Annotated in this window: 24 protein-coding genes (1 of these 24 running past the window's edge); 9 read left to right on the forward strand and 15 right to left on the reverse strand. The window is 37.5% G+C overall.

Annotated features, from left to right (window positions below; translation table 11 throughout):
• Nucleotides 1–275 carry the 5' portion of a helix-turn-helix domain-containing protein gene (locus tag F6464_RS10800; RefSeq protein WP_151107821.1) on the reverse strand. It extends 883 nt beyond the left edge of the window, so only the first 275 of its 1,158 coding nucleotides appear in the window; its start codon is at nt 273–275; its stop codon lies beyond the left edge, outside the window.
• Between the two features lie 134 nt (nt 276–409).
• Here F6464_RS10800 and F6464_RS10805 point away from each other — a divergent pair, with 134 nt between their 5' ends.
• The gene (locus tag F6464_RS10805) at nt 410–3,193 is read left to right on the forward strand and encodes an InlB B-repeat-containing protein (protein ID WP_225318069.1); all 2,784 of its coding nucleotides are present in this window, start codon (nt 410–412) and stop codon (nt 3,191–3,193) included.
• Between the two features lie 61 nt (nt 3,194–3,254).
• Here F6464_RS10805 and F6464_RS10810 read toward each other — a convergent pair whose 3' ends face one another.
• From F6464_RS10810 to F6464_RS10820, 3 genes are all read right to left on the reverse strand, one after another.
• Nucleotides 3,255–5,486: a cation:proton antiporter domain-containing protein gene (locus F6464_RS10810; protein WP_151107823.1), complete on the reverse strand. Its 2,232-nt coding sequence runs from the start codon at nt 5,484–5,486 to the stop codon at nt 3,255–3,257.
• Between the two features lie 107 nt (nt 5,487–5,593).
• Complete coding sequence (gene purB, locus F6464_RS10815; RefSeq protein WP_151107824.1) at nt 5,594–6,940, reverse strand: adenylosuccinate lyase; 1,347 nt, start codon at nt 6,938–6,940, stop codon at nt 5,594–5,596.
• A gap of 76 nt (nt 6,941–7,016) precedes the next feature.
• Nucleotides 7,017–7,706 carry an SIR2 family NAD-dependent protein deacylase gene (locus F6464_RS10820; protein ID WP_151107825.1) on the reverse strand — a complete coding sequence of 230 codons (690 nt, stop codon included), beginning with the start codon at nt 7,704–7,706 and terminating at the stop codon, nt 7,017–7,019.
• Nucleotides 7,707–7,772: 66 nt separating this feature from the next.
• On the opposite strand from F6464_RS10820, the gene F6464_RS10825 reads away from it, so the two are divergent.
• The gene (locus F6464_RS10825) at nt 7,773–8,435 is read left to right on the forward strand and encodes a TrmH family RNA methyltransferase (RefSeq protein WP_151107826.1); all 663 of its coding nucleotides are present in this window, start codon (nt 7,773–7,775) and stop codon (nt 8,433–8,435) included.
• Between the two features lie 12 nt (nt 8,436–8,447).
• On the opposite strand, the gene F6464_RS10830 is transcribed toward F6464_RS10825, so the two are convergent.
• The 3 genes from F6464_RS10830 to F6464_RS10840 form a co-directional block, all read right to left on the reverse strand.
• The gene (locus F6464_RS10830) at nt 8,448–9,212 is read right to left on the reverse strand and encodes a carboxypeptidase-like regulatory domain-containing protein (RefSeq protein WP_151107827.1); all 765 of its coding nucleotides are present in this window, start codon (nt 9,210–9,212) and stop codon (nt 8,448–8,450) included.
• 87 nt (nt 9,213–9,299) lie between these two features.
• Entirely contained in the window at nt 9,300–11,270 is a 1,971-nt protein-coding gene (locus tag F6464_RS10835) for a DEAD/DEAH box helicase (RefSeq protein WP_151107828.1), read from the reverse strand.
• 100 nt (nt 11,271–11,370) lie between these two features.
• Nucleotides 11,371–11,943 (reverse strand): non-canonical purine NTP diphosphatase, encoded by a 573-nt coding sequence (locus tag F6464_RS10840; protein WP_151107829.1) that lies wholly within the window; start codon nt 11,941–11,943, stop codon nt 11,371–11,373.
• Between the two features lie 479 nt (nt 11,944–12,422).
• Here F6464_RS10840 and F6464_RS10845 point away from each other — a divergent pair, with 479 nt between their 5' ends.
• On the forward strand, nt 12,423–14,507 hold the full coding sequence (locus tag F6464_RS10845; protein WP_151107830.1) for a T9SS type A sorting domain-containing protein: 2,085 nt from the start codon (nt 12,423–12,425) through the stop codon (nt 14,505–14,507).
• A 520-nt stretch (nt 14,508–15,027) separates the two neighbouring features.
• Here the strand turns inward: F6464_RS10845 and F6464_RS10850 are convergent.
• Nucleotides 15,028–15,966 carry a T9SS type A sorting domain-containing protein gene (locus tag F6464_RS10850; protein ID WP_151107831.1) on the reverse strand — a complete coding sequence of 313 codons (939 nt, stop codon included), beginning with the start codon at nt 15,964–15,966 and terminating at the stop codon, nt 15,028–15,030.
• A gap of 548 nt (nt 15,967–16,514) precedes the next feature.
• On the opposite strand from F6464_RS10850, the gene F6464_RS10855 reads away from it, so the two are divergent.
• The 4 genes from F6464_RS10855 (at nt 16,515) to F6464_RS14520 (ending at nt 31,960) form a co-directional block, all read left to right on the forward strand.
• Nucleotides 16,515–20,477, forward strand: coding sequence for a CehA/McbA family metallohydrolase (locus tag F6464_RS10855; RefSeq protein WP_151107832.1), 3,963 nt, complete (start codon nt 16,515–16,517; stop codon nt 20,475–20,477).
• 1,228 nt (nt 20,478–21,705) lie between these two features.
• On the forward strand, nt 21,706–30,390 hold the full coding sequence (locus F6464_RS10860; protein WP_191963368.1) for a YDG domain-containing protein: 8,685 nt from the start codon (nt 21,706–21,708) through the stop codon (nt 30,388–30,390).
• An 851-nt stretch (nt 30,391–31,241) separates the two neighbouring features.
• Entirely contained in the window at nt 31,242–31,814 is a 573-nt protein-coding gene (locus tag F6464_RS10865) for a zeta toxin family protein (protein WP_151107834.1), read from the forward strand.
• Complete coding sequence (locus tag F6464_RS14520) at nt 31,814–31,960, forward strand: hypothetical protein (protein WP_191963369.1); 147 nt, start codon at nt 31,814–31,816, stop codon at nt 31,958–31,960. The genes F6464_RS10865 and F6464_RS14520 overlap by 1 nt, the downstream gene beginning before the upstream one ends.
• A gap of 107 nt (nt 31,961–32,067) precedes the next feature.
• Here F6464_RS14520 and F6464_RS10870 read toward each other — a convergent pair whose 3' ends face one another.
• The 3 genes from F6464_RS10870 to F6464_RS10880 form a co-directional block, all read right to left on the reverse strand.
• Nucleotides 32,068–32,259: a hypothetical protein gene (locus F6464_RS10870; protein WP_151107835.1), complete on the reverse strand. Its 192-nt coding sequence runs from the start codon at nt 32,257–32,259 to the stop codon at nt 32,068–32,070.
• A 377-nt stretch (nt 32,260–32,636) separates the two neighbouring features.
• Nucleotides 32,637–32,837 (reverse strand): hypothetical protein, encoded by a 201-nt coding sequence (locus F6464_RS10875; protein WP_151107836.1) that lies wholly within the window; start codon nt 32,835–32,837, stop codon nt 32,637–32,639.
• Between the two features lie 362 nt (nt 32,838–33,199).
• A complete protein-coding gene (locus F6464_RS10880; RefSeq protein WP_151107837.1) occupies nt 33,200–34,369 on the reverse strand; it encodes a T9SS type A sorting domain-containing protein in 1,170 nt (389 codons plus the stop codon).
• A gap of 350 nt (nt 34,370–34,719) precedes the next feature.
• Between F6464_RS10880 and F6464_RS10885 the strand changes: the two genes are divergently transcribed.
• A complete protein-coding gene (locus F6464_RS10885; RefSeq protein WP_151107838.1) occupies nt 34,720–35,007 on the forward strand; it encodes a GIY-YIG nuclease family protein in 288 nt (95 codons plus the stop codon).
• A gap of 123 nt (nt 35,008–35,130) precedes the next feature.
• Here F6464_RS10885 and F6464_RS10890 read toward each other — a convergent pair whose 3' ends face one another.
• From F6464_RS10890 to F6464_RS10900, 4 genes are all read right to left on the reverse strand, one after another.
• Nucleotides 35,131–35,325: a hypothetical protein gene (locus F6464_RS10890; RefSeq protein WP_151107839.1), complete on the reverse strand. Its 195-nt coding sequence runs from the start codon at nt 35,323–35,325 to the stop codon at nt 35,131–35,133.
• Nucleotides 35,315–35,467 carry a hypothetical protein gene (locus tag F6464_RS14525; RefSeq protein WP_191963370.1) on the reverse strand — a complete coding sequence of 51 codons (153 nt, stop codon included), beginning with the start codon at nt 35,465–35,467 and terminating at the stop codon, nt 35,315–35,317. Before F6464_RS14525 ends, F6464_RS10890 begins: the two co-directional genes overlap by 11 nt.
• A gap of 647 nt (nt 35,468–36,114) precedes the next feature.
• Nucleotides 36,115–36,453, reverse strand: a complete 339-nt coding sequence (locus tag F6464_RS10895) for a HepT-like ribonuclease domain-containing protein (protein WP_151107840.1) — start codon at nt 36,451–36,453, stop codon at nt 36,115–36,117.
• A complete protein-coding gene (locus tag F6464_RS10900) occupies nt 36,446–36,742 on the reverse strand; it encodes a nucleotidyltransferase family protein (protein WP_151107841.1) in 297 nt (98 codons plus the stop codon). The genes F6464_RS10895 and F6464_RS10900 overlap by 8 nt, the downstream gene beginning before the upstream one ends.
• Before the next feature lie 1,654 nt (nt 36,743–38,396).
• On the opposite strand from F6464_RS10900, the gene F6464_RS10905 reads away from it, so the two are divergent.
• Complete coding sequence (locus tag F6464_RS10905) at nt 38,397–49,070, forward strand: InlB B-repeat-containing protein (RefSeq protein WP_151107842.1); 10,674 nt, start codon at nt 38,397–38,399, stop codon at nt 49,068–49,070.
• Nucleotides 49,071–49,124: the final 54 nt, after the last annotated feature.

Genomic DNA, 49,124 nt, shown 5'->3' on the forward strand with positions numbered 1-49,124 from the left:
CGCCATTTTTTACTATAAACCAAATCCCTAAAGTATAAATGCGTACAAGCGCCCATCAATATCACCATAAATACATTGGTACTGGTAAGTATTTCGACTGGAATTTTATGGAGATACACCGAAAAGCCGCGAAGCAGAAATCGAACGGAAAGGACGCTAAGGAGCACAATCAGATACTTGTTGATAAGCGGGTTGGCTTTGTATCTGAATACGGCAATGGCTGTGGTGATTAAACCCAGAATACCTGTTATTAAAGTCAAAAAATTAATCAGCATGTTCTCTTGAATTAGATATTCAACTGCAAGGAGTTGCAAAAGGAGTTCTTGCTTGACAAAGAAACAACATTTCCTGATTCGTAATACCCATTCCTTGTAGTTAAAATAACGGCATGACTTGTCAAAACGGTGGCATGCCTACAATAATCTTGCGATGTGTTTTATTTTTCACTTTGAAAGCTATAACTTTTTGTCAAAAAGACGGCATTCTAATCTATTTTAATGGCATTAACTATCCTTCAAAATCCCTTATAGTTTGGTCACGTAACTTTGTTGCTGATTTTTTAAAAAAGATACAAATGATTGTAAAATTACAAATGTACACTAAAATTAATTTAATGGTAGTGTTCATGTCTTTCTCTGCTGCTCAGGCACAAGTTCCAAATGAACCCACTAATTTAGTGGTAACACCCATAAATACAGGTGGTATGATACAGTTCTCTGAACCGTCAAGCATTGGTTACTCTACAATTACCAATTATGAGTATTCAATTGATAATGGAATCAATTGGGTTACTCCCACTACGGTAATAAAGGAGAGTCCAATAATTATAAATAGTGGCATAACTAATTGTACTTCCTATCAAGTAAAAATCAGAGCAGTTAACGATTTAGGTAAAGGAACACCTTCGGCTACAGTTACTCTAAAGCCTTCGAATTCTAATCATCCAGGTATGGATTGGACATCAAGAACTAACCCAGTAGATAATTCATGGAATGGTATTATTTATGCCAATGGGCTCTTTGTGGCGGTGGGTGGCAGTTCTTCTGGAAATGGAGTAATGACTAGCTCTGATGGGAATATCTGGACGGCAAGAACTACTCCGGCGGATAACGAATGGTTTGGCATTACCTATGGTAATGGACTTTTTGTGGCTGTTGCAATTAGTGGAGTGGGTAACCGTGTAATGACAAGCACAGATGGCATCAATTGGACGGCAAGAGCCTCTGCAGCGGATAATAATTGGTTGAGCGTCACTTACGGTAATGGTCTCTTTGTGGCTGTGGCTTTCAGTGGTGTAGGTAACCGCGTTATGACAAGCCCTGATGGTATCAACTGGACGACAAGATCCTCTCCGGTGGACAACGACTGGTTTGGGATTACTTATGGCAATGGACTCTTTGTAGCAATCGGACAAACTGGTTTTGGTAATCGAGTAATGACCAGCCCAGATGGAATTAACTGGACAGTAAGAACCTCTGCGGTTGATCTTAAATGGCGAAGTATTACCTATGGTAAAGGACTCTTTGTAGCAGTGGCTTATACTCGATCGACTTCGAGTGTCATGACAAGTCCTGATGGAATTATCTGGACAGCAAGACTTTCTGCAGCAAATAATAACTGGAACAGTGTTTCTTATGGAAATGGGCTTTTTGCGGCGGTGTCTAGTAGTGGTTCAGGTAATCGTGTAATGACAAGTTTTGACGGCTTTACTTGGACAATAAGAGCCTCTGCGGAGAATAATTACTGGAATAGTATCACTTATGGCAACGGTCATTTTGTGGCGGTGGCTGCAACTGGTACAAGTAACCGTGTAATGACAAGTAGTTTTTCTCTGGTGGCCGATGCACCCCTAATTACTGAGGCATCTTTTAGTGGTACAACTACTACTATTCAATTCACGCAATCAGGATCCTTATTGGCTCCAGCAATAACCAATTATGAATATTTTACTAATGATAGTACTACTTGGACGGCTTTGTCTCCAGCAGATACTACGAGTCCTTTAACCATAAACGGTTTGGCAAATGTGCCAAGTTTAATTATGATACGAGCTGTAAATAGTGTAGGTAATTCTTGTCCTTCCACAAATTATCTCAATAATTACAATGTTACTTTCGATGCCAATGGAGGTTCAGGAAGCATGGCAGTACAAACCATTGATTATAATGTTTCGGCAAATTTAAGGACCAATGCCTTTACCCGCACCGGTTATACCTTTTCCGGCTGGGCAACTACCAGCGTTGGCACAGTAGCCTATGCTAATAGTGCCAGTTATACCATGGGTGCTACTGATGTTACCTTGTTTGCCAAGTGGACGGCGACTAGTGGCTCGAATGGAGCCATTACGCAGGTACGTCCTATACAATGTGGAAAAACATTGAGTTATTTAACATCTGCTATTCAGGCTAGCCCTCTAGTAGGAGCTACTGAATATACATTTGAAGTAACAAGAGTAGACAACAGCGTTGTTAATACAATAGTTACTTCAAACTATTACTTTTTTCCAGCAACTTTAATAACTGGAGGATTAGTTTATGGAAAATCGTATTCAGTAAAAGTGAAAGCTAAAATTGGGGGAATTTATCAAGCTTTTGGTAATGCCTGTATTGTTACAGCACCTTCTGAACCACTAGTTACAACCACTAAAATTAGACCAATGCAGTGTGGTAAAACATTGAATTATATCACAGATGCCATTCAGGCAAGTCCTGTATACTTAGCAACTCAATATGAGTTTAACGTTACTGATGGTGTTACCACTGTTGTTATACCTTCTAGCGCTTCTTGGTTTAGACTAAGTCAATTTCCAGGAGGAGGTGTTTTTAATACAGCATATACAATAACTGTAAGATCAAAAGGACTTGCTACTGCATTTACAGCTTACAGAGATTCTTGTATTGTTACCACTCCAATTTCAAGAATGTCTGATTCACTAGAAAAAGAAAGTATTTTTAACGTAAAAGCATTCCCGAATCCATTTGCCTCACACTTTAGTTTAGACATCGAGAGTTCAAGCGATGATTTGGTTCAGCTGAAAGTATATGATATGATAGGACGACAACTAGAAGTTCGTAAGGCGACAGTAACGGAATTAAGCACTAAAGAGATAGGCGCTAATTATCCATCAGGCGTATACAATGTTGTTGTATCACAAGGGGATAATGTAAAATCTTTACGAATAATAAAAAGATAAGATTTAAATTCGTTCTTTGGGAAAGAAAGGGTAAGATTTAATTCTCGCCCTTTTTTTATGTCTAATTATGAACCAATTCTGCTAGTAATTTTTTCTCTCCCACAATCCATAAAACGTCATCTTTTTCTAAAACTATATCCGATTCAGGATTCAAAATCCGATTGCCTCTTTTTTCAATACCTACCACTAGACCATGGGTTTTCTCTCTCACTTTAGACTCTCTAATGGTTTTTCCGATATAGCTTTCGTTTTTTAATTCTATTTGTCGCAATACTATTTCGGGTTCTAGAGTTGATGTTGGAACTTCAATCTCATGTTGTTCTAAATACTTTTTAAATTCGTTCACTTGAATATCGTTTCCTATGACACAAATTTCATCACTAGGAAATAATCGATCGTTTCTTTTAGGAATATTAATCATAATATCCCCTCTTTTTATTGAAGCTATATTGATTCCTAGCTGTTCTCTGATCTTTAATTCTTTTAATGTTTTTCCAATGATATTCGATTCTTTAGCGATTTCAAAATAAGCCATGTGACCATCCCAAGGCGATAAATCACTCCTGCTTCTTTTCGCTTTTGTAATTTCTCTGTCATTCAAGTTGGATAAAAAATGATTTTCTATTTTATGATATTGAGCGTTTAATTTTTTACGGAATAGAAAATAAGTTACAGCCGCTCCAATTAATGTAAAAATGGCGGCTATTGGTGAGAAAAATATGTTTAACAAAAAGCCAATAAAAAACAGTGTTAGTAGGAATCGAAATAGAATCATCATGACAATGGGCCCACGGTATTTGCGCTCTTCCATTAGGAGATTTACTTCTGCAATAGCTACTCTTCGGAGGGATAGTGCCCATAAAAAAGGGGAGAGTACCGCTAAAGTTATTAAGGCACCTATAGCATTCCCAAATTTAAAACCAGCCACAAGCGGTAATATATATTGTGAGGACAGTAAAATAATTGCAACTATAATTACGGATACAAAAATGACTTGAAAAAGAAAGGCATTTAATACTTTTTGCCAGGTACTAACCGATTTGATAGATTGGGTATTTGCACTATACCGTTCGATATTTTTGATCCATTTTCGAGGTAATTTTTTGGATAATATTTCTGAAAAAGGAGTTGCTATTTTAATCATAAACGGAGTTGTAAAGGCTGTAATTGCTGAAACAGCAACCACAATTGGATACAGATAGGAACTTGTAGCTTGTAAAGTTATTCCTAATGAAGCAATGATAAAGGAAAACTCACCAATTTGCGATAAACTCATTCCAGTTTGTACCGATTCTTTGAGGGGTTGTCCAGAAAGTAAGGCTCCAATAGTTGAACTAAAAGATTGTCCGAAAATGGTAATTACCGATAAAACAAAAATTGGAATCATGTGATTGTACACTACGCTTGGGTCTATTAACATGCCTACTGACACAAAAAAGACAGCAGCAAATAAATCTTTAACGGGTTTTACCAAATGTTCAATGTGTTCTGCTTGAGTAGTTTCGGCAATGATAGATCCCATAATAAAGGCACCCAGAGCTGGAGAAAATCCTACGTTTGAAGCGAGCATAACCATCGACAAACAAAGTGCTATAGAAATAATGAGAAGCATTTCATCGGTTAACAAATGTTTCGCTTTTTTAAGTAGCGTAGGAATAAAGAAGATACCTCCTATAAACCAGAGTATTAAGAAAAAAACCAACTTAAAAATTGATTGTAGTAATGCTCCACCCGAAAAATGTTCGCTAACCGCTATGGTAGATAATAAAACCATCATTAATATAGCCACGATATCCTGAACAATAAGTGAACCAATAACAATACCAGCAAATTTTTGAGCCTTTACCCCCAGTTCGTCAAATGATTTTAAGATAATCGTTGTAGATGATACTGACAAAATAACCCCCAAAAAAATACTATCCATTGTAGGCCAATTCATCCATCGTCCCACGGCGTAGCCTAATAGTAACATAAAAGTGATTTGAGTAATAGCGGTAATAGATGCTGTTCCGCCCACTTTCATTAGTTTTTTAAAACTAAATTCTAAACCAAGACTAAACAATAGAAAAATCACTCCAATTTCAGCCCAAACTTCAACACTTTCAATATCTTTTACCGATGGAAAAAAATCAAAATGATTCCCTGCTAAAAAACCCGCAATCAAGTAGCCTAAAACTAGCGGTTGCTTCAATCTTTTAAAGAGTAAAACCGCAATACCAGCGGTCATTAGAATTAATCCTAAATCACTAATTAGAGGTTTTAAATGATTGGATATTTCTGCAACTGCGCTCATAATTTTGTATATAGGAAAGACTAATTTTATGTTTCTCAAAGCATTAAGGCTAATATAAAACAAAAAAACGGTATTAAAACCGTTTATAATAGGATATTTATAATAGCTTAAATCCCCAAGAAATTACTCGGTGTGATTTGTAACAATTCTGCTTTAATTTTATCCGAAACTTCTAAAGTGGCAATAAAATCATGAATCGCTTTTTTATCAATTGCTTCATTGGTTCTAGTCAAACCTTTCAAAGCTTCATACGGATTTGGATAGCCTTCGCGACGTAAAATGGTTTGAATCGCTTCAGCAACTACCGCCCAGTTCTTTTCTAAATCTTCATGGAATTTAGGTTCATTTAAAAGCAGTTTGTTCAATCCTTTTAAAGTAGCTTCGAAAGCAATAATAGTATGTCCCATAGGCACACCAATATTTCTTAAAACGGTACTATCAGTCAAATCCCGTTGCAATCTCGATAAAGGCAATTTAGCCGATAAATGTTCGAAAATAGCATTGGCAATACCTAAATTCCCTTCAGAGTTTTCAAAATCAATAGGATTTACTTTGTGAGGCATGGCAGACGAACCAATTTCTCCCGCTTTTATTTTTTGTTTGAAATAGTCCATTGAAACATAGGTCCAAATGTCTCTGTCTAAATCAATAATAATAGTGTTGATTCTTTTTAGTGCGTCGAAAAAGGCAGCAAAATGATCATAATGTTCGATTTGAGTGGTAGGGAAGGAGTGATGCAAGTTAAGGGTTTCCTCAACAAAATTACTTCCAAATTTTCTCCAATCTATTTGAGGATAAGCCACATGATGTGCATTGTAATTTCCAGTAGCACCTCCAAATTTGGCTGCAAACGGAATGTTAAATAACAATCGCATTTGTTCCTCTAATCGTTCTACAAAAACCCCAATCTCTTTACCCAGACGAGTAGGAGAGGCAGGTTGACCGTGCGTTCTCGCCAGCATCGGAATATCGCACCATTCCATACTTAACTCTTTTAATTTTGAGGTTAAAGTGATAAGCGATGGCATGTATACTTTCTCAAAAGCTTCTTTGGTCGAAAGCGGAATAGCGGTATTATTAATGTCTTGCGAAGTCAAACCAAAATGAATAAATTCTTTGTGTTTTGACAAATCTAGTTTTTCAAAAGCTTCTTTGATAAAATATTCTACTGCTTTTACATCGTGGTTGGTTACTTTTTCAGTTTCTTTTATCCATAAAGCATCTTCAGTAGAGAAATTTTTGTAAATGGAACGTAAACCATCAAAAAGGTTTGGATTTACAGTGGCAAGTTGCGGTAGCGGCACTTCACATAAAGCAATGAAATATTCAATTTCAACCAATACGCGGTATCTGATTAAAGCTTCTTCAGAAAAAAAAGGAGAAAGTGCAATAGTTTTACTTCTGTATCGTCCATCAATAGGTGATACAGCATTTAATTCATTTAAGGTAGTCATTGTTGTGTTGTTGGTTCAAAAGAACAAAGATAATAGATTTCAGCCTTAAAATTGAAGTTGAAATTGACTTTTGTCATTACCCTTTTTTGAGTTCTTTTTGAACGATTTTCATTCCTTCTGATCCAGATGTAGCAATAATTTTAATGTCATTTGGAACATCGTAGATAGTTGCAGGTTTTGGATCGATGTAATAAATTGGGATTGAAGTATGAGCAAAATGTATCAAACTTGCAGCAGGATAAACTTGTAAAGAAGTACCAATTATGATAAGAATGTCCGCTTTTTCAACAATAGCAACGGCCTCTTCCAACGCAGGAACTTCTTCTCCAAACCAAACGATATGCGGGCGTAAGGTATTGCCCTTGTCATCCAAATCACTAAAGTTTAAATCGTCCTGCCAATCTAGAATGTAATTCGTGTTTGTTGCGCTACGAACTTTTAACAACTCACCATGCAAATGCAACACACGAGTGCTTCCTGCTTTTTCGTGCAAGTTATCTACGTTTTGAGTGATGATATCGACATCAAAGTGCTGTTCTAAGTCCGCTAAGATTTGATGTCCTAAATTGGGTTCAACCTCCTTAAGTTGGCTACGCCTTTGGTTATAAAAATCAAGTACAAGTGCTGGGTTTTTAAGCCAACCTTCTGGTGTTGCTACATCCATTACATTGTGACCTTCCCAAAGTCCGTCACTATCCCGAAAAGTTTTTATACCACTTTCGGCACTTATTCCCGCTCCCGTCAAAACTACAAGTTTCTTTTTCATAGCTAAAATACTTTAGGAGCTAAAGCTACTCTTTTTTAGTATTTTTACCAAAAATAATTCCGCAACATGATTGACCTCGATTACCTTCATTTCTTAGAAAACATCCTAACAGAAAACAGAAAAGAACGATTTCAGAAAGTGCTACAAAACCGAACCAAGCATTTTACAATTGTTGTTGAAGATATTTTTCAGATGCACAATACCAGTGCAGTGATGCGCAGTTGTGAGGTCTTTGGGATACAAGAGCTAAATGTGATTGAGCAACGGTATGGAAAAAGCATCGATAAGGAAATTGCCATGGGTGCCCAAAAATGGGTCGATATCAATACGTTCGACAATGTATCAAGTTGCGTGGATACGCTGAAAGCGAAAGGCTACCAAATTATTGCTGCAACACCACATGAGAACGATTGCTTACTAGATGATTTTGATATTTTGAAACCAAGTGCTATATTCTTTGGAACGGAACGTGACGGATTATCCGAAGAAATTTTGAAACGGGCGGATGGGTTTCTCAAAATTCCTATGGTAGGCTTTACAGAGAGTTTAAATATATCCGTTTCGGCTGCGATTATTATTCAGAATCTGACCAACCGATTGCGAAATTCTACAATTGATTGGCATTTATCTGAAATAGAAATTTTAGAAAAACGTTTGGATTGGGCTAGTAATTCTATTAAAGATATTAAACGAATTGAGGCAAGATATTATGAAGATAAAATCAAATAGGAATTAGAAAATCTAGTTTTTCTTCAACACTTTATATTGCTCATAACATTCACTAATGGCATCCATGATTTGTAAATCATTGGCCGCCTTTACAAAAGCTTCCGAATAATTACAACGTTCCATAATTTCTGCTATTTCGTTTTTGTCTATTCCAAGAAGTACCGCTACCATTTCTCTGTCGTATTTAGATTCTAGTAAGGTTCTTACATTGTTGTCTTTTTTCATTTCTTTAAGACGCTTGAGCTCTTTTGGTTTTTTTCCAAAAAAGTTATACAACATATCAGCAGGGTTAAAAATAGAACCCATCACTCTGTTAAAAGCATTTGGAGAATATTCGCCAGCTTCATATCCTTGTTGCAATCCTGAAATACTATATCTGAAGTTATCTCGAGATGGAATTAATTTCGAATCGACTTCTAAATAACCAGTTAAATTATAAGGCATAATAATCACTTCTTCAAGTGCGATGGCTTTTTCGGTCATCTTAATTTTTGTAGTCTTGTTTTTTATCCAATCGTTTGTAACTCTAATTTTTATAGATTGAAATCCGATATAGGAAATGTGTAGGGTGTCGTTTACTGTAGCTTCAATTTCAAAAAATCCCTTTTCGTTCGTATTGCTTCCTCTCGATTTGTTAAGGTTAATGATATTAACATTAGATATAGGAAGCAATGTTTGGTCATTTTGTATGATTCCAGAAATTTTTTGGGGAGGTGTTGCTTGAGAAAAGCAGTTTAAAGAAAGGAATGTAAAAAAGAAGACTATTAAATATCTCATGTTGTGTTTAAAAAGTTTAAAAGTAATAAAACACGATAAGATATTGAATAGTCTTCTTTATAATTATAAGAAAATTAACAAAAGGGATTAGCTTTTTCTTGGTCTTCTTTCTCTAGGGGTATCTGATGTACCTTCTGAACGTCTAGGAGCTCTATCTGAAAAACCTTCTGGTCTAGGAGCATCTGATCTTCTTGGTGTTCTGTCTGATGAAAAACCGCCTTCACGTTTTGGTGCTGATGAACCTCTAGATTCGCTTCTTCCTCCAAAACCACCTTCACGAGGTGCTCTTTCTGAAAAACCGCCTTCTTTTCTTGGTCCAAAACCACCACTTCTAGGAGCTGAATTTCTATCGCTTCTAAAACCGCCACCGCCAGAACTTCTTCCGCCACCAAAACCACCAGAGCTTCTACCATTATGGTCGCGTCTTCCGCCACCATCATTTTTAGAAATCTCAACGTTAATTCTGCGTCCTTCTAACTGAACGTTATTCAATACATCCATTACTTTATCAGTAAATTCAGGATCAGTGTTAAAGAAAGAGAACCCTTCTTTTACATCTACTTTAAATACATCATCACGACCTAAGTCTAATGTTTCTTTTAGATAATCTTTTAAAGTCATCCAGTCAAAATTGTCTCTTGAACCAATGTTTACAAAATAACGAACTGCTCCGCCATTGTTGTTTTCTCTTGGCTCACGGTCATCGCTTCTTTCGCGACGATCATTTCCTGAAGATTGAGATGACAAATCTCTTGTTTTCTTATAGTAATTGATAAAACGGTTGAATTCAACAGAAACCATTTTCTTAATTAACTCTTCTTTAGACAACCCTTCTAAAACGCTATTAATTGCTGGAAGATAGTTGTCAATTTCGTGATCTACTTCCGTATCTTTTATCTTGTTAGCTAAGTGCAACAATTGAATTTCACAGATTTCTATTCCAGAAGGAATCGTTTTTTCTTCAAACTTTTGTTTGATGATTCTTTCAATAGATGATATCTTACGAATTTCACTTTTAGTTACAATAACTATAGAAGTTCCTAATTTTCCAGCACGACCTGTTCGGCCTGAACGGTGATTATAGGTTTCTATTTCGTCTGGCAATTGATAGTTCACTACGTGAGTAATGTTATCAACGTCAATACCACGAGCAGCAACATCAGTAGCTACAAGCATTTGTATTTGTCGGCCTCTAAAAGATTTCATAACAGAATCACGTTGTGCTTGCGATAAATCACCGTGTAAAGCGGCTGCATTGTACCCGTCTTCGATTAATTTTTCAGCTACTTGTTGTGTATCTCTTTTAGTACGACAAAACACTACAGAAAAGATGTCTGGGTTTGCATCTGCTAAACGTTTCAAAGCTTCATAACGATCTCTGGCATTTACTAAGTAAAATTCGTGAGAAACGGTAGCCGAACCAGAATTCTTAGCTCCAACTGTAATTTCAATTGGATTGTGCATGAATTGTTTTGCAATTCGAGAAACTTCTGCAGGCATGGTTGCTGAAAACAACCACGTGCTTTTTTCGTCAGGTGTTGTTGAAAGGATGTTTACGATATCTTCGTAGAATCCCATATTCAACATTTCATCTGCTTCGTCAAGAATGCAGTAATTAATTTGAGAAATGTTAACCAATCCTCTGTTAATCATGTCTTGCATTCTCCCTGGAGTTGCCACAATAATTTGTGCCCCTCTCTTAATGTCTCTGGCTTGATCCGTAATACTTGCACCACCATAAACCGCCACTACGTTAATACCTTTTTCGTATTTAGAGTAGTTTTTAATCTCGTTTGTAATTTGCAAACATAGTTCGCGAGTAGGTGATAAAATTAACGCCTGTGTATTTCTATTGTCAGCATCAATCTTTTGAATCACTGGAAAACCAAAAGCTGCCGTTTTCCCTGTCCCTGTCTGAGCCAACGCAACTAAATCTGTGTCTTGTTCCAATAATAGGGGAATCGCTTTCTCCTGCACTTCGGTCGGATTCTCAAATCCTAGATCGATAATCGCACGCTGTAGCGATTCACTCAATCCTAATTGTTCAAATTTGTTCATATGTATTTTTAAAATTTGGTGCAAAAGTACACTTTAAAAACCATATAATCTAACAGAAAACCCAGATTTAATAATTTAATACTATTTGACAATCAGCAAGTTAGTTTTTTAAGTAGTCTATGAGTTGCTGAGTAGCCTTTCCGCGATGGCTGACTTTGCCTTTTTCTTCAAGAGAAAATTGCGCAAATGTCTTTTTAAAACCATCGGGTTGAAAAATAGGATCGTAGCCAAATCCTTGATTTCCAGTTTTTTCAAAAGTGATTGTGCCTTTTGCAATTCCAGTAAAAAGATGCTGCTTTCCATTAATATTTAATGCAATTACTGTTTTAAATTGGGCATTTCGGTTGGGTTTGTCTATTAAGTTTTGTAGCAATTTAGCCATGTTATCATCGTCACTTTTTTGTTCGCCAGCATAACGAGCCGAATAAACTCCGGGCCCCCCATCTAATGCTTCCACTTCTAAACCAGTATCATCAGCAAAGCAATTGTAACCGTACTTTTGAGTAACATAGTTGGCTTTTAAGATAGCATTGCCTTCAATGGTGTCTGATGTTTCAGGGATTTCTTCCAAACAACCTATATCTGGTAAACTTAAAAGTGCTATGGATTTAGGCAGCATACTCTGTACTTCAATAATTTTATTCTTATTATTCGTTGCAAATACAATTTTCATAGTTGTAAAATGTAGGGTTTAGTTAAAATAAGGTTGATTGTCTTTTTATTTTCAGCATTTTTTCAAACGGTTTGTTACTAGCACTTTTTCGTTTATAAGCTAACGTCTCAATTTTTGTTCAAATATAATTGAATTTTCTATTTATTTATTGAGGTTTTTTTACAGTGTAGCTCTAATTATTTCAATTTTTTTATATTCGTTTAAGTTTAAATCATCAACTATTTCATATTTATTTTTTAAGAAGAAACTAATGTATTTTGCAATAAAAATTTTACAAAAAAAAGAAAGAAATTTACATTTAATCGAATATTTAGGTTAGTTGTCTGATTTTTTTTTTATTCTGAAATTCAAATATTACTTTACACTCCATAATTATAAAATGCAAACATCTTAAACACAAATTTTAGGAATATTAACACTTTATAATAAAGAAAAATTATAAATTGAAATTCAATACTAACCCCAACAAAAATTATTTTATGAAAAATTTTTTACTTATCGGTTTGTTTTTTGTAAGTACTCTAAGTAGTAATGCAAACAATAACAATTATTCGGCTTTAAGCCATTCAAATGAATCTACAGAAGCGTCAACTCTTGCATGTACGACGTGTACTAAATTGATAGTTTCACAATGTGGTGCTACATTAGCATCAGTTAGTACTTCCATTTTGGCATCACCAGTAACTTCTGCTACAAATTATAGATTTGAAATTACTAAAGGCGCGAGTGTTACTGTACTTGAGTCAGGAACTAACAGATCATTTACTTTAACGCAATCAGCTGGTTTAGCAGCATACAATACAACTTACAGTGTTCGAGTAGCGGTTAAAATAAGTGGAGTTTGGGATGATTATGGAATTGCTTGTTCTGTAACTACTCCGGCGTTACCAGGTCTTACTAAAGTAGTAGCCAGTCAGTGTGGTATAACCTTAGCAAATGCAACAACTCCAGTTTTAGCCGATGAGGTATTTGGAGCAACAACCTATCGTTTTGAAGTATCTAATGGAGAGACTGTTATTGGGACTGTAAATGCTGCAACTAGAACTTTTCAAATGACTCAAGTTACAGGATTAGCTTACAGCACACAATATAGCGTGCGTGTAGCAACAAATAACAATGGATTTACCTATGGTACTCCTTGTAATATTACCATACCAGCAAGTAACACGCAAACTAAGGTTGTTTCAGGGCAATGTGGTGTGACTGTTCCTTTGGCTACTACTCAAATAAATGCAGATCAAGTTTTTCAAGCTACAGCTTACAGATTTGAAGTTACCAATGGTGCAACTGTTCGATTTGTTCAAAATGTAAATCGATTTTTCAACCTTAGCCAGTTGTCAGGAGGTGCTGCCTATGGAACAACTTATTCTATTCGTGTTGCAGTAGTATTTCAAGGAACTCTACAATTGTATGGACCTCCTTGTACCGTTACTTTGCCACCACTTACAAAGTTAATTCCTTCTCAATGTAATGCCAATTTATCAGCAGTGGCTTCGCCAATCTGGGCGTCTTTAGTGCCTTCTGCTAGTGCTTACCGTTTTCAAGTTACTAAAGGAGCTTCTGTAAGTGTTTTTGAAACTACCAACAGATACTTTCAATTAACCTTATTGCCTTCAGGAGTTGCTGCATACAACACTACTTATAGTATTAAAGCAGCTTATAAATTCAATGGAACATGGTTGCCATACGGCGATGCGTGTACATTAACAACTCCAGTAACGGTAACTGCAACTAAACTTATAGATTCTCAATGCAATAGCGCAATAGCTTCATTTAGTACACCAATCTTAGCGAATGAAGTCTTCGGAGCTAGTTCATATAGTTTTGAAGTTACACAAGGAGCTAATGTAAATGTTGGACAATCCAATACAAGATCGTTTCTATTGTCTAAATTACCAGGTTTAATATACGGTGTACCATGCAGTGTTAGAGTTGCTGTTACTTTTAATTCAGTGTTACAACCTTACGGCACTGCTTGTGTTGTAACACCGCCAAGTACTGTCGGGACTACTCAACTTATTGCTTCACAATGTGGTGCTACATTAGCAACAATAAATACACCTATTTTAGTAAATGAAGTATATTTAGCCACTGATTATCGTTTTGAAGTTACTGAAGGAGCAAACGTAAGAACCTATGAAACAACATTAAGATATTTCTTATTGTCTCAGTTAGTGGGTGGAGGTGCTCCTAGCACGACTTATGCTGTAAGAGCTGCTGTAAAATTCAACGGAGTATGGCAAGATTTCGGACCATCTTGTAACGTAACAACACCAGCGGCATCAATTAGTAGAATGAACAATAGTTTAGTAAATACAAACTTTGCTGTAAAAGCATTTCCAAATCCTTTTGCTTCACAATTTAAATTAGATATTGAAAGTGCTAGTGATAGTGTTGTAGAAGTTAAAGTTTACGATATGATTGGTCGTCAATTAGAAATTCGTAAAGGAACCGTATCTGAATTGTCTTCGCAAGAAGTTGGTGCTAATTACCCACGAGGTGTTTACAACGTATTGGTTTCTCAAGGAGAAAATGTAAAATCTATCCGAATGATTAAAAGATAATTGATTTTGAATAAAATGAATTTGATAAAAAACCTTCACTTGTTGAAGGTTTTTTTATGCCTTTTTTTGAAATAGGACGTATGATAAAAGTACTTTGGATTTATAAAGTATCTAATGTTATTAAGTGAGTCTTGTAATTTAAATGGCTTTTAAACCGAAGTGTTTTCTTATGATACGATAGCATTAAAAATGTGTGTCTACAACATTCAGGTATTTATTTTTATAAAGGGTTTCCGATACAACTCCTTCAATTGTAAAGCTGAATTAACATGAGCATTTAGAACGGAGTTAAAAAGAAGTTTATGCTGAACAGATTGATTTAAAAATAGTAGATTTTCAAAAGTATTGGAAGAAGTATCTAGAAATGCAAGACAAGTAAGACGTATATATGATGATTGTTATAACTAAAATAAACAACTCAGTTTAGTTGTGATGAATAGCATAAAAGAGCAAATAGAAAACATAAAAAAAGGAGTCTTGATAGCGCATCAAAACTCCTTTTTGGTATAAATATTTAAAATTATCTCACAATTAACTTTCTAGTGATTCCTGCTTTTGTTTTCACTACATACACACCGGATCGAAATGATTTAGTATCTATGGTGGTGGTGTTTGTGGCTTTCAAAATCAATTTTCCTAAAATATCAAAAACACTTACATCTTGCGCTACATTAAACTGTACTACTTCTTTATTTGATGGATTTGGAAACATTTTAAAGTTGTTTTTAGCACTTTCAAATTGATTAGTGCCAAGATTTAGAATGCCAGTAATGGTTACCATATCCAAACGTGCTGTACCAGTAGGCAGGTAAACGATAGGAAATTGAGAGGAAGAATTATAATCACCTATACTTGGGTCAAAAGCACTAACTACTCTAAAAGCTATATTAGGGTTGTTGTCTAAGGATGCTACAGATGAAACATCAACGGTTCTTAAATTACGCCATGTATCCCCGCCAGTTGTTCCTTTAATTCCGGGAGGAAAAGTGAATAATTGGGCATCATTCCATACAGGACTGACAGCAGTTCTATCGGCTGTGTATTGCACCATGTAGGTATTGCTTGATGATTCGCTATGTCTGTGATCGTATGTAAAAACAATACTGTGATATCCTACAGTACTTACATTAAATTGTGCTCCTCTTTTTTTATTTTCTGTTCCTGGAGTTGGAAAATTGGTTAAAGCCCATGCATAATTTGGCGGTGATGTTTTTATTGGGTCGGTACTACCAAGTCCTGTTGAAGTAGTAAAGCCAGCCGCGAAAACAGCTGTTGTACCTCCAACTAATTCAGCGGTTCCAGATCCTGTAGATACTGTAGGGGAAATTGCACCCCCCGCAACTTCGGTTGCAGAAGCGCCATTAAAGTTCCATTGGGCTATAGTGGCTTGACTCCAAGAAGTATACGAAAAAAATAAGGCTACTACTGTTGTCTTTAATAAAGTGTAATTTGTATTCATAATCAATATATTTTAAATTTTAAGCTAAAATAGTAACTTTATTTGAAATGAATATGAATTCTATTTTAAAATTACCATAAGTTCTTAACTTATATCGATTTAGTAATTAAAAACGAATTATCCCCAACGGGTTAAGTTGTTTAGTGACGTTTAAATGATTTCCTTTATCCTTATTTGTTCACTAATTGGGATTCTCTTTTAATACACTCTATATACACTCCACATACACTATCTATGCCTTTGGTATGCCTTTGCTATGCTTATGGTATTTATTAGCATCTTAGTCGACCCGTCCTAAAATAGCTATACCGGTTATTTAATGCATTACTTGTACCAACGAAAAATGGTCAACAAAAACGGTTTACTCCCTATGAAGTTCCCATAAAATTGATTTTGATTAAAATTTTTATTTTAACTGAATTCATAAGTTATTTTGTATTTATTGTTTTATATCGTAATAATATATACATTTGTTAATATAATTTACTATAAATGTTAATTATTATTGTAAAATTTACAATAAGAACCAATCAAATACCACACTACTTATGAAGATTAAACTATATTCTATAAAACAATGTATTGTTACTTGTTTATTGTTTTTTTCATTGCATACTGTTACTTCCCAAATTATAATTTCGCAGTATTATGAAGGCACGGGAACCAATAGATGGATAGAATTGACCAACATGGGAAGTACTAGCATAAACACAGCTTCCCCACAATTAAAGTTGGGAATTTGGACTAAATCAGGGACTACGGGTACTATCGCTTTTTCTGGTTCTCCCACCGCTACACTAAACTTAAACGTTGTAATACCCGCTTACAGTTCAGTACTTATTGGCAATACGACCAACGGTACAGAAGTAAGCTATCTTACTGCTGCGAGTGCCAGCCAATCGGATAATGTGGTGATGGCTTATAATGGTAATGATGGAATTGCTTTATTAAACTCAAGTAACACGGTACTTGACCGTTTTGGGAATGGGATTAATGCTACCGATATTAGTTACGTCCGCAATAACAATGTCCTTACTCCAACTGCTACTTTCAGTACTTCGCAATGGACATCGGTTTCCTTATCAGCAGTTAACTTAGCTAGTACGACAAGTCCAACACGTTTAAAATACCATATTGCTGCTCCTTGTGCCACACCAGCGAGTCAGCCTAGTGCTTTGCTCTTTGGAACACCAACCAATACAACTGCATCGGGATCTTTTAGTCCTACCGCAGCTAGTGGTTACTTAGTAGTTTACAGCACTTCAGCAGCATTGTCTGCCTTACCTGTTAATGGTACCAGCTATAGTGCTGGAGTTACTCTAGGCAATGCAAGAGTAGTAAGTAGCAGTTCAGCTACAGCATTTAGTATTACAGGCTTAACAGCGAGTACAACTTATTATGTTTCTGTATTTGCCTACAATAACACTTCTTGCAGTGGCGGACCTAATTACAGAACAAGTACACCCTTAAACGGAAGTTTTACTACTGATTTGAATCCTTGTGCCACACCAGCAAGTCAACCTAGTGCTTTACTCTTTGGAACACCAACCAATACAACTGCATCGGGATCTTTTAGTCCTACTGTAGCTAGTGGCTACTTGGTAGTTTACAGCACTTCAGCAACATTGTCTGCCTTACCTGTTAATGGTACTAGCTATAGTGCAGGAGCTACTCTAGGCAATGCAACTGTTGTCAGTAGCGGAACAACTACCGCATTTGGTTTATCAGGATTAACGGCGAGTACTAGTTATTATGTTTCTGTATTTGCCTACAATAACACTTCTTGCAGTGGCGGACCTAATTACAGAACTAGTACCCCTTTAAACGGTAGTTTTACTACTGATTTGAATCCTTGTGCCACACCAGCAAGTCAACCTAGTGCTTTACTCTTTGGAACACCAACCAATACAACTGCATCGGGATCTTTTAGTCCTACTGTAGCTAGTGGTTACTTGGTAGTTTACAGCACTTCAGCAGCATTGTCTGCCTTACCTGTTAATGGTACCAGCTATAGTGTAGGAGCTACTCTAGGCAATGCAACTGTTGTCAGTAGCGGAACAACTACCGCATTTGGTTTATCAGGATTAACGGCGAGTACTAGTTATTATGTTTCTGTATTTACCTATAATAACACTTCCTGCAGTGGCGGACCTAATTACAGAACTAGTACCCCTTTAAACGGTAGTTTTACTACTGATTTTAATGCTTGTATTGCTCCATCAAGTTTGCCCTCTAATCTAGTATTCAGTGCCGCAACTCCTTCTTCGGTTTCAGGCTCTTTTAGTTCAACGGTTGCTGACGGCTATTTGGTTGTTTACAGTGCATCACCATCATTATCAGCGATGCCTGTAAATGGCACTAGCTATTCAGTGAATACACTATTAGGAAATGCGACTGTAGTAAGTTCTGGGGCAGCAACTACTTTTAGTTTGAATGGTCTAGCGGCCAACAGCTCCTATTATGTATCGGTTTTTGCCTATAATAATGCCAACTGTATTGGAGGTCCTATTTATACCAATACATTCCTAAGTGCTTTTTTTATGACTACTACTGATAGTTGTAGTGTACCTATAGATCAGCCTACTGCTTTAACGTTTACCAATACTACCAGTACTAGTATTACTGGGTCTTTTGTTACGAGTGCTGCTGACGGGTATTTGGTTGTTTACAGTACTAGTGCCACACCAACAGAAAATCCAGTAAATGGAACTACTTATACCTCAGGAATGCCATTGGGAAATGCTACTGTAATTAAAGCTGATGCTAACACTACTTTTGCTACAGCTGGACTAACGGCTACTACGACCTATTATGTTTTTGTGTATAGCTACAACCATATAAATTGCTCAGGAGGTCCCGCCTATAATACGGTATCACCACTCTCAGCTAGTATCACCACTTCACAAGCGTCATTGTATTATTATTTTGGAAATTTCCATTCCCACAGCGAGTACAGTGATGGTACAGGCCTACCATCGGGAGATTTTGCTTTTGGTGACACCTCTAATTGTATGGACTTCTTAGGAATTAGTGAGCACAATCACGTGGGTGCGGGTATGTCCTTAAACAATTATGCTTTGGGATTGTCTCAAGCCGCAGCGGCCACAACACCGAGTTTCTTAGCTATGTATGGTATGGAGTGGGGAGTGATTTCCTCAGGAGGACATGCAGTAGTTTACGGAGTTGACAAACTTATAGGGTGGGATCCGGGTCAATACGATATCTATGTACCGCAAACGAATTATACAGGCAATTCAGGGTTGTTTAATGTGATTAATAGTTATAGCAGTAGTAATGCTTTTGCTACCTTAGCGCACCCTACTAATTCTGATTACAATGGCATTATGAGCACTTATGATAGTGGTGCTGATGACGCTATTGTAGGCTCAGCGGTTGAAAACGGTCCTTCAACTTCTGCCAATATCACTTATAGTGATCCGCCGGCTTCTATGGCGTATTTAAGTTTTTACAGAAATATGCTGGCTAGAGGGTATCATTTAGGCCCTACTATTGATCATGACAACCATAATGTTACCCACGGGCATACCGCCACCTCGCGTACGGTGGTTTTGGCTAATTCATTGACCCAAAATGATGTTTTAGGGGCTATGCGCGCCATGCGTTTTTATGCTTCACAAGATTGTAATGCGTATGTCAATTTTACGATCAACAACCAGCCGCTTGGTTCTATCATTATGAATGCAGGAGTACCAACTATTACTGTAACCACCTCGACAACAAATCCAGTAACTTCGCTTAAAATTTATTCAGGAATAGCGGGTAGTGGCACCAATGCAACTATTCTTACGAGTACTACTAGTGGTTCAATTACTTATTCACATACAGGTTTATCTAACCTCAGCTCTCGGTATTATTATATTGATATTACTGAATCTGATGGAAAAAGAATAGTAACAGCTCCTATATGGTATTCGCGAAATGATGCTGCTAGAAAAAGTAACGGCGGAAATGTGACGGAGTTTTTTACTGTAGCTGAACCAAAAAGAGTAGTTTTAAAATGGCGTACTACTAACGAAAGAGAAAGCCAATCTTTTACAGTAGAACGCTCGTATGATGCCATTCACTTTGAACTAATAGAAAGTACCTCTGGCAATGGGGTTGCTACCGCAAATTATTATACTGCTGTAGATGAATCGTCACAAAATAACGGAATTGCCTATTATCGGCTAACTCATTATGATGCGGAGCATCATGTCGTGTTTACTGATACTAAGAAAGTAATGCGAGAACTTATGCCTAAGTTCCAAGCTGTTGTTTATCCGAATCCGGTTACGGATGCCACTACTTTACATTTAGAAAATGCGAATGGCGAATTGGTTCAGCTAAAAATACATGATCTTACAGGGAAGTTGGTTTACAGTACTGAATTGCAAACTGCTGTTGGAGATCAAGAAATAAAACTGCCTGTACAAAAACTGGCTTCAGGTGTTTATTTGTTGCTGGCACAATCGAGTGGTTACTTTGTAAAGACTAAGCTTACAAAATTGTAATCCTTAATTGGTGCTTTACAATTGATAATTCACCACTCACTCTGATTTCAAAACCAAGCGAAGCGCCTTTTCTGCATGCTGGAAATCTATGTTTCTATGCGGTTAAAAACTTCTAGATCCGCTCGGGTCGATACAATTTTAAGTAATAAAGCTATCGCATTATTATTTAAAATCACTCGAAGTGACGGTTGGTTAACTATTGTGCTAAGCGAAGTAACGAGTTGGGTAATAATTGATAGTTGACAATGGACAATTCCTAATTCTTAAATCCTAAATCTTAAATTCTCACCCCAAAACCCTCAACCACCATATTTCTAAAACCAAGCGAAGCGCCTTTTTGCAAGTTGTACATCTATGTTTCTATGTGGTTAAAAACTTCTAGCTCCGCTCCGTTCGCTCCGCTCGGGTCGATACAATTTTAAGTGATAAAGCTGTCGCATTAGTATTTAAAATCACTCGAAGTGACGGTATGGTTAACTAGTGTGCTAAGCGAAGTGGCGGCGGTCTGATAATTGATAATTCTTAAATCCTAATTCTTAAATCTAAAATTCTCAATCACCACTCACTCTGATTTCAAAAACCAAGCGAAGCGCCTTTTTGCAAGTTGTACATCTATGTTTCTATGTGGTTAAAAACTTCTAGCTCCGCTCTGTTCGCTCCGCTCGGGTCGATACAATTTTAAGTAATAAAGCTGTTGCATTAGTATTTAAAAACACTCGAAGTGACGTTTTGATGAACTATTGTGCTAATCGAAGTTTACGGTAGTGTGATAATTCACCAATCATAATTCATAACTTCTCGATACATTTTTTGTTCCTCACGATAGGTATTGGGTGCAATTATTAAAACTCCTTGACGTTTTAATAATTGCACCCAATAGGTTCTTTTATTTTCATTCTTAAAAGTGTAATTTTTTTGTCTATTTATTTCATTAATATTTTTTTATACCCTAAAAAACAACAATTTATCAACACGAAAACGTTATAGTTTATCATATTAATTTTTACGATTTGGAGGTAAAGCTATTTTTAGTACTTTAGATTTTTAATACTTTACAGTATGTGTTTAAAAACAGGTATTTCACCCGATTTATTTGCGATTTATATAAAATACAGACCAATAAAGTAGCAGTAACAATTGATGTGTTTTCTAGATAATGAACACATTATTTAGAAAAAGAAATAACAAAATACCAAACCAATTTATTTACATTTTTAAACCAAAAATTATGATTAACACTTTACTTAACTGGAAGAAAACTACACCAATTTCTCTCGAAAAGATTTTGCCGTCACTGTCAATAAAATCAAAAGTCATTGATGGGTATGTAGTTATAAAACACATGAGTACAATTATTGTACTTTTAGCTCTTTTGTTTGTATCAAATGATTTGTTTTCACAAGCTAATAATATGGCAAATAATACTGATTTTAATGCTACATATGGTAATCAGCAGATGGCTTTGGCTGGTTCAAGCACAGGAACTAATAATCAGATATGGACATTTAGAGCTAAAGCAAAAGGTACAGTAGTGTCTGGAACTTATTTTTATCAATTTAATGATTTTAATTATAATTCTAATAGAGTATGGAATTTAAATACTCCGACCTATAATACGATCGCTACCGCAATATATGGTACAGGCGGCTATAATGGCGGAATAAAAATGGGAGCAACAAATGTGAATAATTATTATACTTTTAATATTAGAAAAAACTTATCTACTTATAGTAATTCTGATATGGCAATTCTGGAAACTACATTTAACCCTACAACAATCACTAGTTATACAACTCCATCTGGAATTATTGCAAGTCAAACGGCAACTGTTACAGTAACTTTACCTAGCAATCTGCAAACAAATGAATATCTTTATCTAGGATGGTCTACAGATAATTTTGCGACATCAGGAAACTCAGGGATTGTTTCGGTAGCAACTAATCCGTCAACAGGCAATTATACTTTTACAATTCCTGGCGCTGCAGCTAGTTCAATAGTAAGTTTTTATCCGTTTACATCTGTTTCATCAAGTACTCCTTCATATGCAAATGCTCCTTTACTTACTTTAAATATGCGAAGTTCAACAGGTGTAAATAATGCAGGAGTATATTCTTCTTATACAGTAGCTGGTCCTACAATTACACTAGGTACTTCTTCAGGGACATATAATGTAGCGGTAAATGGAACTTCTACAGTACAAACGTCTAGTGTATCAGGGTCAAACTTAACAACTGACATTCTCGCTACAGCTCCAACAAGTCCTGCATATTATGAAGTAAGTTCCGATGGAACAACATGGGGATCTACAGCTACATTTACTCAAGTTGGAGGAAATGTTAGTGGCACATTATCTATTAGATATAAGCCAACAGCTGTCGAAAATGCAGTTGCAAAAAATATAGTTTTAACTTCGACTGGGGCCACAACTAAAAATTACACCGCAACTGGAACTGCTCCGAATTCTATTACAGTACAGTTTCAAATACCTGGAAATTGGAGTGGAACAACAGTAAAAGTATATGCTTTTAATGGTGGTACAGTTAATACAGTTGGGTTTCCGGGTAGTGATATGACCAATGTTGGCGGAGGATGGTATTCCTATCAATTAACCTATACCAATGCTAATACCAGTCTTTTATTTGATAATGGAACGAGTAGTTATCAAACTAATGACATAACTGGAGTGTCAACTAGTACTTGTTGGAACACAACCTCTGGAAGTAGTGGGGTTAAGTATGTAGTAGCAACTACATCCTGCCCATCTTCTAGTCCTTCAGTAACAACTCCTACAGTGACTAGTATAACAAATAATTCAGCTGTTTTAGGCGCTACTATAACAAACCAAAATGCAAGTGCAGTTACTGATTATGGTACCGTTTACAACACAAGTACAGGAGTAACCACCCAGAATAAACTTTCTGCGGGTACAAATCCCGGTACGGTACCTCCTTCTTTTACTTATACACATTCTAGAAGTCTTTCTGCAGAAACTCAATATTTTTATAAAGGATATGCTACTAATGGTTCTGGTGATGGTTTAAGTTTGGAGGGGAATTTTTATACGCTTTCAAATCCAGCTTCGGGAACATCAACCGTTGCAGTAGCTAATCCATCATCATCAACATTAGATTTAAGTTGGACTACTGCTACTTTCCCTGGATCTGGCGCGGGAACTAAAGGGTATATATTATTAAGAGCTAATTCACCAACAGTTCCTTCTTTAAGTAATTCTAATGGTGCAGCTCCAGTAGCTGGTGCAGGAACTACGATTGTAAGTTCAACTATATTTAGCCCAACAACTTCTTTTACGGTTTCAAGTTTGGCACAAAGTCAAACTTATAATTTTGTATTGATTCCATTTACTGCTAATGCCACATCAACTGCGGCTACTTATAATTATTTAACTGGATTTGCGCCTACTGCATCAGGAACAACACTAGCCGGCCCAGCAATAACTAGCATATCTGGAACTATCTCTGGTGGTACTGGTATTTATACAGGAGAAACGATTACTATAAATGGTACAAATCTTTCTGGTGCTACTGCAGTTTCGTTTAACGGAGTTGCTGGTACTATTGTGGGTACTCCTGGAGCTTCATCATTTCAAGCAAAAATGCTTGATGGCACAAATGCATCTGGAAATATTTCAGTAACCATTTCAGGTGGTCCTCTAACAACAGCCTTTATTTTTTTAGGTTATAGAACGGCTGCTGCTGGAAATTGGACAACTTCAGGAACATGGACTGGAGGAATACTTCCGTCATCATCAAACAGATTGATTACTATAAACGATTTTGTTGATATTACTACTGATTTAAGTGGAACACAGACTGGAGCTTTCACTATTAATGCTACAGGAAAAATTACATTTGGAGTTTCTGGTAATCTTAAAATACAAACCGGTAATGCATTTACTAATAACGGAATCGTTGACATGACTTCGGGAGGAACATTTGAATTTGTAGGTGGAGCCACTTTCACGAATAATAATACATTTACTTCAGGTATAGGTACTGTTAATTTCAGTGGAGGAAGCACAACATTAGCAGGAACAACTGCCATAACGTTTAATAATTTATTTAATAGCTCATCGCTTTCTATATCTAAAATTCCTACAATAGCTGGAATTTTTAGGATTAACGGAGGAAGCGTTGCTACTGCAAATGCCATTATTTATAGTCCTGGTTCTACATTAACCTATGCCACAGGAGGAAATTACACTACAGGTAACGAATGGAAAGTGGGTACTACCACAGGTACGGCTGTACCTAGTAATGTAACTATTATTTCAAGTATAGTTAATCCTACTGGTAATGCTTTAACATGTCCTGGTACTTTAACAATAAATAATACGGGTATCTTTGGTATGAATAATAATTCAACACCTTTTACCGTTACTGGTGATTTAATTATTAATAGTGGCGGTCTCTTTAGATATTCATTTGCTTCAACAAATAGCCCGCTTACCGTAAATGGTTCTATAGATATTAAATCAGGAGGTGTACTCAACTTAACGAATGCCAATTCAGGTTGTGACATGACCGTTGGGGGTGGTTTTAAAAATGCAGGAACTTTTACCCATAACAATAGAAGAGTTACCTTAAACGGAAGTTCAGCTCAAGTTATAGATGGTGGTAATTGGAACAATTTTGACCTCGTAACAAACGCATTTTATGATTTAACAATAAGTAATTCAAATGGAGGCGTTTCGCTCGGTAGCGCCGTTTGTGTAACCAATTCGCTAACACTTTCTAATGGAATTGTTTCTACAAATTCAAATTTATTAAGAGTAACGTCAACTAATTCAGGAGCTGTTTCTGGATTTAGTGGTAACTCTTATATTAATGGATCATTGCAACGCGCATTACCAGGTTCATTAGCTAGTGGTAGTACCTATGTATTTCCAGTAGGTAAATTAGGAGGTACTAATCCTGGATATTATCCGATGTCATTGGTCAATCCAATAACAACTTCTCCAGTTAATCTTACCGCTGAAGCTTTCAATACAACATCAAATGGTGTTCTTGGGTCAGGTTTGTTTTCAATCAGTAACACGGAGTATTGGTCTTTAGCGTCTACTGGTGCTTTTACAAGCAGTACGTATTCACTACAAAGAGTAGCGACAAATAGTAACACTTTTGATGCTATAGCTAGAAGTGCAAATGTATCACCTGCAAGTACCTTTACTTCTATAGGAGGCACACCAAGTGGCACTTCAATAAATGGTTCGTCAAGTGCGTCAGGAGCTACGCAACAATATTTTGCTTTCGCTCGTTTGTCACCAGTAATCACTTTAGGAAGTACGCCGCTCGCAGGATTTAGTACAACACAATGTATCAATTCTACTTCTTCAGTACAAACCTTTACGGTTGCTGGTACTTCACTTAATGGAGATATCACCCTAACGCCACCAGCTAATTTTGAGATTTCTAAAACATCTAGTAGTGCTGGTTTTGTAGATAGTACAGGTTCTATAACAGTTTCTCCTACCAATAGCACCGTGGCACCAACAACAATATTTGTACGCTTTAAACCAACGGCTGCTATCGCCTATTCAGACAATATTTCAGTTGCAACTGCAAATGCTACCACACAAAATGTTGCGGTTTCAGGAACAGGGGTTGCAGAACCTATTGCAGGAACGATTTCTGCTGATACTTCTGTTTGCTTGGGTCAAGGAACTACAGTAAATGTAACAAGTAGTTTTGGTGCAATACAATGGGAACGTTCTACAAATAATGTAACTTGGCATGCTATAACAGGTGCTACAGCTACATCTTATAGTCCTACAGCTCATACTGTAACTACGTATTATAGAGCAATTGCGTCTAATGGCAGTTGTACACCAGTAACATCAGCAACAAGTACAATAACCCTTAAAGATGTGAGTACGAGCTCAGCAGCGGCTTCGCTTTATGCAACAAACTGGACAGATGGTCAAGATGATACTAGACCCGGTTTAGGTCCTTGGATTATGTCACCATCTACAAATAATGCATTTGCAGGATTCTTTATTGGTTCCTCAAACCTTAATGATGCAGGAACACCTAGTTTGCCAAATATTAATACTTCAAGTCGTGCATGGGGAATGTATTCTAATACGAGTAATACTGCTAGTGCTGTTAGAGCTATTACGAATACTCTTTACATCGGGCAAAGTATTAGTTTTTCATTAGATTCTGGTAGTATAAAAAATGGAGGTACTGTGGGAATGGGACTTCAAAATGCTTCAAGTGAAAACCTTATGGAATTGTATTTTGTAGGAGGACAATCAAATTATACCCTTAATGATGGAACCAATACAAATACCGATACAGGTGTTCCTTTTACTAGAGGAGGTATTGAAGTAGTGATAACATTAGTCTCATCAAGTTCTTATAATATTACTATTATTCGCAAAAATGACGGTAGTTCATATTCATTTACTAGTAGATCATTAAAAATCCCTACAAATGCACGAGTAGTTTCTAGAATTCGTTTCTTCAGTTTTAATTCAGGGAATAATTTAGATGGTGGTGCCGATGTAGATTATAATACTTTTGTAAACAATCTTTCTTTAAGTAATCCAAACATTACCACGCAGCCATCAGCTACTGCAAGAGAATATTGTTTGGGTGCAACAGCAGCCGGATTAAGTGTTGCTGCTTCAGGAACAAACTTATCATATGCTTGGAAAAGTAGCACTCAAAATAGTACAACTTTGGGTACAATTTCAGGCGTGTTAGGGACTAGTGCGAGCTACACTCCTGATACTACTACCGCAGGATCATTATGGTATTTTTGTGTAGTAACTAGTGATTGTGGCACGAGTACAAGCACAGTTTCAGGAGAATATAAAATTAATCCTTTGCCTACTGTAGTTTCATCTTCATCCACTTCAGTTACCTATGACGGCGGTGCTAAAACATCATCGGCTACTGCTTCTGCTGGAAGTACAATTGATTTTTATGATGCTGCAACAAATGGAACTTTGCAAGGTTCGGCTGGTACGACAACCACAACAGCTACACCAAGCAGAACAACAGCTGGAGTTTATACCTTTTATGCAGAGGCAAGAAACCTAACTTCTGGTTGTGTGAGTACTGACCGAACTACGGTGACACTTACAATAGCCAAAGCAGCGTCTACTATCAGTGTAACAGGGGCTACCAGTTTTGTTTACAATGCTGCACTACAAGGACCATCAACTGCTACTGTTACAGGTTCAACAGGTTTGGTGACCTACAGTTATGAAGGGGTAAGCCCGACCACTTATGATGCATCAAATGCAAAACCTAAAAATGTGGGAGATTACACCGTTACAGCTACTGTAGCTGCAGATGACAATTACCTAACAGCAAATTCTGGTGCAATTTCTTTCTCTATTACACCATTTGGTTTAACAGTATCAGGTACTTTGACGACTTCGGATAAAGAGTATGACACTACTGATGCAGCTACCATAAGTGGCGGTAGTATAGCTGCACAAATACTAGGTTCTGACGAGGTATTATTAGTTCAAGAAGGAACATTCCCGTCAAAAAATGCAGGTAATAATCTTGCAGTAACGGCAGCATTTCGTCTTATAGGTGGTCAGGCGTTGAATTATACTTTGACACAACCTAATGTACCTAATGCCAGTATTAACAAAAAAGAAGTAACAATAATAAATCTTGCTACTGCTGACAAAGTGTATGATAAAACGAATACGGCTATTCTATCGGTAGTACCTGCAACAGAATTGCAAGGCGAATTTCCAGTCGATACTGCTAATCTATCATTTACGCCATCAGGCTATTATGCTAGTGCTAATGTAGGAAACTGGACCATTACCTCTACCACTGAACTTACAGGTTCTGAAAAAGACAACTACATCTTGACTCAACCGGAATTTACTCAGAAAAAAGACATTACTCCAGTAGGATTAACTGTAACAGGCATTACTGCTGACAATAAAGTGTATGACGGCAATACAGATGCAGTTATAAACACAGCTGGTGCTACACTAAGTGGGGTACTACCTGGTGAAACTGCGGGAGTAGTATTAAGTACAGTAAGTGCAACCGGTGCTTTTGGTACCAAAGATTTTGGTACAGGCAAAACAGTAACCATTAGCGGCCTTAGTATTAGTGGTGCCGATTCAGGTAATTATAGCATTAACTCGACAGTAGCTACAACAGCAAACATTGATAGACGACCTATTACTATTACAGCAACCAGTCAAACTAAATGTGCTGGAGGTGCTTTTAGTGGTTCAGGTGACTTGAATGTAGGGTTTACTAAAAACTACAATGTAGCAGGTGATATCCTATCGGTAACCTTAACGGTAATAGGAAATGATGGTTCGTTAGCAGGTTCTTATCCAATTAGACCTAGTCTAGCAACACCAGGGGCTAGTAACTATATTATTAACTATGTTGATGGAACATTAACCGTAAATCAATCGCCAACAGCTACTATATCAGGTACTGTAGCCACTTGTTTTGGTTCGTCTCCACAAGTGACCTTTACCGGAGCAAACGGTGCAGGAACCACAGGATTGGGTGGTACACTACAATATGAGTTTACATATAAAGTGGGAGCAGGTGGCACACCAACAACAATAACTACTGTAGCCGGTAGTGCAACTACCTTTATAGTAGCTCCAACTACTGTAGTGGGTGCCGTAGATTATATTTTAATAAGTGTTCGTGATATTGTTTCGGGTTGTTCTAACGCTAGTACTCCAGGAACAGCAACAGTAACAACAGGTATCTGTACGCAGATTAGAGCATCACAATGTGGCCAATTTGTTCCAACAATAGGCACCGTTATACAAGCGAATCCAGTTACTGGAGCCACGCAATATCGTTTTGAGATTACCTTGACCACAGCACCTAATACAGTAACCGTATATACTTGGCCAAACTACTATTTTAATCCAACAACCGTTTTAGGTAACGGCGGATTGGCTTATGGAAAAGAGTATAGCATACGCGTTAAACCATTTATTGGTGCTACAGAGTATCCTTATGGTGGTGCGTGTATTGTAAAAGCACCGCTTGCACCACCAACACCTGCTTTAACTACAACTATTAGACCAACGCAGTGTGGTAAAACATTGCCACAACTAAGTACAGTAGTGCAAGCAAGTCCAGTGTCAACCGCTACCCGTTATGAGTTTAGAGTTACTGATGCAAATGGTACACGACCAATAGTATCATCAACCACAAACGGATTTAATATCCTAACCGGATTAGTAGGAGGAGCAGTATACGACACCGATTATTTCATAGAAGTGCAATGTTTTACAGGAGTAGGAGGGGTAACACCACTCACCACTTGGGGAGCAGGTTGTATCGTGAGAACACCAAGTCTACCGTTCTCTAAATTAGTAACCAGTCAGTGTAATAAAACAGTAACGAATTTAACGAGTACACTTTATGCATCAACGGTTTTCTTAGCCGAAGGATATCGTTTTAGAGTACGCTTACAATCCAATCCATTAAGCAGTAGAGTAGTAGAGAAAACTTCAGGAAACATGTCAGCGTTAACCGTTGCAGAATTATCAGGGGGCTACGCAGCGAGTACGGTTTATTTAGTAGATGTAGCTGTTAAATACAATGGATTGTGGCAAGAAGCTTATGGAGGAGATGTTTGTACGATTACAACACCTACTGCAAGAATGAATACCAATTCGGTTGAGAGCATTTTTAACGTAAAAGCATTTCCGAATCCTTTTGCCTCGCACTTTAGTTTAGACATCGAGAGTTCAAGCGACGCTCTTGTAGAAATGAAAGTGTACGATATGATAGGACGACAGTTGGAAGCTAAACAAGCGACCGTCTCAGAATTGAGTACGAGAGAGATAGGACGCAATTATCCATCAGGGGTATACAATGTTATTGTATCACAAGGGGATAAAGTTAAATCGATACGAATGGTTAAAAGATAAGATTTAAAGTCTTTATAAAAGAAACCGTCCCAGTTATTGGGGCGGTTTTTTGCTTTATAGTGTTTTGGTGGTTGGTTTTTGGCTTTTAGTTCTGCTCCGTTCGCTCCGATCGGGTTGATACTCCCGATAGCTATCGGGATTGCTCCGTTGCACTGCAAAATCACTCGAAGTGACGGTATGGTTAACTATTGTGCAAAGCGAAGCGCCTTTTCTGCGAGTTGTGCATCTATGTTTCTATGTGGTTAAAAACTTCTCGATACAATTTTAAGTAATAAAGCTGTCGCATTATTATTTAAAATCACTCGAAGTGACGTTTTGATGAACCTTTTTGTTTTGTTATTGCTTCTCGATACAATTTTAAGTAATAAAGCTGTCGCATTATTATTTAAAATCACTCGAAGTGACGGTATGGTTAACTATTGTGCTAATAGAAGTGACGGTTTATTAACCACTGGGAAACTTCCAACTTCTAACTTCTAACTTCTCGCTTCTCGATACATTTTTGTTCCGTTGCACTGCACAAAAACACTCGAAGTGACGGATGCGTACCTATTACGAAACTCGAAGTGACGGTATGTTTAACTATTGTGCAAAGCGAAGCGCCTTTTCTGCGAGTTGTGCAACTATGTTTGTATGTGGTTAAAAAAGAAGCAATGACAATGACAATAGCAATATTCAAATCAAAAATCTGTTTTGTCTGTGAGCAATTACTGAATCTCTGTGATGGATGAGATGCTTCTTGCGTCAGCATGACAAGATGGAGGGGAAAAATAGGAGGGTTGAAAAGTTTAAATTTTATATCTGAAAGCTGAAAATGAATCACGAAAAACTAATTTAGTTATATTTGCACTATGAAGCAAAAGAATTTATACATCATTGCAGGATGTAATGGAGCAGGAAAAACAACAGCTTCTTTCACTATTTTGCCTGAAATTTTGGATTGCAAAGAGTTTGTCAATGCAGACGAAATTGCAAAAGGACTTTCTCCATTTCAGCCTGAAAAAGTTTCATTTGAAGCGGGAAGAATAATGCTTCACAGAATTACGGAATTACTCGTGCAAAATGAAAATTTTGCATTTGAAACTACGCTTGCAACTAGAAGTTATAAAAACAGAATTCTTGAAGCTAAAGAGAAGAATTATAATGTGACACTACTTTTTTTTTGGCTCAAAAATACGGAATTAGCTAAAGAAAGAGTAAAAACTAGAGTGCTTGAAGGAGGACATAATATTCCAGAAGATATCATTGAAAGACGTTACCATAAAGGGATTAAAAACTTATTTGAAATTTATCTTTCTATTGTTGATCAAGCATTGCTATTTGATAATTCTGAGGGTAAACATGAGTTAATTGCAGAAATATCCGCAAGCGAAGAATTAAATATTCTCAACGAAACAAAATTTAACGAACTAAAAAACAACTAATGACACCAGAGGCTAAAATAGAAATTAGAAATAAAATAGTAAAAGGTCTTGAAAAAGCGTATGAAAAAATGATTCTTTTTAAAAAAGAACATAAAAGTGAACTTGTCATCATACAAGACAATAAAATTGTAAAAATCAAATTATAAGTAAACGAAGAGATTAGAAAAGATGAAAGTCAGAAGTTATTCAACATCCTACTATGATTTCAAAAACCAAGCGAAGCGCCTTTTCTGCAAGTAGTGCATCTATGTTTCTATGTGGTTAAAAACTTTTGGCTTCGCAATGCTTCTCGCTTCTCGATACATTTTTGTTCCGTTGCACTGCACAAAAACACTCGAAGTGACGTGTTGATGAACCACTGGGAAACTTCCAACTCCCAACTTCTAACTTCTAACTTCTCGCTTCTCGCTTCTCGATACAATTTTAAGTAATAAAGCTGTCGCATTATTATTTAAAATCACTCGAAGTGACGGTTTGATGAACTATTGTGCTAAGCGAAGTGACGTGTTGATGAACCACTGGGAAAGTTCCAACTTCCAACTTCTAACTTATCGCTTCTCGCTTCTCGATACATTTTTGTTCCGTTGCACTGCACAAAAACACTCGAAGTGACGGATGCGTACCCATTACGAAACTCGATGTGACGGTATGTTTAACTATTGTGCTAAGCGAAGCGCCTTTTCTGCACGTTGTGCATCTATGTTTCTATGTGGTTAAAAACTTCTCGATACAATTTTAAGTAATAAAGCTGTCGCATTATTATTTAAAATCACTCTAAGTGACGGTTTGATGAACTATTGTGCTAAGCGAAGTGACGGTTTATTAACCACTGGGAAACTTCCAACTCCCAACTTCTAACTTATCGCTTCTCGCTTCTCGATACATTTTTGTTCCGTTGCACTGCACAAAAACACTCGAAGTGACGTGTTGATGAACCACTGGGAAACTTCTAACTTCTAACTTCTCGCTTCTCGCTTCTCGCTTCTCGATACATTTTTGTTCCGTTGCACTGCACAAAAACACTCGAAGTGACGTGTTTATTAACCACTGGGAAAGTTCTAACTTCTAACTTCTAACTTCCAACTTCTAACTTATCGCTTCTCGCTTCTCGATACATTTTTGTTCCGTTGCACTGCACAAAAACACTCGAAGTGACGTGTTGATGAACCTAAAATGCTGACTTGAAAACTAGATATAAAGTGTTTCGTCACTTCGAGTGCCGCCGCTTTTGGGCGGTGGTGTATCGAGAAGCCCATAAGAATCCAGAACTTAAATTAATTTCCTACAATGATTTTAATCGCCACACCAATCCCTATTGCGTGCGTGTCACTAAAAAATAGTAGGCTCTAAAGCTTTTAATCGATGGGTTTAGTACAAAAATGGTACTAGTCTTTAATCAATTTAAAGGTATGCATGGCATTATTACTTACTACTTTAGCAAAGTAAATTCCAGAACTCAGTTTGCTAGTATCAAGGCTGAAATTATTTTTTTTAGGTTCTAGAGTTCGAATTGTTTTGCCTAAAGCATCCGTTAATTGAATATAATCTATTGCTTTATGTGTGGAATCAAAATTCCAATTGGTTTGTGTTGGGTTAGGATATACTTTGACTTGCACAAAATCAAATGGCGCAGTTCCTAATGTTTTTTGAAAGACATAATTACCAGTGATTCTGTCAAAATTAACAGCGTAGGTACCTTTACTCACCGGAATTTCCGGTCCGTCTTGAAATCCTTTACCAGTAGGAAAATCATTTGCACCCCAATTCGAGGTCCAAAGATCGTCTTTTCTGAATTTTACCGTCCCATCCACTACAACCAAATTTGAAATCGAATAGGAAAAGCCGTCTGTTGTGTTCAAATTAGCATCTTCTGCTAAATATCCGTTTAATGCGGTGCCTAAAATTCCAATACTGGGAAAGCTAAAATTATAGGTACCTGTAAGTCTATTAAAGGTTACAAAATACTCTCCACCAGGAATAAAAAGGGGAGGCCCTATTAAAACTGCAGTACCAGTAGGAAAAGCGTTAGCAACGCCCCACACTATAGCTTGATCATTGTCTTGTCTAAAATAGGCATTTCCGCTACTAAAATAAAATCCAGATAGGGTGTAGTTTATACCGTCATTAGTCGTCATTTTAATTTCGGGTCCTGCATATCCCAATTGTGAATTTACTGCGGGGCCCACTATTCCAATGGTATGAAATGCAGTACCTATAAACGTATAACTCGCATTGGTTCTGTTAAATGTCACGGTATAAACACCTCCAATTACCGGAATATTACTATCAGTATTTCGAATTCCAATTCCGTTAGGGAAATTGGTGCCGCCCCAATTCACCGTCCAATCCCGATTTTCTCTGAATTTTATTTCACCAGATCGAAAGGTGTAATTCGTTACTGTATATGTAATATTGTCTGTTGTTACCATGTCAACATCATTTACATTTTCAGTCCATCCGCCAACGGCGCTACCAATTATAGATATTCTTTGCGCAGTATGGGTTTGGGAGATTAAAAACAGAAGCATTGCAAAATAGCCTACTTTAAACTTCATATCAAATTTATTTTAAGTTTAACTGTAAAAGTAATTGATAATTTTTAATTGACAATTCCTAATTCTTAAATCCTCAATCACAATCCACTATGATTTCAAAAACCAAGCGAAGCGCCTTTTCTGCACGTTGCACGTCTATGTTTCTATGTGGTTAAAAACTCCCAACTCCTAACTTCTCGCTTCTCGATACATTTTTGTTCCGTTGCACTGCACAAAAACACTCGAAGTGACGTGTTGATGAACCTAAAATGCTAACTTGAAAACTAGATATAAAGTGTTTCGTCACTTCGAGTGCCGCCGCTTTTGGGCGGTGGTGTATCGAGAAGCAAAAAAAACAGTATCTTAGTTTGATGAAACAATCCTACGTATATATTATAAAGTGTTCTGATGAAACGTATTATACGGGTGTGACTAGTAATTTAGAACAACGTTTTTTTAAACATGAATCGGGTTTTTACAAGGAATGCTATACCTTTGACAGGAGACCATTAGAATTGGTTTTTTATTGTGAGTTTACAGATATTAATCTGGCTATAGATACAGAGAAACAAATTAAAAAGTGGTCAAAGGCAAAGAAAGAAGCTTTGATTAATGATGATTATGACTTGCTTCCGAATTTAGCTAAGAAAAAGTTTTAATACTTGTTCTGTTTGGTTCGCTTCTAGCTCTGGTTTGCTCTTTTCGCTTCTCGATACATTTTTGTTCCGTTGCACTGCACAAAAACACTCGAAGTGACGGTTTGATGAACCACTGGGAAACTTCTAACTTCTAACTCCCAACTTCTCGCTTCTCGCTTCTCGATACATTTTTGTTCCGTTGCACTGCACAAAAACACTCGAAGTGACGTATTGATGAACTATTGTGCTAAGCGAAGTGACGTGTTGATGAACCACTGGGAAACTTCCAACTTCCAACTTCCAACTCCCAACTTCTAACTCCCAACTTCTAACTCCCAACTTCTAACTCCCAACTTCTAACTCCCAACTTCTCGCTTCTCGCTTCTCGATACATTTTTGTTCCGTTGCACTGCACAAAAACACTCGAAGTGACGTATTGATGAACTATTGTGCTAAGCGAAGTGACGTGTTGATGAACCACTGGGAAAGTTCTAACTTCTAACTTCTAACTTCTCGCTTCTCGCTTCTCGATACATTTTTGTTCCGTTGCACTGCACAAAAACACTCGAAGTGACGTTTTTATGAACCTAAAATGCTAACTTGAAAACTAGATATAAAGTGTTTCGTCACTTCGAGTGCCGCCGCTTTTGGGCGGTGGTGTATCGAGAAGGTTTTTTATCGCTTTGTTTCGCTTCTAGCTTCGCTCCGCTCCCTGCGCTGGGGTCGATACTCCCGTTAGCTATCGGGATTGTTCCGTTGCACTGCACAAAAACACTCGAAGTGACGTGTTGATGAACCACTGGGAAACTTCTAACTTCTAACTTCTAACTTCTAACTTCTAACTTCTAACTTCTAACTTCTAACTTCTCGCTTCTCGATACATTTTTGTTCCGTTGCACTGCACAAAAACACTCGAAGTGACGGATGCGTACCCTTTACGAAATTCGAAGTGACGGTTTGATAAACTATTGTGCTAATTGGTTTACTGTGGGAGTTTACCTTCCCGTGCTAGAACTCCTGGCTGCTTTGCGAAAGGTTTTATAATTAGTGATGAGCGAAGTTATGAAAAAGGAAAGTACAACTTACCAAAAAACTTGCCATGGGATTTAGCAAGTGTTTCCGCTAGTTTTATTCTTTAGCTAGAAATTCGTCAATCTGTTTGTGTATATCTGGAATTTTATTTTTAATAACATCCCAAACAATGGAATAATTGACGCCAATGTAATCATGAATTAATCGATCACGCATTCCAGCCATATTTTTCCACTGAATTGTATTCCATTTGACTTTAAAATCTGCTGGAATTTGTTTAGTTGCTTCACCAATAATTTCTAAACTTCTCACAGTTGCACGTTTTAAAGTTTCGTCTTCTAAGAAATCTTCAAATAGTAAGTTTTTACTAATGGAAATTAGGTATATACATTCGTCATGAATATGTTTAAGATATTTTTCCGGATCTTTATACATATTGAACTTCGTTTAAAATTTTCGGGCCAATATATGGACTCAAACCATTTTTGGTAACAACTCCTATTTTTTCATTTTTGAATATCTTTTCAAATAAATCATAAACAGCCATGTAGTTGTCAAAATTTTCTTTTTCAGGTTCAAAATCAATCAACAAATCAATATCACTTTCACTTGATTGTTCATTGCGCAAGTAAGAACCAAACAGGCCAACGTTTCGAATGCCAAATTTCGAAAGCTTTAGCTTATTAGACTTTAGTGTTTTTAATATGTTATCTTTTGTTGTCATTTTAAACTTTTTTCAAATATACAAAAGTTTATTGTTTGAAGTTTCGTGCAGTTTAAAAATTAGGGGTACGGCTTTTGTTGGAATGATAAATAATTCATAATTCACCACTCACTATGATCTCTAATACCAAGCGAAGTTCCTTTTTGCAAGTAGTACATCTATGTTTCTATGTGGTAAAAAACTTCTCGATACAATTTTAAGTAATAAAGCTGTCGCATTATTATTTAAAATCACTCGAAGTGACGTTTTGATGAACTATTGTGCTAAGCGAAGTGACGGTTTATTAACCACTGGAAAACTTCTAACTTCTCGCTTCTAACTTCTCGCTTCTGGCTTCTCGATACATTTTTGTTCCGTTGCACTGCACAAAAACACTCGAAGTGACGGTATGGTTAACTATTGTGCTAAGTGAAGTGCCGTTTTTATGAACCTAAAATGCTAACTTGAAAACTAGATATAAAGTGTTTCGTCACTTCGAGTGCCGCCGCTTTTGGGCGGTGGTGTATCGAGAAGGTTTTTTATCGCTTTGTTTCGCTTCTAGCTTCGCTCCGCTCCCTGCGCTGGGGTCGATACTCCCGATAGCTATCGGGATTGTTCCGTTGCACTGCACAAAAACACTCGAAGTGACGTGTTGATGAACCACTGGGAAACTTCTAACTTCTCGCTTCTAACTTCTAACTTCTCGCTTCTCGCTTCTCGCTTCTCGATACATTTTTGTTCCGTTGCACTGCACAAAAACACTCGAAGTGACGGTTTGATGAACCTAAAATGCTAACTTGAAAACTAGATATAAAGTGTTTCGTCACTTCGAGTGCCACCGCTTTTGGGCGGTGGTGTATCGAGAAGGTTTTTTATCGCTTTGTCTCGCTTCTCGATACATTTTTGTTTCGTTGCACTGCACAAAAACACTCGAAGTGACGTGTTGATGAACCACTGGGAAAGTTCTAACTTCTAGCTTCTCGCTTCTAACTTCTCGCTTCTAACTTCTAACTTCTCGATACATTTTTGTTCCGTTGCACTGCACAAAAACACTCGAAGTGACGGTTTGATGAACCACTGGGAAACTTCTAACTTCTAACTTCTAACTTCTCGCTTCTCGCTTCTCGATACATTTTTGTTCCGTTGCACTGCACAAAAACACTCGAAGTGACGGTGGTGTGATAATTGACAAATGGTAATTCAAATCGCTATTCTCCACCTTTTCCTACATTCTTAAATTACCAACTGTCGACCAAAAACGCAAAATCTCGACCAACGGCAAATTTACAAAAGCACCACAAAAATTTAACATTCGTTTCATCTCAACTCTCTTGAAACTGTGTAACTTTGAATGGTAATTTTGGGGAAATTACATCATTTACAAGCCAAAAGTAGGCGTATAGCATATTGTTTTTTTTACAACAAGTGGTTTTTTTAGCCAAAACAAAAGCAACAAAACACATTAAATGCTATACTATTTTTAACGAATAAGCCTATTTATTAACAATTTTTGCATTTTTTACAAAAAACCTTTGCAGAAGTCATTATTTTATTTACGTTTGTAGTCCCCCCAAGTTTTTTGCTCGATTATAAGAAGAAGTATGCACATACTTCTCACTATATATTTATTTTTTTACATTAAAACAAAAACGTTTTTTAATTAAACCCTTTTTTTATGAACAACTTTACGCAAGCTTTTTATACCACAAAAAGCAAATTAACAAGTCTAGTTTTATTGGTGTTTTTTGCCTTGATGCTAGTTCCAGAGTTGGCAACTGCTCAACCGTGGACTTATGATTTTGGTTCAGGTACAGGTACAGCTAATAATGCTAATTCTGGTACTGGATTGACCACCTTCTTTAGCACTACAGTTTCACCAGCAACAGCAACGCCTTCGGGAGGTGGAACGTATAGAGTTCGTGTAGGTGCTGCTGGAGGTTCAATTGTAGCTGCTAATCCTGGAACAACACTTGGTACAAATACAGAGTTGCAGTTGAATGCTGCGACTTCAGCTGCTACAAATAAGTTAGGGATTTATGACTGGACCACGCCAAGTACTGTTGCTTATCTTAAAACTAAGATTCGTACAACTGGAAGTGCTACAGGTGTACTAAATATATCAATGGGTAATAGTACAATGGCTAATGATAGTCAAAGTTATACAGCTCATTATGCTAATTCATTAGTAAGTTTAACGTTAACCTACACCGCAGGTGCCCTTACTGTTGTCAGACGAAATGGAGGTTCTAATACTTCTGTTACGGGAAGTGGTTTAGCAAAAGATACTAATCAAATTGTTGAAATATACGCAAATAATGGTGCAGGTACTGCAAATTATACAATATCAGGTACAGGTTATACTTTGGCTACGAAAACCTGGGATTTGTGGGTTGATGGAACAAGAGTTGTTACTAATGCTGCAACTGCTGGAGGTGGATCTGTTACAAATTTGACTGCAGTAGGTTTTTTTGCTGAAACTAGCTCCACAAACAATGCGTTTATGTATATTGATGATATTGAATATTCAAATGCATTGCCTTCTGTTACTAACTACACCGTTACTTTTGACGGTAATACGTCAACAGGAGGTTCTACAGCCACACAAACTATCGCTCAAGGTGCTTCTGCAAACTTGACTGCTAATGGGTATACTAAAACAGGAAACGTTTTTGCAGGTTGGGCAACCACCGCAGGAGGAGCAGTAGCTTATGCTGACGGTGCCAGTTATACCATGGGTAGTGCTAATGTTACCTTATTTGCTAAATGGACACCTACTTACACAGTTACCTTTGATGGCAATACATCAACAGGAGGGTCGACCGCTACTCAAACTATTGCACAAGCTGCTTCGGCTAACCTAACATCTAATGGGTATACTAAAACAGGTTATGCATTTGCAGGTTGGGCAACCACTGCGGGTGGTGCGGTAGCTTATGCTAACAATGCCAGTTACACTATGGGTAGTGCTAATGTTACTTTATTTGCCAAATGGACTGCCAATAACAATACGTTAAGTTTTAATGGTAATACCAATACAGGTGGTTCTACAGCCAGTCAAACAATTGCCTCTGATGCGTCAGCTACATTAACTACTAATGGGTTTACCAAAACGGGATATACTTTTGCGGGTTGGGCAACCACCGCAGGTGGTGCAGTAGCGTATGCTGACGGAGCTAGTTATACTATGGGAACCGCAAATGCAACCTTGTTTGCCAAGTGGACCGCTAACAATAATACGCTTTCTTTTAACGGAAATAGCGAGGATAGCGGTAGTACTGCCAGTCAAACTATTGCTACAGCGGCTTCGGCCACTTTAAATTCAAATGGGTTTGTAAAAGCTGGTTTTTCTTTTGGTGGTTGGTCAACTACATTAGGTGGTGCCTTAGCTTATGCTGATGGTGCCTCTTATACCATGGGAACTGCTGATGCTACATTATATGCGATTTGGACCTCGGCAACTACTCACGATATTACTTTTGATGCTAATACCGGCACAGGTACTATGGCGAATCAAACCATTGCTGAAGGAAATACAGCTGCATTAACTGCTAATGCCTTTACTAAAACAGGCTATACCTTTGCAGGTTGGGCAACCACTGCAGGTGGCGCAGTAGCTTATGCTAACAGTGCTAACTATACGATGGGATTAGTAGACGTTACGCTATATGCAAAATGGACTGCAAATAACAATACACTGTCGTTTAATGGTAATACCAATACAGGTGGTTCTACTACCAGTCAGACTATTGCCACTGATGCAACGGCTACATTAAACTCTAATGGGTTTACCAAAACTGGTTATACTTTTGCAGGTTGGGCAACCACCGCAGGTGGTGTAGTAGCGTTTGCTGATGGTGCCAGTTATACTATGGGAACTGCCAATGCTACTTTGTTTGCAAAATGGACAGCCAATAACAATACGATTACTTTTGATGGGAATACATCAACAGGTGGTTCTACTACTAGTCAAGTAATTGCTACGGCAGCTTCGGCAAATTTGAATGCTAATGGCTACACTAAAGCTGGATTTACTTTTGCAGGTTGGGCAACCACTGCGGGTGGAGTAGTAGCTTTTGCTGACGGTGCCAGTTATACAATGGGAACGGCTAACGTTACCTTGTTTGCTAAATGGACTGCGATAACTTATACGATAACTTTTGACGGAAATACTAATACTGGTGGTTCTACCGCTAGTCAAAGTATTGCCTCTGGTTCTTCGGCTAATTTAACAGCAAATGGTTTTACAAAAACAGGATTTGTTTTTGCAGGTTGGTCTACCACTGCTGGTGGTGCCGTAGCTTTTGCCAATCAAGCTAGCTACACTATGGGTACTGCCGATTTAACTTTGTATGCACAGTGGAATCAAGTTGTATTTTATGAAACTATGGGTTCAAGCTCTAATGTTATAGCTGCTACTTATACAGGTTATTCTACTTTTCCTTCAGGTACATTTACCTATGCAGGTACTAATTCTGGTGTTGTTGGTACTTCAACCTCTATACAAACAACTAATCCTTCATCAGGTACTTTACCTAATGGCTTTACAGCATCTGGTACAAGTAACGTTCAATTAGCTGTAAGCACAACTAGATATGTAGAGTTTGGAGGTATCGATACGGAGACTTTTAGTAATCTTTTACTAAGTTTTAATGTTTGGAGAAGTACGACTTCTGCTGCGGGATCAACAGGATTAGTGGTAGAGGTAAGTACTGATGGTATTACTTACAGTCCTGTAACATATACTGCTTTAGGTACAACTGCAAGTACCTATTATTTTAGAACTAGTGCATCAGTTATACCTTCAACAACCAACTTGAGAATTCGTTTTAGCAATACTACAGCTGCTGCTACTGAATATAGAATTGATGACGTATTATTGTCAGGAACAAGAATTCAAGAATCAGAAATTGTAGTGAGAGGAAATAATGTGATCATCCCTGGTGATGATACGAATACTGCTGCTACAGGTGATGATACTGACTTTGGTAGTGTGGTTGCTCCGGGAACTGCTTCTCAAGCTAAAACATTTACCATACAAAATAAAGGAGCTTTAGCGTTAAACTTAACAGGTACTCCTAGAGTTAGAGTTACAGGTGCTAACGCTGCTGACTTTACGGTGACTACACAGCCATCGACTCCAGTTGCAGCAGGTACTGTTAACACTACTGCTACTTCTACAACTATTACTCCTGCGACTACTACCTTTGTAGTTACTTTTGATCCTTCAGCTGCAAGTGTTCGTACTGCTCAAATCGAGATTGATAGTAATGATAGTAGTGAGCCTACGTATACCTATAATATTCAAGGTACAGGAATCAACAGTAATACATCAGACATTGTAGCTGATAGCGGTTTCACTCCTCCAACCAATATTGCTTATGGTAGCTACCAAGGTTCTCCGGCTACTGCGGCAAATAGTTTACCGGTATTCCAGTTTATTATTGAAGATGGTGGCGGTGTTGTTGATGATGCTGATAATGTGGGTACTCGTTTAACAGATATTGCATTTAATGTGACTTCAGGATTTGCTGCTATTAGCTCAGCTGCTTTAATGAGCGGTGGCGTAAAAGTGAATACTTCTGAACCTACTATAGCGTCTAATACGATTACATTTGCAGGTTTACCTAACACGGCAGCGTTTACTACTGCTGATTTTGGAACAAAAACACTTACGTTACAATTAACATTCGCATCAACAGTAACCGATAATACGTTGATTCGTATGGCAGTTTCTTCAGCTACAGCTGCTGCTACTGGTTCAGGTTTTGCTGCTGCCGATGCGGGTGGTGCTACTTCTTCAACTGTTGCTACAAACAATAAAATTGCTGTTGTTGCAGATCGTTTAGCGTTTGTAACGAATCCAGTGGCCTATCGTGCGATTAATGTGGCGATGCCAGCGATTACTGTTTCTGCAAACGATGGTAATGGTAACAGAGATTTAGATTTTACCACTTCTGTAACGGTTACATCTAGTGGTACATTAACAGGAACTACAGTAGCTGCTAGTGGCGTTACTAATGGTTTGGCTACATTTAATGCTACATCAATTGTTCACACAGCTTTAGGAACAGGATTAAAACTGACTGCTGCTGCTAGTGGTATTTCAGGAGGTCCTTATGAGTCGTCTGCTTTTGAAATTGGAGATTATGCATATGTTACTGGCGATTTTAGAACGAATTCAACTACCATCACATGGGGTGGTGGTTCTGCAACTGGAAATTTCCAAACGTTTAACGCTACAACCAATATTTGGTCAGGAACTGCGCAACCATCAGTAAGTATTGACAACACTGTGACTGTATGGGTACGAAACGGACATACTGTTACCATAGGTACGGCTATTAGTGGAGGTGCAACTTCTTCAAATCTTAAAGTGCTTTCTGGAGGTGCTGTTATATCAGCTAATACTTACAGGATAAATTCACTTTATATCTACAGTGGTGGTACTTTTACTTATACTGCTAATCCACTTACTATCAATAACAATTTTGATATTGAAGACAATGGAACTTTTAACTATCAATATCCTTCTAATCCAGCTGATGCTGTAGCAATGTGGAATGGAGTTGAAAATTTCCGTCCTTTATCAAATTTCGTAATTAAGAGTTGTGATGCTGCTGCTGGTATTTTACCTCCTGCTGCTTCACCCAATTCTACTATTGGATCTGCTGTGATTTCCAATAACACTGTTCTTGGAGTTACCGCTTATTTTGGTAACTTAATAATAGATACTGGTTCTGGTAATACTCCTACCCGTTTAAGTACTGGAGGGAATTTGTCTTCTGCGACAAATTATTTAACACACAATGATTTGATATTCAGAACAGGAGCTAGTATGCCAATAACAAATAATGCTTCTACTTTTATTATTGGACGTAATATATTATTTGACACTGCCTTTGCTTCTACAATAACTGGAACCACTTCTGCAGTGAGCCCAACCATCACAGTAAAAGGAAGTATACTAGGAACTTCAGGTTCTACTAATGGTTTCACGTTATTAAATAGTACTACTGCAGGTTCAGGATTTACTTTGAATGTAGATGGTGATATTATTTATAATGGTTCTGGTGCTGGTTCACTTTCTACTAACCTTAACGGTGGAACAAATACAGCGGGAAGTGCTGGTACAGTAACTGTGAACTTGAAAGGAGATTTGAAGTTTACAAGTACCAATACTTTAAGAGCAAGTTCGTCTACTATACCTCCAACAACTACTAACTTTAACTTTGTGAGCGGAGGTAATGGTTCTACAGCGGCAACTACTCAAACTATTGATATTGCTTCGACTGCTGCTACTGAAAACAATGGTATTAGCTTTAGAGCAACAGGTAGTTATGTGAAACTGATTAATCAGAATTTAGACTTAGGAACTAACGCTTCTTTTGCTCTTACGAATGCTACAGCTACGTTGGATTTTGGTTTCGATGGTATTTATGATTCTCCAACGAATTTATCAGCAGGAACCACGGGCTTAAATATTGTGAATGTTTCAGGAGCAACAGGTACAACCTTTAGTTTTGCCAATGGATCTACTTTAAAGATTACTTCTAATAAGGGTCTTCTTAGTACTACTGCATTTGGTAACGTTCAAACCAATACTAGAACCTATACCAATCAAACGGCTACTAATTTTCAATATATTGGTAGAGTAAATCAAGAAACGGGAGATGTTTTAGTATCGTCTTCGAATTCAAAAAATATTTTATGTGATTTGAATACAAGCGCTTTAACTTTAACCCTAACCAACTCTGCTGCAGTTTCTGCTTCTAGTGCAAATGGTTTGTATATTAAAAATGGTATTTTTATTGAAACCGATGCAGCAAACATGACTGGTGCGGGACCATTAAAAATTGATGCAACAGGTACTTACAGATCAGCTGTAGTTACTACTACAGATAACTTCCCTCGTATTACAGGTACACGTACTTTTGCCACAGGCTCTACTATAGAGTTGAATGCTGCTGTAGGTACAGAGCAAACCTTGCGAGGTGGACTGAATTATAAAAATGTAATTTTCTCTAATGGAGGAACTAAAAAATTATCATCTGCTACAGCCAATATTGATGGTACAGCGACTATTAAAGATGCCGCTATTGTAAATGCAGAAAATAATACTTTTGGTGATTATGACACGACTATCCTAGCGATGACAGATTCCAGCCGATTGATTTTAGCAAAAGCAGCTACAGTTCCAGATATGGGACGTTATAACCTGACAGGTGGTACAATAGAGTTTGCAGGAAATAGCCCTTCTCACAGAATGAGAGGTCCTATATATAGTTTGATCACAACATCTACTCCACCAAACCCTATAAATGTATCAACTCCTTATAACAATGTAGTGATTTCGGGTGCTAACGTAAATGGAGGTTCAGGGAATTATACCTTCAGAAGTGGAGCTAGTTTTACAGTAAATGCTGCAATAGTTTCTCCAGCAACACCAGAAGCTGTTTTCAGTGTTACCAATCAAGAAATTCAAGCCGAAACAACTGGAGTTACTGTAAACATTAACGGTAAATTTGTAACAGCAGATGCTGATGGTTTCTCAGGTTCTGCAAATGCTTCGGTTAATCCAACAGGAATTACTGTTGCTTTAGGAGCTGCTTCTACAATAGAATATAATGGTTCTCTTGCTCAGACATTATCATCAAGAAGTGATTATGCTAATTTAATTGTAAACAACTCTAGCGCAACTGGTGTAACTACGAATGGTAATGTTACTTTAAGTGGTACTTTGACTTTGACAGATGGTTTGGTTAATCCAGGTACAGCTTCAGATGTTGTTGCTGTAACCAATGCTACTACACCAATAAGTGGAGGTAGTGCTACTGAATATGTAAATGGTAAACTTAGAATTACATTTGCAGGTACTGATATCTCCAGAACGTTCCCAGTAGGAAAAGATGGTGTTTATCGTCCTGTTACTTTTACTTATCCTGGTCTTGTAACTTCAAGAACCGCAACTATAGAGCAGTTTGAAAGTGCTTATCCAGGTACTATTCCTGCTAACACTACGATTACTCGTTTTGGAAATAGATATTGGAATGTTACACAATCTTCTACGGGTGCAGCGTACAAAGTACAACTAGCAGGTAGTGGTGTAACGCCAACAGGTACCGTACAAATGCTAAGAAGAGATGGTGCAAGTGATACGTCAAATCCTACTACAACACCAAATTATACCAATACGACTGCTTTTGCAGCAACTAATGCCTCTAATGATGTGGCTTTAGGGGAAACGGCTATCCCGTTAACGATTACTGGTATTACCTCTGCAAATGACAAGCAATATGACGGTAACACTACAGCTACTGTAAATGGCACTGCTGCTTTAAGTGGCATCATTTCAGGAGATACGGTTTTTTTATTAGGAACACCTGCTTATAATTTTGATACTATAAATATTGGAACTGCTAAACCAGTTGCTTTAACAGGGTATACCCTTTCAGGTGCTCAGGCTGGTGCGTATGTGCTTCCTACACCAAACCAAAGACCAGGTCTTACTGCGGATATTACGCCTATTGTATTAACGCCAAGTTTCTCAGCCACTGCAATCACCAAAGTATATGATACGGATAAAATTGTTAAGCCAGCTTTAACTACGGCTAATTTTAATTTATCTGGAATTTTACCTCTTGAAGTGGTTACTGTAATCAATACGGGGAATGCTACTTATGACAACAGAAATGTTCCAGGAAGTCCAACCAAAACCGTAACGGCTTCAGGATTAACATTAGGAGGCGCTAATGCTAGTAATTATACTTTGAGTACTACAACAATTAGTGAGGCAGTAGGAACTATTACACCATTCGGTTTAACGATTTCTGGTGCTACCTCTTTAAGTAAAGAGTATGACACGACTACAGCTGCCACAATAACAGGCGGAGATTTAGGTGCACAAGTGTTAGGTACAGATGAGGTATTGTTAATTCAGAAAGGTACTTTCCCTACAAAAAATGCGGGAGGACCTTATGTAGTAACTGCTGCAATTGAACTTGCAGGTGCTCAGAAAGATAATTATTATATTATCACGCAACCTACAGTACCTAATGCCAGTATTTCTCAAAAAGAAGTAACAATCATCAATCTTGCTACAGCTGATAAAGTGTACGATAAAACGAACACGGCTATCTTGTCGGTGGTTCCTGCAACAGAATTGCAAGGTGAATATCCATCAGATACTGCTAATCTATCGTTTACGCCATCAGGCTATTATGCTAGTGCTAATGTAGGAAACTGGACCATTACTTCTACTACTGAACTTACAGGTTCTGAAAAAGACAACTACATCTTGACTCAACCGGAATTTACTCAGAAAAAAGACATTACTCCAGTAGGATTAACTGTAACAGGCATTACTGCTGACAATAAAGTGTATGACGGCAATACAGATGCAGTTATAAACACAGCTGGTGCTACACTAAGTGGGGTACTACCTGGTGAAACTGCGGGAGTAGTATTAAGTACAGCCGGTGCAACCGGTGCTTTTGACACCAAAGATTTTGGTACAGGCAAAACAGTAACCATTAGCGGCCTTAGTATTAGTGGTGCCAATGCAGGTAATTATAACATTAATGCAACAACGACTACCGCAAACATTGCTGTAAGACCTATTACTATTACAGCCACCAATCAAATTAAATGTGCTGGAGGTGCTTTTAGTGGTTCAGGCGACTTGAATGTAGGGTTTACTAAAAACTACAACGTAGCTGGTGATATCCTATCGGTAACCTTAACGGTAATAGGAAATGATGGTTCGTTAGCAGGTTCTTATCCGTTACGACCTAGTTTAGCAACACCGGGTAGCAGTAACTACGACATTACTTATGAAGATGGAACATTAACTGTAAATCAATCGCCAACAGCTACTATATCAGGTACTGTAGCCACTTGTTTTGGTTCGTCTCCACAAGTTACCTTTACCGGAGCAAATGGTTTAGGAACAACAGGATTGGGTGGTACGCTACAATATGAGTTTACGTATAAAGTAGGAGCATTAGGTACACCAACAACAATAACCACTGTAGCCGGTAGTGCTAGTACCTTTATAGTAGCTCCAACTACTGTAGTGGGTGCCGTAGATTATATTTTAATAAGTGTTCGTGATATTGTTTCGACTTGTTCTAATGCCAGTACTCCTGGAACAGCAACAGTAACAACCGGTATCTGTACGCAAATTAGAGCAGCACAATGTGGTCAATTTGTTCCAACAATTGATACCGTTATCCAAGCGAATCCAGTTCCTGGAGCGACACAATATCGTTTCGAGATTACCTTGACCACAGCACCTAATACGGTAACGCTATATACATGGCCAAACTCTTATTTTAATCCAACTACAGTATTACCTGGAGGTGGGTTAGCTTATGGTAAAGAGTACAGCATACGTGTAAAACCATTTATTGGTGCTACAGAGTATCCTTATGGTAGTGCGTGTATTGTAAAAGCACCACTTGTTGCACCAACACCTGCTTTAACTACAACTATTAGACCAACGCAGTGTGGTAAAACATTGCCTTTTATAGATACTGTTATACAGGCAAGTCCGGTGGCTACAGCTACTCGATATGAGTTTGAAGTTACTGATGCATCAGGTGTGCGACCAATAGTTTCTACTACAAATTATTATTTTTATCCAATAACAGGATTAGTAGGAGGAGTAGCATACGACACGGATTACAGTATACGAGTAAGAACCTTTACAGGAGTAGGAGGGGTAACACCACTAACTGCATGGGGAGCTGCTTGTATGGTAAGAACACCAGGTGTTCCGTTTTCTAAGTTAGTAACCAGTCAGTGTAATAAAACGCTAACGACACTAACACCAACACTTTTTGCAGGAACGGTTTTATTAGTTGATGGATATCGCTTTAGAATACGCTTACAATCCAATCCATTAATCAGTAGAGTAGTAGAAAGATTAACAGGAAACCTATCTTCATTAACAGCAGCACAATTACCTGGCGGTTATGCCCCTGGCACTACCTATTTAGTAGATGTTGCCGTTAGATACAATGGATTGTGGCAAGAATCTTATGGAGGAGATGTTTGTACAATTACTACTCCAATAGCAAGAATGAATGCCGCTCAAGTTGAGAATATCTTTAATGTAAAAGCATTCCCTAACCCGTTTGCTTCACACTTTAGTTTAGACATCGAGAGTTCAAGCGACGCTCTTGTAGAAATGAAAGTGTACGATATGATAGGACGACAGTTGGAAGCTAAACAAGCGACCGTGTCAGAATTGAGTACAAGAGAGATTGGACGCAATTATCCATCAGGTGTATACAATGTTGTTGTATCACAAGGGGATAAAGTTAAATCGATACGAATGGTTAAAAGATAAGATTTAAAGTCTTTATAAAAGAAACCGTCCCAGTTATTGGGGCGGTTTTTTGCT

Origin of the sequence: Flavobacterium luteum (assembly GCF_008806775.1) — a bacterium.
Lineage (GTDB): Bacteria > Bacteroidota > Bacteroidia > Flavobacteriales > Flavobacteriaceae > Flavobacterium > Flavobacterium luteum.

Bases quoted from the DNA above. Each gene is read 5' to 3' on its own strand.
- F6464_RS10805 (WP_225318069.1), top strand. From the start codon at position 410: ATGCCTACAATAATCTTGCGATGTGTTTTATTTTTCACTTTGAAAGCT.
- F6464_RS10810 (WP_151107823.1), bottom strand. From the start codon at position 5,486: ATGAGCGCAGTTGCAGAAATATCCAATCATTTAAAACCTCTAATTAGT.
- purB (WP_151107824.1), bottom strand. From the start codon at position 6,940: ATGACTACCTTAAATGAATTAAATGCTGTATCACCTATTGATGGACGA.
- F6464_RS10820 (WP_151107825.1), bottom strand. From the start codon at position 7,706: ATGAAAAAGAAACTTGTAGTTTTGACGGGAGCGGGAATAAGTGCCGAA.
- F6464_RS10825 (WP_151107826.1), top strand. From the start codon at position 7,773: ATGATTGACCTCGATTACCTTCATTTCTTAGAAAACATCCTAACAGAA.
- F6464_RS10830 (WP_151107827.1), bottom strand. From the start codon at position 9,212: ATGAGATATTTAATAGTCTTCTTTTTTACATTCCTTTCTTTAAACTGC.
- F6464_RS10835 (WP_151107828.1), bottom strand. From the start codon at position 11,270: ATGAACAAATTTGAACAATTAGGATTGAGTGAATCGCTACAGCGTGCG.
- F6464_RS10840 (WP_151107829.1), bottom strand. From the start codon at position 11,943: ATGAAAATTGTATTTGCAACGAATAATAAGAATAAAATTATTGAAGTA.
- F6464_RS10845 (WP_151107830.1), top strand. From the start codon at position 12,423: ATGAAAAATTTTTTACTTATCGGTTTGTTTTTTGTAAGTACTCTAAGT.
- F6464_RS10850 (WP_151107831.1), bottom strand. From the start codon at position 15,966: ATGAATACAAATTACACTTTATTAAAGACAACAGTAGTAGCCTTATTT.
- F6464_RS10855 (WP_151107832.1), top strand. From the start codon at position 16,515: ATGAAGATTAAACTATATTCTATAAAACAATGTATTGTTACTTGTTTA.
- F6464_RS10860 (WP_191963368.1), top strand. From the start codon at position 21,706: ATGATTAACACTTTACTTAACTGGAAGAAAACTACACCAATTTCTCTC.
- F6464_RS10865 (WP_151107834.1), top strand. From the start codon at position 31,242: ATGAAGCAAAAGAATTTATACATCATTGCAGGATGTAATGGAGCAGGA.
- F6464_RS14520 (WP_191963369.1), top strand. From the start codon at position 31,814: ATGACACCAGAGGCTAAAATAGAAATTAGAAATAAAATAGTAAAAGGT.
- F6464_RS10870 (WP_151107835.1), bottom strand. From the start codon at position 32,259: ATGCGACAGCTTTATTACTTAAAATTGTATCGAGAAGCGAGAAGCGAG.
- F6464_RS10880 (WP_151107837.1), bottom strand. From the start codon at position 34,369: ATGAAGTTTAAAGTAGGCTATTTTGCAATGCTTCTGTTTTTAATCTCC.
- F6464_RS10885 (WP_151107838.1), top strand. From the start codon at position 34,720: ATGAAACAATCCTACGTATATATTATAAAGTGTTCTGATGAAACGTAT.
- F6464_RS10895 (WP_151107840.1), bottom strand. From the start codon at position 36,453: ATGTATAAAGATCCGGAAAAATATCTTAAACATATTCATGACGAATGT.
- F6464_RS10900 (WP_151107841.1), bottom strand. From the start codon at position 36,742: ATGACAACAAAAGATAACATATTAAAAACACTAAAGTCTAATAAGCTA.
- F6464_RS10905 (WP_151107842.1), top strand. From the start codon at position 38,397: ATGAACAACTTTACGCAAGCTTTTTATACCACAAAAAGCAAATTAACA.